Below are 57,671 nucleotides of genomic sequence, written 5' to 3'. Positions count from 1 at the left end.
CTACGCCTAGGCATAGTAACGGTAAAACACTGTTGATGCATGCGCATTGGGCCTCCTGTAGATGACTCCGGAGTAAGCCGGGAACTTCGGGATGTGCACGTGGCGAATCCTCGGCACCGGATCACTGTCGACCACAGACCTGGCCCTTCATTCGCGCCTGCCTGGCCAAATCAAGGGGCGGAGCCGTCGCTAACCGACATTTATGTCACCTCTTGCGGGGCGTCACGAGTCACTGCATGCTGACCCGCATCACCACACACGAAACGGGGGCTCCAGAGTGGTTTCCACGAAGCATCGCGGCTGACGTCGTCGCCGACGCGTCACAGTGCAGCGCGAGTTGATCAACCAGCCGGAGTGCACGCCTGCCTTCGAGGTTAAGATCCTCGCGCTTGGTATACGCAGTTTCTATCTTCTCTGGCACTCGACCGCAAGAACGCCGATGCTGTCAGCTAGTGCAGAGAAGAACACCACGCAGACGAAATTTGCCTCTTTAGGCAGTCGCTCCTGCGTGCATTTCACGGTAAACGGAGTGGGGTCCGGGTAGCATGCAGAGTGTCACGCACAATATAGTCGGATGGAAAACAGTTCCGACAGTTCTTCAAGAGTGGGCCGAACGCACCCCGGAGAACATTGCCCTGCGCTTTCTGCGGTACCCCCACATCGACTCGGAAGTTGCAGAGGAATATACATATAGGGAACTTGCCGGAAGGGTGAGCCGCCTTGCTCGCGGCATCGATGCCGAGCCGGGGGAACGCGGGCTGCTGCTGCTGCCGAGCGGTGCTGACATGGCGCTCGGCCTCCTCGCCTGCCTGCACTCAGGCATCATCGCCGTCCCCATGCAACTCCCCGGCCCCAGCCGTGCCAGGCAAGCACTTGAGCGGGTGGAGCGTGTCCTGCGGGACGCGGCCCCGTCGGTTGTGCTGACCTCGAGTGACATCGCCGCACGTGTCGGCGATGACCCGCGTCTCACCGGTCGCTCCGTCATTCACGTTGATCGGCCACTCGACTCTTACGAACCTCTGCCCGCATCTGGAGCAAGTCCCGACGACATCGCCTTCCTCCAGTACACCTCCGGCTCTACGGGCGATCCAAAGGGCGTCTGCAATACCCACCGCGCTCTGCTGACCCAAGTTGACTTCTTTCAGAGCGCCTGGCAATGGGACGAGCCGATCCACACCGTGAGTTGGCTCCCCCTCTATCACGACATGGGCATGATTCAAGGACTGCTCACGCCACTGCTGTCCGGTGGCACCTGCACCTTGATGACACCGCTCAGCTTCATCGGAAAACCGCAGCGGTGGCTTGACGCAGTCTCCAAGTACCGCGGAAACATGATCGGCGGACCGGACTTCGCCTATGACCGATGCTGTGACAGCTACACTCAGGAAGAGCTCAGGCAGCTTGACCTGAGCAGCCTGCGCTACGCGATCAACGGCGCCGAGCCGATTCGCCCGCAGACTCTCCAGCGGTTCACCGAAACCTTCTCCGACGCGGAATTCGACGGCAATGCCGTCACGCCCGGATACGGGCTGGCTGAAGCCTGCTTGACCGTCACACTCAGCGAACAGCCCCGTGGCTGGCGAGCCAACAGCTACGACGTGGAGTCCCTGACCAGCGGCCGCGCCGAGAGAGTGAGGACGGCGTCAGGTCGCCCGATCGTCGGCTGCGGCAACTACCTCCACCAGTGGCGCCTCGCGATCGTCGACCCGGACACTAGAGAGGAACTCCCCTCCGGCATGGTCGGAGAAGTCTGGGTCGCCGGCCCCGGCCTTCCCCGGGGCTACTGGCGCCGTCCCGAGGAAACGGCCACCACCTTCCAGGCGCAGATCAAGAACGAGGACGGCTTCTTCCTGCGCACTGGCGACCTTGGGTTCGTCGACGACGGCGAGCTCTATATCTGCGGCCGTGTGAAAGACCTCATCATCCATCAGGGGTCAAACCACCAGCCCAATGACATCGAGGCCACACTTGAGCGGCGCTGCCCCGACATCAAGGTCGGCGGCGCTTGCCTCGGACAGGCAGGCGACCACAACGGTGTCATTGCCATCGCTGAAGTGGACCGCAGCCTGTCCGAGGATCGCCTCGCCGCGATCGCACGCGACATTCACGCCGTGGCCCTGGCCGAACACAACCTCCCTCTCGAGGAATCAATCCTGGTACGCCGCGGAATCCTCCAGCGGACCTCCTCGGGAAAGATTCGGCGCAGCGAGATGATTCGACGTTGGGAGGACGGTGACCTGCCCGTTCTCCGGGCGGAACACAAGGACGTCTCAGGCGGGACCATCACTCTGCCGGTCCTGCATGCCTCGGTGGCTGAACTGATCGGAGAGCCGGTCGAGTCCCTCCGAACCGATCAGGACCTCATCGCAGCCGGACTCACCTCCATCATGATCATGGAGATCGCCGCCCGACTGAATCGAGCCGGACTCGATCTGGGCTTCTCCACCCTCGTCGCCCATCCGACGATCGACGCATGGTGGTCCCTCGTCGACAAACTGCCAACGGAGCAGAAGCAGCCCCGCGAAAAGCCCGTAAGCGCTGTCGACCCCACTGAGCCCTTCGCCCTCACACCTGTGCAGTACGCGTACTGGGTAGGCCGACGAGAGGGACAGAACCTCGGAGGCGTCGGCTGTCACGCCTATCTGGAGTTCGACGGCCAGAACGTCTCCCCTGAAAGGCTCGAAGCCGCCTTCCGCACCGTACTGCGGCGCCACCAGATGCTGCGCGCCTGCTTCCTGGAGGACGGACGCCAGCAGATCCTCGACCAGAGTCCCTGGCCAGGCCTCAGCGTCCAGGACCTGCGCGAGGCCACCAAGGCTGAGGTCGAGGAGCGCTGCCTCGAAATCCGTGAGCACTTGTCGCACCGACGCCTGGCCGTCGAGCGTGGCGAAGTGATCGACCTGCGGCTGACGCTGCTTCCTGCCGGCGCCTGCCGAGTACACCTTGACCTCGATCTGCTCGTGGCCGACGCCGCGAGCATTCAGATCATCCTGAACGACCTCGTGCGTGCCTACGTGGCGCCCGACCGTCCCCTCCGCCACCTCGAACAGGGCTTCCCCGAGTATCAGGCGCTCCGAAGCGTCCGCCGATCCGAGCCTCGCGAGCAGGCCCGGGCGTACTGGGAGGGCCGGCTCCCGGAGATCCCGGGGGCGCCGCAACTTCCCCTGGCAGAGGGAGCCGCACAACACCAGAGCCCGCGCTTTACCCGGCGCAGTGTTCATCTGGACAGCGACCGCTGGCAGCGGTTCTGTACCCGAGCGCAGGAACACGGCATCACCCCCTCCATGGCTCTGGCCACCGCCTATTCCGAAGTTCTGGCCACCTGGAGTGTGGATCCCCGCTTCTGCCTCAACCTGACGCTCTTCGACCGGCACCCACTGCACGCCGACGTCCCCGACCTGGTGGCGGACTTCACGAACATCATCCTGCTCGCGGTCGACGCCTCGCTCGGCGACTCCTTCGCAGCACGGGCTCGGGCACTGCAAGGGCAGTTCCAAGCCGACGTGGCGCACAGTGAGTACTCGGGCGTGGAGGTCCTTCGTGACCTCACACGCGAACGTGGCGGCGAACGGGCGGTTGCTCCGGTCGTATTCACGAGCAACCTCGGTCGCGAACTGGTAAGCCACACGTTCCAGGAGCAGTTCGGTCGCCTCGGGTGGTCTATTTCTCAGACGCCGCAGGTGTGGCTGGATCATCAGGTGATGGAGGTTGATGGTGGGGTGTGGTTGTCGTGGGATGCGGTGGAGGGGTTGTTTGCGCCGGGTGTTTTGGATGGGATGTTTGGTGCGTATGTGGGGTTGTTGGAGTGGTTGGTGGAGGGGGATTGGGGTGGTGGTGTGCCTGGTCTTGTTCCGGAGTCGCAGGTGGTGGTGCGTGAGCGGGTGAATGCGGTGGTGGGTGGTGTTCCTGAGGGTTTGTTGTATGAGGGGTTTTTGGCGTGTGCGGTTGAGGAGCCGGATGCTGTTGCTTTGTTGTGGGGTGAGAGTGGGTTTGTGTCGTATGGGGTGTTGGCTGATCGTGTGTTGCGGTTGGGGGCGTGGTTGGTGGCTGAGGGTGTGGGTGTGGGGGATGCGGTGGCGGTGTCGTTGCCTAAGGGTCCGGATCAGGTGGTGGCGGTGTTGGGTGTGTTGGTTGCGGGTGGGGTGTATGTGCCGGTGGGGGTGGATCAGCCGGTGGTGCGTCGGGAGGCGATTTGTGCGCGGGCTGGTGTGAGGTTGACGTTGGGTGAGTTGCCGGAGTTGTCGGGGGTTGTTCCTCTTTCTGAGCCGGTGCGGGTGTCTTCGGATGATGCGGCGTATGTGATTTTCACGTCGGGTTCGACGGGGGAGCCGAAGGGTGTGGAGGTGTCGCATCGTGCGGCGTTGAATACGGTGGTGGAGGTGAATTCGCGGTTTGGTGTGGGTCGTGGTGATCGGGTGTTGGGTGTTTCGGCGTTGGATTTTGATTTGTCGGTGTGGGATATCTTTGGTTTGTTGTCGGTTGGTGGTGGTGTGGTTTTGGTGGGTGAGGAGGAGCGGCGTGATGCGGATGTGTGGTTGTCGTTGGTGGTGCGGCATGGGGTGAGTGTGTGGAATTCGGCGCCGGTGTTGTGTGACATGTTGGTTACGGCTGCGGAGGTTTCTGGTGGTTTGCCGCAGTCGTTGCGGTTGGCGTTGGTGTCGGGTGATTGGGTGCCGTTGGATTTGGGGGAGCGGTTGGCGGGGTTGGTGTCGGGGTGTCGGTTGGTGGCTTTGGGTGGGGCGACGGAGGCGGCGATTTGGTCGAATGCGTTTGAGGTGTCGGTGGTGGAGTCGGGGTGGTCTTCGGTTCCGTATGGTTTTCCGTTGGCGAATCAGTCGTATCGGGTGGTGGATTCGCGGGGTGGGGATTGTCCGGATTGGGTTCCGGGGGAGTTGTGGATTGGTGGTGCGGGTGTGGCTCGTGGTTATCGTAATGATCCTGAGCGTACGGCTGCGTCGTTTGTGGAGTATCAGGGTCGGCGGTGGTATCGGACCGGTGATCTGGGTCGGTATTGGCCTGATGGGACGCTGGAGTTTTTGGGGCGGGCGGATCAGCAGGTGAAGGTGCGTGGGCATCGGGTTGAGTTGGGTGAGATCGAGTCTGCGTTGGTCGGGCATCCGCGGGTGCGGTACGCGGTCGCGGCTGCGACCGGGCCTCGCAACCAACGCCGACTGACTGCCGCCCTCGTCTCCGAAGTTGATTCCGAGGGCACCACACTGGTCATCGACGAGAGCGACCTGTTTCGGTTCCTCGCGGACTGCTTGCCCTCCTACGCGATTCCCTCCCATCTGCACACCCTGCCCACCCTCCCCCTCACCGCCAACGGCAAGGTCGACCGCAAGGCTGTGCAGTGGGTGTTGGAGGAGTCGGACCTGGGTGGTTCGGCAGTGCAGTCGGCTCCGGCGGGTGTGGTGGAGGAGCTGGTCGCCGGGGTGTGGTGTGAGGTGTTGGGGGTGGCCTCTGTCTTCCGGGAGGCGAACTTCTTCGAGCTCGGTGGGGACTCGTTGTTGGCTACTCGTCTGGTGGCGCGGTTGCGTGCGCTGGGTGTGGAGGGTGCCGAGCTGGCGGGTTTGTTCGCGGCTCCGGTGCTGTCGGAGTTCGCTGGCCCGCTGGTGTTGGGCCAGGCTGCGGAGGCGGTGGTGCTGACGTCGGATCCGGAGCGTCGTTTTGAGCCGTTCCCGTTGACCGACGTGCAGCGGGCGTACTGGATCGGCCGCTCTGACCAGCTCCCCCTCGGCGGCGTCGGAACCCACTACTACACAGAACTCGACGGCGACGAAGTCGACGTCGAGCGTCTAGAGAACGCACTGAACGCCCTCATCGCGGGCCACGACATGCTCCGGGCCGTGGTGGAAGAACCTGGTGTTCAGCGGGTTCTGAGCGACGTCCCGAGCTTCCACATCGCGGTGCAGGAGCCCTCCCTGGAAGAGGCTGCGGCAAGCCTCACCCAACTGCGGGATGCCATGTCCCACCAGATCTTCGACCCCTCCCACTGGCCGCTGTTCGATGTGCGGGTCGTCCGCTACGGGACCCGAGCCCGTGTCGGCATCAGCATCGACTACCTGGTCCTTGACGGCCTCAGCGTCAAGCTTGTTCTCACTGAGTTGGCTCGGTTGTACGCGGATCCGGACGTGGTGCTGGAGCCGGTGGGTGTCTCGTTCCGGGACTATGTGCTCAGTGCCGGCCCGGACGCGCTGGAGCGTGCGGCGGCCGAGCGGTACTGGGAGGAGCGGCTGGAGGATCTGCCCGGTGGGCCGCAGTTGCCGTTGGCGGTGGAGCCCGCGTCGGTGGTGCGTCCGCGTTTCACCCGGCGGGACACGTGGCTGTCGCCGGAGCGGTGGGAAGCGATCAAGAGCCGTGCGCGTCAGCACGGTCTGACTCCGTCCTCCGTCCTGCTGGCCTGCTACGCGGAAGTCCTCTCCACCTGGAGCGAATCCCCGGACCTGAGCATCCACCTGACCCTTTTCGACCGTCGTGACGTCCATGCCGACATCAACCGTGTACTGGGGGACTTCACCACCCTGATGCTCCTCGGACACCGTCCACAGGCGGGCGAATCCTGGTTGGACAGTGCTCGACGTCTGCAGGGCCAGTTGGCCCGGGACCTTGAGCACCGGTCGGTCTCCTCTCTCTGGGTCACCCGGGAAATGGCTCGCCGTGCCGGTGTCTCCGACGTACCCATGCCTGTCGTCTTCACGAGCACCCTCGGACTTGAAGACGACTTTGCCACCGCCCTCCCCGCCGGCTTCCCGGAACTGCACTGGTCTATTTCTCAGACGCCGCAGGTGTGGCTGGATCATCAGGTGATGGAGGTTGATGGTGGGGTGTGGTTGTCGTGGGATGCGGTGGAGGGGTTGTTTGCGCCGGGTGTTTTGGATGGGATGTTTGGTGCGTATGTGGGGTTGTTGGAGTGGTTGGTGGAGGGGGATTGGGGTGGTGGTGTGCCTGGTCTTGTTCCGGAGTCGCAGGTGGTGGTGCGTGAGCGGGTGAATGCGGTGGTGGGTGGTGTTCCTGAGGGTTTGTTGTATGAGGGGTTTTTGGCGTGTGCGGTTGAGGAGCCGGATGCTGTTGCTTTGTTGTGGGGTGAGAGTGGGTTTGTGTCGTATGGGGTGTTGGCTGATCGTGTGTTGCGGTTGGGGGCGTGGTTGGTGGCTGAGGGTGTGGGTGTGGGGGATGCGGTGGCGGTGTCGTTGCCTAAGGGTCCGGATCAGGTGGTGGCGGTGTTGGGTGTGTTGGTTGCGGGTGGGGTGTATGTGCCGGTGGGGGTGGATCAGCCGGTGGTGCGTCGGGAGGCGATTTGTGCGCGGGCTGGTGTGAGGTTGACGTTGGGTGAGTTGCCGGAGTTGTCGGGGGTTGTTCCTCTTTCTGAGCCGGTGCGGGTGTCTTCGGATGATGCGGCGTATGTGATTTTCACGTCGGGTTCGACGGGGGAGCCGAAGGGTGTGGAGGTGTCGCATCGTGCGGCGTTGAATACGGTGGTGGAGGTGAATTCGCGGTTTGGTGTGGGTCGTGGTGATCGGGTGTTGGGTGTTTCGGCGTTGGATTTTGATTTGTCGGTGTGGGATATCTTTGGTTTGTTGTCGGTTGGTGGTGGTGTGGTTTTGGTGGGTGAGGAGGAGCGGCGTGATGCGGATGTGTGGTTGTCGTTGGTGGTGCGGCATGGGGTGAGTGTGTGGAATTCGGCGCCGGTGTTGTGTGACATGTTGGTTACGGCTGCGGAGGTTTCTGGTGGTTTGCCGCAGTCGTTGCGGTTGGCGTTGGTGTCGGGTGATTGGGTGCCGTTGGATTTGGGGGAGCGGTTGGCGGGGTTGGTGTCGGGGTGTCGGTTGGTGGCTTTGGGTGGGGCGACGGAGGCGGCGATTTGGTCGAATGCGTTTGAGGTGTCGGTGGTGGAGTCGGGGTGGTCTTCGGTTCCGTATGGTTTTCCGTTGGCGAATCAGTCGTATCGGGTGGTGGATTCGCGGGGTGGGGATTGTCCGGATTGGGTTCCGGGGGAGTTGTGGATTGGTGGTGCGGGTGTGGCTCGTGGTTATCGTAATGATCCTGAGCGTACGGCTGCGTCGTTTGTGGAGTATCAGGGTCGGCGGTGGTATCGGACCGGTGATCTGGGTCGGTATTGGCCTGATGGGACGCTGGAGTTTTTGGGGCGGGCGGATCAGCAGGTGAAGGTGCGTGGGCATCGGGTTGAGTTGGGTGAGATCGAGTCTGCGTTGGTCGGGCATCCGCGGGTGCGGTACGCGGTCGCGGCTGCGACCGGGCCTCGCAACCAACGCCGACTGACTGCCGCCCTCGTCCCCGAGATTGCTCGGGCCGCTACCAACGCCGCAATCGTGGCGACGGAAGGCGAGGCGAATCCGCACACTGCCGAACTAGAGGCACGCCTGGCCGAATCAGCCATTCTGACGATCGTCGCCGAGTACCTGGAACCAGCCTTCGCTAGGGACATGCCAGCGACCACCGGGGAAGGAGGCTGGTCTCCCGGCGTCGACCTCTGGCTCGACTGGCTGACCGATCGCGGAGTGCTGACCGCCGGCACGAACGGTTACCACAGGGGGCCTCGCCACGAAGAGGCGATGTATGCCGCCGCGGAACCAGGCTGGTCCACCCTCGCCGAGGAGACCGTTGGCACCACCCTCGAGGAGGTTGCCGGGCGACTCCCGAGCCGTCTCCCCGACCTTGCCGCGGTGGCCCGGAAAGAGCGAGATGCGATCACACTCGTCGACGATCCGGACTTCGCTCCGGAGAATCTCATCGCGGCCCGCCCGGACACCACCGTCGCACTGACCGCGCTTGCCGAGGAGATCGCCGCGTTCTCGCACGAGCTCGGCCGCCCAGTGCGCGTCGCCGAACTCGGAGCCCGCACAGGTCTCGTTGCCCAGACCGTTCTGGCACAGCTGACGTCTGCCGAAGCTGAGTACACCCTGCTGGACGAATCGACCGGGCTGCTCAATGCCGCCCGGCAACGCCTTGAGGCTTCCGAACACCAGGCCGTCTATCGACAGTTCGGTTCGGCCACTGTTCCCGAGTCACTGCGGCACGGCTTTGACGTGGTTCTCGCGGTCGCCTCCCTGCACCGTTACGCCGAGCCGGCGACAGCCACCACTCTCGCCTCGCTGCTGTTGGCCCCCGGAGGGCGTCTCCTTGCGCTTGAGCCCACCGAATTCCCGCCCGTCGCCCGCCTTCCCATCGCGCTCATCGAGGAGGGCTTCACGAATCTGCATGGCCGTCGACATGAGAGGCGCAGCCCGCTGCTTCCACAGCAGGAGTGGGCTGACGTACTGAGTGGTTCCGGTCTCGAAACCGAGATCGAGAGGCGAAGCGCCGGGTTGCTGCTCCGCGCAGCGCGTCCGCAGGACGAGAGCCTTCTGAACCTTGATGAGTTCACCGAGTGGTCCCTGGACAGGCTTCCCAGCTTCATGGTCCCGGAACAGTTCCACGTCCTTGCCAGCACGCCTCTCACCGCCAACGGCAAGGTCGACCGCAAGGCTGTGCAGTGGGTGTTGGAGGAGTCGGATCTGGGTGGTTCGGCAGTGCAGTCGGCTCCGGCGGGTGTGGTGGAGGAGCTGGTCGCCGGGGTGTGGTGTGAGGTGTTGGGGGTGGCCTCTGTCTTCCGGGAGGCGAACTTCTTCGAGCTCGGTGGGGACTCGTTGTTGGCTACTCGTCTGGTGGCGCGGTTGCGTGCGCTGGGTGTGGAGGGTGCCGAGCTGGCGGGTTTGTTCGCGGCTCCGGTGCTGTCGGAGTTCGCTGGCCCGCTGGTGTTGGGCCAGGCTGCGGAGGCGGTGGTGCTGACGTCGGATCCGGAGCGTCGTTTTGAGCCGTTCCCGTTGACCGATGTGCAGCGGGCGTACTGGATCGGCCGCTCTGACCAGCTCCCCCTCGGCGGCGTCGGAGCACACTGCTTCTTCGAGTTCGACGGCGAAGCCGTGAAACTCGAACGCTTGGAAGCCGCCGTCAACACACTGGTCGGACGCCACGAGATGCTCCGCGCTGTTTTCGAGGACGAAGGAACCCAGCGCATCCTCTCTGAGGTTCCCTACTTCACGGTCCGAGCTGACGACGAACCAAACGCGCACGCGGCAAAAACAAGGCTTCGCGACGCCATGTCCCACCAGGTCCTGGCCCTGGACACCTGGCCGCTGTTCGATGTGCGGGTCGTCCGCTATGGGACCCGAGCCCGTGTCGGTATCAGTCTCGACAACAGCATCTTCGACGGCCTCAGCATGATGATCTTCCTCACTGAGTTGGCTCGGTTGTACGCGGATCCGGACGTGGTGCTGGAGCCGGTGGGTGTCTCGTTCCGGGACTATGTGCTCAGTGCCGGCCCGGACGCGCTGGAGCGTGCGGCGGCCGAGCGGTACTGGGAGGAGCGGCTGGAGGATCTGCCCGGTGGGCCGCAGTTGCCGTTGGCGATGGAGCCCGCGTCGGTGGTGCGTCCGCGTTTCACCCGGCGGGACACCTGGCTGTCGCCGGAGCGGTGGGAGGCGATCAAGAGCCGTGCGCGTCAGCACGGTCTGACTCCGTCCTCCGTCCTGCTGGCCTGCTACGCGGAAGTCCTATCCGCGTGGAGTGCCAAATCCGAGCTTACTGTCAATCTCACCTTGTTCGACCGTCGTGACATTCACCCCGACATCAACCGAGCTATCGGCGACTTCACCACGCTCCTTCCGCTCGCTTTCGTACCCGAGGCCACCTGGCTGGACACTGCTCGACGTCTTCAGAGCCAGTTGGCACAGGACCTGGAACATCGCTCCGTGTCCTCCGTGTGGGTAGCCAGGGAAATGGCGCAGCGCTCCGGCAGCACCCAGATCCCGCTCCCTGTGGTGTTCACCAGTGCGCTCGGTCTCGATCGAGAACTCGCGGACATGACGGCTCGCGGATTCCCCGAGCGGATAGGCGGTCAGTCGCAGACGCCGCAGGTGTGGCTGGATCATCAGGTGATGGAGGTTGATGGTGGGGTGTGGTTGTCGTGGGATGCGGTGGAGGGGTTGTTTGCGCCGGGTGTTTTGGATGGGATGTTTGGTGCGTATGTGGGGTTGTTGGAGTGGTTGGTGGAGGGGGATTGGGGTGGTGGTGTGCCTGGTCTTGTTCCGGAGTCGCAGGTGGTGGTGCGTGAGCGGGTGAATGCGGTGGTGGGTGGTGTTCCTGAGGGTTTGTTGTATGAGGGGTTTTTGGCGTGTGCGGTTGAGGAGCCGGATGCTGTTGCTTTGTTGTGGGGTGAGAGTGGGTTTGTGTCGTATGGGGTGTTGGCTGATCGTGTGTTGCGGTTGGGGGCGTGGTTGGTGGCTGAGGGTGTGGGTGTGGGGGATGCGGTGGCGGTGTCGTTGCCTAAGGGTCCGGATCAGGTGGTGGCGGTGTTGGGTGTGTTGGTTGCGGGTGGGGTGTATGTGCCGGTGGGGGTGGATCAGCCGGTGGTGCGTCGGGAGGCGATTTGTGCGCGGGCTGGTGTGAGGTTGACGTTGGGTGAGTTGCCGGAGTTGTCGGGGGTTGTTCCTCTTTCTGAGCCGGTGCGGGTGTCTTCGGATGATGCGGCGTATGTGATTTTCACGTCGGGTTCGACGGGGGAGCCGAAGGGTGTGGAGGTGTCGCATCGTGCGGCGTTGAATACGGTGGTGGAGGTGAATTCGCGGTTTGGTGTGGGTCGTGGTGATCGGGTGTTGGGTGTTTCGGCGTTGGATTTTGATTTGTCGGTGTGGGATATCTTTGGTTTGTTGTCGGTTGGTGGTGGTGTGGTTTTGGTGGGTGAGGAGGAGCGGCGTGATGCGGATGTGTGGTTGTCGTTGGTGGTGCGGCATGGGGTGAGTGTGTGGAATTCGGCGCCGGTGTTGTGTGACATGTTGGTTACGGCTGCGGAGGTTTCTGGTGGTTTGCCGCAGTCGTTGCGGTTGGCGTTGGTGTCGGGTGATTGGGTGCCGTTGGATTTGGGGGAGCGGTTGGCGGGGTTGGTGTCGGGGTGTCGGTTGGTGGCTTTGGGTGGGGCGACGGAGGCGGCGATTTGGTCGAATGCGTTTGAGGTGTCGGTGGTGGAGTCGGGGTGGTCTTCGGTTCCGTATGGTTTTCCGTTGGCGAATCAGTCGTATCGGGTGGTGGATTCGCGGGGTGGGGATTGTCCGGATTGGGTTCCGGGGGAGTTGTGGATTGGTGGTGCGGGTGTGGCTCGTGGTTATCGTAATGATCCTGAGCGTACGGCTGCGTCGTTTGTGGAGTATCAGGGTCGGCGGTGGTATCGGACCGGTGATCTGGGTCGGTATTGGCCTGATGGGACGCTGGAGTTTTTGGGGCGGGCGGATCAGCAGGTGAAGGTGCGTGGGCATCGGGTTGAGTTGGGTGAGATCGAGTCTGCGTTGGTCGGGCATCCGCGGGTGCGGTACGCGGTCGCGGCTGCGACCGGGCCTCGCAACCAACGCCGACTGACTGCCGCCCTCGTCTCCGAAGTTGATTCCGAGGGCACCACACTGGTCATCGACGAGAGCGACCTGTTTCGGTTCCTCGCGGACTGCTTGCCCTCCTACGCGATTCCCTCCCATCTGCACACCCTGCCCACCCTCCCCCTCACCGCCAACGGCAAGGTCGACCGCAAGGCAATTCAGGCCACCCTGGAAGCCGCCGATGACACCGTTACTCAGGAGGGTGCGGCCCCCGACGGGCAGCTTGAGAAGCACATCGCCCAGGCATGGGAGGAAATCCTCGACGTCACCGTCACTTCCCGGTCCGCGAACTTCTTCCAGCTCGGTGGTGACTCGTTGCAAGCGACCCGCCTCATCACCCGCCTCCGCGGACAACTGGGCGTTGAGCTGACGTTGCGCGATCTGTTCAGAGACCCCACCGTCAGCGGGCTCGCCGCGCGCCTCGCTGACGCCGACCAAGCGGCTACCGCACACGCCACCGAGGAATTTGAGGAAGGCGCGATATGAACCACCCTCAGCCACGAGCCGCTGCAGAACTTGTGCGCGAGCTGACCGCGGCCGGAGTTCGACTGTGGCGTGAAGACGACCAGCTGCGATTCCGTGCTCCCAAGGGAGCCATGACAGAGCGACGCGTGGACGCGCTGCGCTCTCTGAAAGCCGACGTGCTGGACTACCTCCGGCAGCGCGACGAGGAGGGCAACGCTACCCACGATCCCGCAGCCCGCTTCGAACCCTTCCCCCTCACAGACGTGCAGGCCGCCTACCTGCTAGGCCGCAGCACGGCCTATGAATACGGCGGAGTGGCATGCCACGGCTACCTTGAGGTCACGTTCCCGGATCTCGACGCCCAGCGACTGAACACAGCCTGGCAGCGGCTGGTGGAACGCCACGACATGTTGCGGACGGTCGTCCACCCCGACGGATACCAGCAGACCCTCCCCGAAATCACCCCCAGACCTCTCACTGTCCGCGACCTGCGCGGTGCTGCTGAAGAAGTCGTCAGTGCCGAACTCTCGGCCATCCGTGCGGAACTCTCGCACCGCTTCTACACGCCGGAAGAATGGCCGCTGTACGAGGTTCGTGTCACGCACACCGATGACCAAGACATACTCCACCTCTCGATCGACCTGCTCATTGCCGATTACCGAAGCATCCAACTGCTCCTCTCCGAGCTGAACACGCTATACGCCGCCCCGGGCGAAGAGCTCCCAGCCCTGGAGATCACCTTTCGCGACTACGTCACCGCTGAGCGACGCCTCACCGAACCGGACGGCGCATTGGCCTCGCGATACGACCGCGACCGTGCCTACTGGTGGGACCGGCTGGATGACCTGCCGGCCGGTCCGGAACTTCCTCTGCGCGCCGGCGCCGAGGACGCGCCAGCCCGTTTCCAGCGCGAGCACGCCGTACTCGGCCCCGAGGAATGGGCATCACTCAAGCGACGTGCCGGCGCACACAACCTCAGCGCCTCCGGCGCCGTACTCGCTGCCTACGCCGAAGTGATAGGTCGTTGGAGCCGCAGGCCCCACTACACCCTCAACCTCACCACCCTCAACCCGCTTCCTTTGCACCCGCAGGTCGATCAGCTCGTGGGTGACTTCACCTCGGTCAGTCTTCTCGAAGTGGACTCAACGGAAGGCGAGACCTTCGCCCAACGGGCCAGCACTGTTCAGGACAGGCTCTGGGCGGACCTGGACCACCGACTGTGTACGGGCGTCCAGGTCATGCGGGAACTGGGGCGTCGTCGGGGCCGAGCTGAGGCTCTCATGCCAGTCGTGTTCACCAGCGCGATTGGTCTGGGTGAGGACGAGGTCGACACCGGTAACCTTCTCGCACTGGGGGAGCTGGGGTACGGAATCAGCCAGACACCACAGGTGTGGGTCGACTGCCAGGTGATGGAGCGGCAGGGAAGCCTCCTGATCAACTGGGACATTCGAGAAGGCGTACTGCCCCATGGAGTGGCCGAGGACGCCTTCGCGACCTTCCGCCAGCTGCTTCTGGACCTTTCGGCAAGTGACGGCGCTTGGCAGACGGCGGACCCGGTCGTTCTTCCCGCCGCCCAGCTCCAGTCCCGCCAAGCTGCGAACGGCACGCACGCGCCGCTCCCCGAAGGACTTCTGCATGAGCACTTCCTCGGCCGTGCGGTTGCCACTCCCGCAGACATCGCGGTGGTTAGCGAGTACGGCGAGCTCTCCTACCAGGACCTGCTGGCCCGAGCGTTGAGCGTGGCCGACGAGCTGAAGCGTCGGGGTACGAAGCCCGGCGAGCTCGTGGCCGTGTCGATGGAGAAGGGCGCCGAACAGGTCGCCGCCGTGCTCGGGACTCTTCTGGCGGACTGCGCCTACCTGCCCATAGACACCAGCCAGCCGGTTGCCCGGCGAGCAGCCATCCTCGATGACGCCGGTGTATGCCAGACGCTGGTGCAAAGCTGGACGAGTATCCCCGCGGTAGCCGGCGTAGACCTGCTGGCTGTCGACGAGCTCACCCCAGCCGCTGTACCCGAGGCACTGCCCTCCCCTGCGATGTCACCGGACGATCTCGCATACGTGATCTACACATCCGGCTCCACAGGCGTTCCCAAGGGAGTGGCCATCAGCCACCGCGCGGCTCTGAACACCATCACTGACGTCAACCGCCGATTCTCGGTGACCGGTGAGGACCGAGTCCTCGGGCTCGCCCACCTCGGCTTCGACCTGTCCGTCTACGACATCTTCGGCCCGCTCAGTGCTGGCGGAGCCCTCGTGCTGCCCCAGGCCGATCGACGGGACGAGCCGAGCCACTGGTCTGAGCTGATCACCAACCACCGCGTGACAGTGTGGAATTCCGTACCCGCCCAGATGCAGATCCTGCACCACTACCTGGAAAGCGGTCCATCAGCCGGTCTCTCCTCGCTGCGCCTCGCTCTGCTTTCCGGAGACTGGATCCCCGTCTCCCTGCCGGAGCAGATACGGAACCACATACCGGGCATTGAGCTGATCAGCCTTGGTGGTGCCACTGAGGCCGCGATCTGGTCCATTGCCCACCCCATCGGGAAAGTCCCAGCCGACGCCACCAGCATCCCGTACGGCATGCCGCTGGCCAATCAGAGCTTCCACATTCTCGACACACGGCTCCGTCCGGTCCCCGAGTGGACGCCTGGAGAGCTGTACATCGCAGGAGCCGGACTGGCCGAGGGCTACCTGGGCGACAAGGCGAAAACAGAAGCGCGCTTCATCAACCACCCCGGTACCGGAGAGCGGCTCTACCGAACCGGTGACCTCGGTCGCTACCTGCCAGACGGCGTCATCGAGTTCCTCGGGCGTGAGGACTTCCAGGTCAAAGTCCGCGGACACCGCATCGAGCTGGCCGAGGTGGAAGCAGCGGCGCTGAAGCACCCCGCTGTGGAATCCGCAGCCGCCCTCGTCGACGGAGACGGCGCGATGGACCGTCGTCTGGTCGCCTTCGCGCAGCCCGCAATCGTCCCCACCCGGCAGATCTCACCACGACTGTCCCAAGCAGCGGCACATGCCGGCGACATGCTCGGTCAAGTCGACCGAGAGTCACTATCCGCCTTCGCGCAACGCGCCGACGAGACCGCTCTTATGGCGATGGCACGGGCCCTGCGCACAGCCGGGCTCTTCACCTCCTCCCGGAGCCACTCCCTCGAAGACGTCCTCGCCGCGGCGTCGCCGCGCCACCATCGTCTGCTACGACGCTGGCTGCGAGCCCTCACCGCCGAAGGGTGGCTTCAGCACGACGCGCAGAACGGAGCCTTCCATACCCTGCACCCGGTGGATGACGAAGACCTGCAGCGCGCCTGGGCAGACCTCGACCGTATGCAGAAGGAACTCGACTACGGCGCCGAGCTCCTCCACTACCTCCGAGCGAGCGCGGGCCACCTTCCGCAACTCCTCGCCGGTGAGCTCGATCCCCTGACACTCCTGTTCCCCGAAGGCGAAATGGACACGGCCCAGGCCGCCTACCGCGACAACCTGGTGAGCCGTTACCTCAACGGGACCGTTGCCACGATCATGCGGGAGATCGCTGCCGAACAGGAACAGGAACGCCCGCTCCGAGTCCTCGAGGTCGGCGCCGGTGTGGGCGGCACGAGCCACGACGTGATCAGCGCTCTTGACGGCTACCAGGTGGACTACCTGTTCAGCGACCTGTCCCAGTTCTTCCTGAACAAGGCTCGTGAGCGTTTTGCCGACAGGCCCTGGGTCCGTTACGGCACCTTCGACCTCAACGGCGATCACCGAGCCCAGGGATTCGAGCCGAACTCCCTCGACGTCATCCTGTGTGCCAACGTGCTGCACAACTCGCACCACGCCGGAAACGTTCTGGAATCCCTCACCGAGCTGCTGGCCCCAGGAGGTCGCCTGCTCTTCATCGAAGCGACACGCGAAAACTACCCACTCATGGTCTCCATGGAGTTCCACGAAGGTCTTTCCGGTGGTTTCGAAGACGCTCGGGCAGGCCGCGACCAGACCTTCTTCACCCGCGACCAATGGCTCGAGCTGCTCCACCAAGCCGGAGCACATGTCGAGGTCAACCTTCCCGCGGTGGACGACGAGCTCTCCTTCGTCGGGCAGCACGTCTTTTGTGCGCGCGTGAAGACGGATAGGGCCCAGCTGTCCGCCGGAGACCTCACCGCTCAACTCAGCGCGCAGCTACCCGGGTACATGATCCCTGCTCACCTGCAGGTCGTGGATGCGCTGCCGGTTACCGAGAACGGCAAGGTCGACCGGACGAAGCTGAAGCGGTGGCTGCCGAGCGCCACTGCGGACCAGATCACCTCGGGCGAACCACCCCGCGACGACTTGGAACGCAGAATCGCGGCGCTGTGGTCCGAACATCTCGACCGGGCCTCCATCGGTAGGGACGATGACTTCTTCGAGATGGGTGGCGACTCGCTCATCGTGGCCCAGCTCGTGGGACGCATGCGAAACCAGCTGCCGGAGGCTGAGGGCCACGACTGGGACGATCTCCTGCGGCAGATGCTCCGTCAGCCCACCGTGGCCGGCATTGCCGCTGCGCTTCGCCCCCGTACCGTCGCGCAGGCTACGCTTGAGCCCACCCCGGCATCGTCGGCTCTGACACGGCTCGGTGGCCCGGACTCCGAGGACGTACGCGTCCTGGTCCACGACGGAAGTGGCACTCTTGCGCCTTACCGGCCACTGATCAGTGCCATCCGAGAAGGGACGAGCATGTCCCTCGTCGGGGTGGAGCTGCCGGACTGGAAGGAGTACATCGACGCCGACACCTCCGGCCTCGTCGAACGGTTGGCCGCCGAGCACACCGAGCGACTTCTCGAACTCGGTACCAAGCGCTTCCACGTAGTCGGTTACTGCATGGGAGGTCTCCTCGCCACAGGTATCGCCAATCGTCTCCGCGAGAAGGGCGCGGATGTGGCCGAACTGACGATCGTCAGCAGCTACCGCATTCCGTACTGGATCGACGACGAAGTCCTGCACGAATACGCTTTCGCACGGGCCATGGGTGTCGATCCCGATCATGTCGGCTACCCGACCAACCCGGACCTCGCAGCTGCCCTCCAAACGGTTCTCGCCGACTCGCCGGAGCGCATCCCCGCCGGCGCTTTCGCCGACCTGCGAGGCAGCGAACACGAGGAAGTGGCCCGCTGCCTGACCGCGCTGGGAGAGCGCGGTCAGCGGGACCGGCTCGCCGCCATCGCCGAGCTCCTACCCGGCGCCCCCGCTATCGAGCACCTGGAGTTCATGTACAAGGTCTTCCGGCAGAGCCTGCTCGCTGTGGCGGGCCACGACAGCACTCCCTACGAGGGCGACATCACCCTGCTGCGCCAGAACGGTGAGATCCACGTCCTCCCGCAACTGCGCGACGACATGACGGAGTACTGGCAGGGCAACTGCACGGGCGACCTGCGCGTGGTGGACATCGGAGGCGATCACTTCACCTGCCTGCAGACACCCCACGTCTCGACAGTGACCGACCTCTTCCTCGTCCAGGAGCGAATATGACAAGCCGAGTCGGTGTGCTGGGTGGCTCCGGCGCGTGCGGTGTGTCCGCCGCGTCCGTCCTCCACACGATGGGGTACTCGCTGCGCATTGGTGGACGCAGTATCGAGGTCCTGCGGGGCGTCGCCGAACGGGAGCTGAACAGCCAAGCCGAAGCCGCCGCCGTCGATGTCTACGACGACGCGTTGCTGGAGAAGTTCTGCGCCGACTGCGATGTCATCGTCAACTGCGCGGGGCCCTCCTATCGCATCGGTGACCGGGTCGCGCAGGCAGCCTTCGCGGCGGGCGCCTCCTACGTGGACGTGGCCGGTGACGATCCTCTGCGCGACCGCCTCACGCGCGACGCCGCGGCAGGGGTGCCGGAGACGGTCACGGCCGTCGTGTCCGCCGGGGTGCAGCCCGGTGTCTCCGGAATTCTTCCGCGATGGCTGGCCGCGGAGCACCTCGACACGGTGAGCCATGCACTCATCTATGCGGGTGGTCTGGAACACGTCACGCCAGCCGCCGCGGGTGACTACCTCATCAGTCTCGGAGACGGCCACGGAGACGCGCTCGCAGCGTGGCGTGGAGGCCGGATCGAATACCGTGCGTTGCAGCCCTTGAGTAACACGGAGCTCCCGCACTTTCCCACCAGCGTCACCGCCTATCCGCACCTTGCAGCGGAGACCGTCAGGCTGGCCCGGGATCTGGGCGCCGATTCGCTGGACTGGTACAACGTCTCCGCCGGAGAACAACTGCTGCTCTGGATGAACCGACTGCGGGACCGGAACTGGCTGCAAGCCGACGAGGCTGAACTGGCCGAGGGCGTAGCCCAACTCGAACAGGCCGGCGCCGTGGACCTCGCTGGACGTACCCCGTACTACCTCCAAGCTGTTCAACTTGACGGCCTTGTCGGGGGGCGGTCCGACACGCTCAGCGCCGTCTTCCGTACGCGGGACAGCTACCGAGTCAGCGGATCCGTCGCCGGCCTGTCCGCCGACGCCGTGCTCCGTGGCGAAGTGCCGCCCGGCTGCCACTTCGCTGAGGAGGTGCTCGAACCGGGCCAAGCGCTGCAGGCCCTGCGGAAGTTCGGTGCGGTGACGAGCCTGGAAGTCCTGAACGCCCCGCTCCATGCTGACGCCGAGGAAGGAACTGTGTGAACACCCCTGCTCCGACATACATACGCCAAGACGCGGCCGGAAAGTGGTTGCGCCGCACCCCGAAACCTGCTGCAAGGATCAAGCTGTTCTGCCTCCCCCACGCAGGGGGCACGGCGAACTTCTTCCGCGACTGGCCAGAGCTTCTGCCTCCAAGTGTGGAGATGACGGCTGTGCAGTACCCGGGCCGAGAGGATCGGCTCGACGACCTGCCCCTTACCGAAATGAGCGCGCTCGCTGAAGCACTCACCGATGTTCTCGCACCGCAACTTCGCCAACCGTACGCTCTCTTCGGCCACAGTATGGGCGCTGCCGTGGCGCACGAGACAGCCAAACGGATCCAGCGACGAGGTCTCCGCCTTCCGGAGCGGCTTTTCGTCTCCGGCAGAGAATCCCCACAGATGCACCAGAGGGGAACTATCCATACCCAGGACGATGACAGCCTCTGTGCGGAGCTCACTCGACTCGGTGGGGGGGAAGTACTCACCCGTCACCCCGAACTCCGCCCCTTGGTGCTTCCCGCAGTTCGTGCCGACTACCAGCTGATCGAGACCTACGAGCCCGATCTCAGCGAGGTTCTGCGCTGCCCCGTCACCGCTCTGGTGGGCACCGAGGACCCGGATGTCCAAAGGGCCGACGCGGAAGGATGGGGCGACCTCAGCGAAGGTTTCAACCGCGTACAGTTCCCAGGGGACCACTTCTACCTTGTGCCCGAGAGAAGGCAGGTCATAGGAGAGATCGTGCGCGCCCTGACTCTGGATCCCAGCCCCACCTCGTCCTGGCCGGTGACCCCGTGAACGACACCTACGCTGCGACAGCGGAGTTCTTCGACGTCCTCTCGGGGCCCTACTGGTCCTCCCGGGGACCACTGGTAGGTGCGGCACTCGGACGGGCTAAGCCCGAAGCCGGGCCAATACTGGACGTCGGATCAGGGACGGGACACGCGGCGGGGGTTATCGCCCGCGCAGTACCGCGGGCAGACATCATCTGCCTTGAGCCGTCTCCCGCGATGCGCTCCGCCCTCACCAGCCGGATCCTGGCCGACGCCGCCCTCACCAGCAGGGTGACCGTGCTGCCTGACAAGCTTGAGGACGCCGAGCTGCCTGATCGCCTCGGGGGGGTGATCGCGTTCGGGGTCATCGGATCGCTGGAGGAAGCAGACCGCCGGTCCTTCTGGAAGATGCTGGCCGAGCGACTCTCCCCCGGCGCTCCCGCCGTGGTGGATGTGATGAACATCGACGCTACGCAGCGCGCCCGGCCGGCACGCGTCGCGGAGCGGCAGGTGGGACGCCAAAGCTACGAAGCCTGGCTGTCCGTCGAGGGGGACGGGCCTGACCGTGTCCGTCTGGTCATGACCTACCGCGTACTCCGGGACGGAACACTTCTCCGTGAGCACGGAGACGAGCATTCGTGGGCCGCTCTCACCCTCCCGGCCCTGGCAGCCGAAGCCGAGCAAGCCGGCTTGACCTGTACCGAGCTCGCGAAGGACGTGGCGTTGCTGCGCCTGTGACTCCTTCGGATACACACCGGGACCCCAAAGACCAAGGCCGTGCAGTTACGGCTCTGGGTGTGTTGGCAAGAGCGCTGCGATCTGCGGTAACTCCGGACGTGAGAAGCGGAGCCCCGGTAGAACTGGCAGTCGACCAAGACAGCCGTTCACCGCACCGGAGGCTCCGCTGTCCGCTCAGTGTGTCATCACGCGTGAGATCACGGTGGCCAACGGCCTGTTCGCACCTGGCCATCTGGGGGAACTTACCCGGATCGTCCCGTTCGAGATGGTCGATGCGGATTTCACCGAGACCGGTGCCGTCCAACAACGACTGCGGAAGATCCCTGCCCGCGTGGTGGTCTACCTGCTGCTGGCCGCAGCTTTGTTCGAGGAGTGCGGCTACTTGGCGGTCTGGCACAAGCGCGCTGGAGGCGACACCGGTCGTGAAGGTCACCGGAACGGCGCTTTGGGACGACCGGAATCGTCTGGGTGTCCGCCTCATGCGGGCTCTGTTCGACCTGTTCCGCGGCCCGGCCACAGCGGTCTGTACCGCCAACGCCCGTTACCGGGGCCTGCTGACCGTCGCGATCGACGGCACCTATCTCGATGTCCCTGTCAGCCCGCTGCACCGGGCCGCCTGGGCAAGGGCAGCAATCAGTACGCGGCCTCCGGCTACCCGCAGATCTGCCTGACCGCGCTGGTGGCCTGCGGCACCCGCGCGGTCCTGGACGCCGCCTTCGGCCCCCGGGCCAGCGGCGAGACCGTCTACGGCAAGCGACTGACGCACTCTCTCCACGCAGGAATGATCATTCTGCTGGACCGGGGCTTCTCCAGCAACGCGTTCGTGGCCGCCGTCGCCGCCACCGAGGCCGCTTTCCTCACTCGCGTCTCGGCCGCCCGCAAACCCCTGGTCCTGGCCCGCTTCGATGACGGCTCCTACCTCTCCCGCTTCGGCGCCGTCGAGGTCCGCGTCATCGAACGCGAGATCACCATCACCACCAGCCAGGGCCCTCGGACCGGGCTCTACCGGCTTGCCACGAACCTCCTTGACCACCATCGATACCCGGCATCCAGCCTGGTCAGCCTGTATCACGAGCGATGGGAAGTGGAGTCCGCCTACTTCGCGATCAAGAAGTCGATGCTGAGCCGACGGGTCCTGCGCTCACAGACCTGGGCCGGCATCACCCTAGGAGGCCTACGCCCTGCTGAGCGCCTACCAGATCCTGCGGATCGCGATCACCGACGCTACCGAGACCACACCCGGAGCGGACCCCGACCGAGGCAGTTTCAGTATCGCGCTCCAATGCGCTCGCGATCAGATCATCCAGGCCGCGGGCATCATCGCCGACCCCACGATCCGACCTTGTCGGAGTCATCGGCCGAGCAGTCCTAGACCAGCTCATGCCCGCCCGCCGCCTGCGCATCAGCCCCCGCGCAGTGAAACTACCCCTGTCCCGATACGCCTACAAAAGCCTCAAGGCCGATCGACACACCTACACAGCCACCCTCAGCATCAACATCTTGCAGCCACCAATCACCCCTTAACTTCACGGCCTTGCCCCAAAGACCCCGACGGGGGCCGGAACACACCGTGTACCGGCCCCCGTCGACGTGTTCGACGATGCGGGGCCGCTCAGCGGCCGTCACCCAGGTCCACCCGTGGCAGAATCCGGTCCAGCCAGCGCGGAAGCCACCAGTTGGCGGGTCCGAGCAGCCTCATCACCGCGGGCACGAGGAAGAGGCGAAGCAGCGTGGCGTCGAGTAGTACCGCTACCGCTAGCGCGAAGCCCATCTGCTTGTTCTCGAGCACATCGGTGAACATGAACGAGGCGAAGACCACCACCATGATCGACGCAGCCGCTGTGATGACCCCGGCAGTGTGCGTGATGCCAGCGGAGACCGCGGCTCGGTTGTCCCCCGTCGCGGCCCATTCCTCCTTCATCCGGGACACCAGGAAGACCTCGTAGTCCATCGACAAACCAAAGAGGATCGCGAAGGCGAACAACGGCAGGATCACTTGGATGAACCCGGCTTCCTCCGCTCCGATCAGAGACGCGCCCACACCCTCCTGGAAAACCAGGACGAGTAGGCCAAAGGCCGCCCCCACCGACAGCAGGTTCATCACGATGGCCTTGAGCGGTAGTAGCACGCTCCGGAACGCGAGGAGGAGCAGCAGGAAGGAAGCGCCGAGTACGAACAGAATGACCAGGGGAGTGGCCCGGGCGTTCTCTGCGGAGATGTCGACGATCTCCGCAGTGCTGCCACCTACGTAGACTTCCAGGCTCGACGAGTCACCCTCTCCGCCCGACAGGGCCGATGGGGCCATGGAGTCACGAATGGTGTGCACGAGGTCGTGCGCCTCGTCGGACTCGGCTCGTACGGAGGGGTATACGACGATGACTCCGGTATTGCCCTGCGCGTTGACCAGTTCGCCCAGGTCCTGTGCGTTGTCGGACTCCAGGAATCGCTCCAAAGCGGTGGGAGAGTGACTGCCCACTCGTTGGTCGAGAACCGAGGTCATCGAAACGGCTTGCTCGGTGCGCGCATCATCCCGCAGGTCTGCTGTGAGACCCGCGACCGCGTTCAGGTCGGCCTTGTCGAAGGAGCCGTCCTTGCTGTTGACCACAACGTTGACAGGGGTGATCACGCCGGGAGCAAATCGCTGGGAGACCAACTCGTAACCACGGCCGGCCGGAGTGTCCGCCACCGCCCCTACGCCCAGGTCCACCCCGAAACGGATGCCGAACGCGGGAACGAGGGCTGTGACCATGACGACCGCCGCCAGTCCTCCGAGCATCAGGGGGCGGCGCATGACCAAGCGCGTCCAGCGTGCCCAGGCGGAGCGCTGAGGGTCTGGGTGCTCCACCTTGCCACGCAGGCCGGGGACAGCGAACTTGTTGATTCTTCCCCGTAGCAAGCCGAGCAGAGCGGGTAGGAGCGTCAGGGTCACGACCACCATGACGGCCACCGCTGCCATCATGCCCGCCGCCATGGTCTGGACGACCGGGGCCCGCACGATGAGAAGTCCGGCGAGTGAGATGAGCACGGTGGAGCCGGAGAAGAGCACGGCTTTGCCGGCGGTCGCCATGGTCCGACCGATCGCCGCCACGTCGTCAGCACGGCTTCCGTCAGAGCGGGTTCGCTCCTCCCTGTAACGCGTGACGATGAAGAGCGAGTAGTCGATTCCCAGCGCGATCCCGACCATGCTCACCACCGACTGGACGAATACGTCGAAGTCGGTGAAGAAACTGGCGACCCCCAGGGCACCAAACGCGAGTACAACGCCGAAGATACCCAGCAGCAGGGGCAATCCGGCAGCTACCAGTGTCCCGAAAGCCACCAGGAGCACGAGCAGAGCAAGCGGCAAGCCGATACTCTCCGCTCGCGCCAGGTCTTCGTTGCCCTGCGCCACGCTTGCTGCCGAGATCGGCGCGTACCCGGTGAAGTAGGCGTCGATCTCATGGTTCTGGACAGCGGAGGCAACGCGCTCCTGAAACGTGGTCGCCTGGCTCTGGAGCTCGCTGTCGCTGCCGTCCATGCCCACGGCAGCGAAGGCCGTACGCCGGTCCCCGGCGATCTGTTGCTCGGCACCCTCGGCGTAGGGGCTGGTTACGTTGAGAACGTGGTCCCCGCTTCGAACCGCGTTGAGAGCGGCTTCCACCGCGCTTCGGTAGGCCGGGTCGTCCACGGTGAGGGAGTCCGAGTCGAAGACCACGAGATCGGATTCCGTGCTGGAGGAGTCGAACTTGTCTGAGATCAACTCGCTTGCGCGCTGGGAGTCCGACCCCGTCACCACGTTGCTGCTTCCGCTCAGCCCACCCAGGAACTGGGTCGCGAGTGCCCCGGCGAGGACCAGGAGTACGGCCCATGCTGCGAGAACCTTGAGGGGGTTACGTGCGCATGCTGTGCCCAGTCGGTAAAACCGCGATGAGTTTCCGTTCTGAGTCGGCAAGGAAGGCGAAGGTGTTCGCCCGACGGGCGAATCCTCCTGTTGCGGTTGCTGGCTCACCTGATTGTCCTTAGGTTCTAGTTTGAATCTGTACGATGTCCGTTGACACGCACGTCCGACCAGCGGCCCGTGGCAGTCGCCCGGCAGCAGGCATCTCACCGCAGCGATTCACTCGCTGAACTGGTGACCATGCGCGATGAGTCCGGGGCCATCCCTGCCCTCGGCTGAACAGCTAAATGCGCAACTACGAAGGTTCGCAAGTCGCTGAAGTTCTGTTGTATCTTCTTGGGCGTGCGAGAAGGAGACCAACCAGAGGTCCACATGCCCAGTGACAAGCAGGCTCAGCTCGCTGCCGATGCCTTCCGCCTGCTCGCAGATCCCACAAGGATCAAGATCCTCTGGGCGTTGCTTCAGGGAGAGGCGTCTGTCTCCAACCTCGCGGAGCTGGTGAACGCGGCGCCCACGGCGGTGAGTCAGCACCTGGCGAAGCTGCGCCTGGCCGGCTTGGTCACCGGCCGGCGGGAAGGCACGTTCGTCTACTACTCGGCAGCCGATGTGCACGTTCACTGGATCCTGGCGGAGGCGTTTTCCAGGGGCGGTTACACCGAGCCCGGCGTGTACCGCCGCTCACCCCCCCATTCCCGCGGAGAATGAACCGCAACCCGGCACTCTTGAAGATCGTGAACGCCGCCTCACGTCACACCCCGCAGGTCGCGCCTGCTCAGCAGCAGCCTTTTTCCAGCGCGTCCGGGCAAGTGCGGTGCGTCGAGACTGTGACCACGGCGCTCCGGAGAGCGTCCAACGCATAGCCGAGTCGTCGGTCCGCCAGTTCGTAGCGCACCTGACGCCCTTCAGACGCCGTCACAATGAGACCGCAGTCCCGCAGGCATGCGAGGTGGTCGGAGAGACGAGTGGTTGAGACGCCCAGTACCTCGGCCAGGTCGGCGGGATAAGCGGGAGCTTCTCCGAGTTCCAGGAGCACGTGACAGCTGAGCGGATTGGCGAGTGCCCGGCCGAAACGTGCCAGAACGTCGTTCTCGGAAACGACATGCGATTGCGAATTCACGTATTCCCCCGGTTAGGAATGCGGGCTTGTCAAGCTCTGTCAATGATCGTGCGGTTCAGCGAAATGAGCCGGACCGTGTGGATCCGGACAATGTGCCGAGACGGTCGCCTTGGGCCGCGCTGCCGTGAGTACGTCATGGAGCTCTGGTGCGTGATCAACCTGCAGAGTCGAATGCGTGATCCCGTAATTCTGGACCAGCAGGCCATCGAGTTCACCTCGTACGGCGTGGCAGTCTTCGCCCTCCTCCACGATGACGTGTGCGGAGAGCGTTGGATGTCCGGACGTGATTGCCCAGACGTGGAGGTCGTGGACCTCTGCCACGCCGTCGTGCGAAGCGAGTCGGTCACCGATCGCATCAGGGTCCAGGCCGTCAGGCGCGGCTTGGAGCAGCACCCGTCCGGAATCACGTACCAGCCCGTAACCCGCTTTGATCATCAGCACGACCACCAGGAGCGTGGCGATCCCGTCCGCGCGAGCGAAGCCCGTGGTCAGCATGATCAGACCTGCGACAGCCGTACCGATGAAGGCGAAGAGGTCATTGAGGATGTGCTGGTAGGCCCCCTCTACGTTGAGCGAGGTCCGGTTGGCTTTCGAGATGCACCAGGTTGCAATGAGATTCACGACGATCCCGACCAGGGCGGTCACGAGAACCATCCAGCCTTCGATCTCAGGCGGATCGATGATGCGGTGGATGGCCTCGTAGCCGAGCCAGGCCGCCAGGAGAAGAAGAGACAGCCCGTTCGCCTGAGCGGAGAGAATCTCGGCCCGCTTCAGGCCGAAGGTGTAGCCACCGCGCGCGGGGCGGGCGGAGAGCCGCATGGCCACCAGTGCGAGCACGATCGACGCGGCGTCGGTGAGCATGTGTGCGGCGTCGGAAAGCAGTGCCAGAGAACCGGAAATGAACGCGATGACACTCTCGACCGCAATGAAAACCGTAATCAGAGCAAGTGCCAGAGACAGCCATCTGCGGTCGGTGTCTGCGGTAACACCATGCGAATGCGCCTCGTGGTCATGGGCCCCATGGCCATGGTGATGGTCAGGACTCACAAGTCTTTCCTCCCGATCTGGGGGCTCGGCCTCAATCAGTGAAACTCATCTCTCGCGAATCGGCAAAGGCTGCATCGGTGACCGTTGTCAATATCGATAACAGCTCGCTGCGCAGCGGACGCTTACCGGACTGACGAATTCCGGATGGCTGTTCCCGGGCGCATCGCCCTTCGCTGGCCGTTGCGTCGGCGGCCGACGAGCCGCGAAGTAGCCGAATTCAGCAGGCTGTGTATGCTGAGTTGGGGTGATAAAGGGCGCTCTGCCAGGCTGGGAAGGTAGAAGGATTGTTGTGAATCCTCCGAGGTCTGTTCGGTAATGGCGGCTGTCCATGCATAGCTCTGCCAGAGCCCGTGTCTGGAGGTATCGTGAAAATCGTTCTCGATCACCCGATGCATTGGGTGCCCAACCTGCAGGAAGCTGAGGACGCTTACGGCCGAGCAGGTCTGCGTCTGCACCCCACGCCCTTCGCCCCGGTCCCCGGCACCCACAGTGCGACATGGTGGGACGGCCGCCGATACGTGGAGGTACTGGCACTGCCGGACCGGGGCAAGGCACTCTCACGCACCAGCATCTACGGGGCGCTCCCGGATGCCGTCATGCCACATGTCGATGCCGTACTCACCGAGGGAGGCGGCGCGACGAACTTCGTGGTGGCGGTCGACGACGTCAACCAGCTGCTGAAAACGATGCACAACGCAGGGACTGGAACAAACACCACGTCTGTCACCATGGGGCGGAAACCTCGGGCCATCACTTTGACGTTCGTCTGGCCCACCACCGGCCCGGCGTGGAAGCCGATCTTCGTTCACTACAGCCTTCCGGAGTGGATGCGGCGCTTCGCGGAGCGTCTCAAACGCGGAGCACCTCCCCAACAGACTCTGAGCGGACTCGTCGTTGAAGTCCCCAACCCGGCGGACAGCGCCCGCTGGCTTGCGTCCGTGCTGGACATTCCCAGTCAGGGATGGCGAATGGAGATCGGCGGCCGGTCCATCTCGTTTCACAAGGGGCCCACGGGGCGCATCACCGCTGTGCGTCTCGAAGGCCGGGACGTAACCCCTTTCGAAGATGCGGGACTTCGCTTCGAACGCGAGGATCGGAAATGATGGGACAGCAACGTCTTCTCCGTTGTCCGCCTGGAGCCGCGCGCCTGAGGAACGCTCGGAACGGCTCAGGCAGTTACCGGCGAGCAGGCGCAAGCAGGTGTCGACATCCGCAAAAGCCCCGTGTGTTCCTACAGGTCAAGTCCCGCGGATCGCGCCAGTGGGTCGTCTCGCGCCGGCTGTCTCGGACACACGCAGAAGTGCTCGGCTCCCGTCGTAGGCGAGTCGCCGAACGCGGATGACGGCGACGCTTTGCACTGTCAACTGACGCTGGAAGAAGCTGTGTTGGCGAGTAGCCGCCTGCTACGTCACCGCCCTCACCCAAACGACGGTCGGGGCGGTCACGTAGCAGACCTTCTGCTGCGAGGCTGCGGAGGCTCCAGTCTCAGAGGCTGTTCTGGGCCGGCTCGCAGCATGAGCACCCGGGTGAACAGCCACACCCGTCCCCGCCCTCTTGGGCGGGTGGTTTCATCAGGGCTGCGGCGGGCGGGGCGGCGCAGCAGCCGTCACCTTTCCACGCCTCACGGCCTTCCTTCACAGCGATGGCGGCGATGAAGAGAGCTGCCACCGGGTCGGCCCAAGACCAGTCCAGCGTCGCGTTGGCCAGTAGCCCGACGAGGAGGATCGCGGAGAGGTAGGTGCAGAGCAGGGTCTGCTTGGAGTCGGCAACGGCCGAGGCGGAGCCCAGTTCGCGGCCGGCTTTGCGCTGGGCGTACGACAGGAACGGCATTATGGCCAGGGACAGGGCTGCGATGACGACCCCGGGCAGTGAGCTGTCGGCTTCGCCGTTCCCCAGCAGAGACCGGATCGCGTCCACGGATACGTAGAGGGCGAGAGCGAAGAAGGAGAAGGCGATGATGCGCAGAGCGGTCTGTTCCCGCGACTGCCGCAGCGCGTCATCCTTGGCGGAGAACTGCCATGCGACTGCTGCGGCGGAGGAGACCTCGATGATGGAGTCGAGCCCGAACCCGATCAGGGCGGTGGATGAGGCCATAGCGCCCGCCGTCAGGGCAACGACTGCCTCGATCACGTTGTAGACGATGGTCGCGGCGACCAGCCACCGCACTCTTCGTGCGAGGGCCTCACGTCGTGCCGGCGAAGGGCCGAGCTGAAGGGAAGTCATCAGCAGCATCCCTTCTCGTCCGCATCTGGGCAGCTGCGGGCGGCCTCGACGGTGACGACGGCGTCCCGGAGGTCGTCGATCGCGTGGCCGAGGCGCGTGTCGGCGAGTTCGTAGCGCACCCGCCGCCCCTCCGGAACAGCTACGACGAGGCCGCAGTCGCGGAGACAGGCCAGGTGGTTCGACAGCCTTGTACGGGAGACGTTGAGCTGGGCGGCGAGGTCTCCCGGATGCCCCGGCCCGTCCCGGAGTGAGAGGAGGATCCGGCAGCGGATCGGGTCGGCGAGTGCCCGCCCGAAACGGGTCAGCTCATCGATGTCTGTGGCGAGAGCAAGCATGTTGGCAACCATACACGTGATCCTGAATCCAGGATAGCGTGCCCTATCTTCGCTGCCTCGGACACGGCTGTCGGTGGAGCGCTCAAGCGCAGCGTGCGGCGCCCCGCACTGCTGTGGACGGCAACTCGGCGGTGAATCAGGCCCGTCGGCGCGGTCAGGCCGGTGACACACAACGCTCTCGACCACGCCGTGGAACCGGGCCTGCTTGCGACCAATCTGAGAAGGTGCGACTGGAGTTGCTTCGGTCCGGTAGACACGGACGGGCTTGTGCTCTATGCGGCAGCGTAGGTGACGGCGGGTGATGCTGGCGGTGTCTGTCGGCGTTCGTACTCGGCTGGACTGAGCTGGCCGTTCGCCGAGTGGCGGCGCCAGGGGGTTGTAGAACCCTTCGATGTAGCTGAGCAGTTCCCGTTCGGCATCGCGGCGTGTGTGGAAGACCGAGCGCTCGATGAGTTCCGTTTCCAGTGAGGCGAAGAAGCTCTCGGTCACCGCGTTGTCGAAGCAGGAGCCGGTGCGGCCAGTGGAGGGGCGGATGGCTGTTTCCTTGCATCGCTGCCCGAAGGTCAGGCTGGTGTACTGGGCTCCCCTGTCGCTGTGGTGAATCAGTCCAGGTTGGGGCCTGCGGGCGGTGACCGCCATCGCGAGGGCATCGGTGACCAGTTCGGTTCGCATGTGGTCAGCCATCGCCCAGCCGACGATCCGGTGGGAGAACAGGTCCAGGACGACGGTGAGGTAGAGCCATCCCTCCTGGGTGGGCACGTAGGTGATGTCCGCTGTCCAGCGCAGATTCGGCGCCGTCGCGGTGAAGTCGCGGCGGATCAGGTCCGGGGCAGCGGCGTTGTGTCGGCTTTGACGGGTGAGCGAGACACGACCCGCGCGCCGGTGCACGCCGGCCAGTCCCGCTGCCCGCATCAGGCGGGCTATCCGGTTACGGCCGACTCGCAGTCCGTTGATTTCCTGCAGGTCAGCCTGGATGCGCGGGGCGCCGTAGGTGCTGTGTGACCGCCCGCTCGTGATGTCCCTTGATCTTCTCCGTCAGCTCGGCGTCCTCGCGCCGGCGGCGGGAGAGACCGCGCTTCTTCCAGGCGTAGTAGCCCTGCCGTGACACACCCAGCAGCCGCGAGCCATGAGGGAGACGTCGTGGTGTGCCGTGTTCTCATTGATCAGCCGGTAGCACATCACCGGCCGGACTCCCGGACGAGGAAGCCCGTGGCCTTGCGCAGGATCTCCTTCTCTTCGCGCAACTGCTTAACCTCACGGCGCAGTCGGGCAAACTCCTCCCGCTCGTCGCTGGTCAGTGCGGCCTGCTCGCCGGTGTCTACACGATCCTGGGTCGCCCAGCTGCGGATCGTCTGTGCAGACGGCTCACACTCCTTGGCCAAGTCTTCCGACGTACGGCCGGCCTTGACCAACTCGACCACCTGGCGACGGAACTCCGGCGGGTAGGCCGGACGCGTCCTTGGCACGATGAACTCCTCCTTGCGGGGACCAGTGTCCCTAAGCGGAAAGGTGTCGACCAAACCGAAGCAAGATCACGACGGAAGCGCGGGCAGCGCCGGGTGCAAGAGGTCGATAGCGCTGGTTATCAACCCGAGGCAAGCCCGAACTACTGACGGTGCGCCTCGGTAATTGCGCCTCGACAATCAGGGAGCCGAGGTGGACGCTCGGGTCATGAGGGGTTTGGCAGGGGTGTAGCCAAGCAGGCGTAACGAAGGTGTGTATCGCTGCATCTGCCTCCTCACACGCGGGCTCCAGGGGAGCGTTGAGACTCGATCGTGTGCTGATGAACGTCAGCTGATGCGAGCCGCACGAAGTCTGCCAACGCTTCCTTCGCCTGGTCACCCAAAGTGCTTAGCTCCCGATTATCGGCGGCCTTGTGAGCATCGGACGTGCGGTCGTAGGTGTGCTGGACTGCGTCCGTCAGAGACTGCTGGCTCGCTATCAGCTGGACTCGAAACAGGGCGTGGAGAGCCGCGCCACGTAGCCGATAGGCCTCTACCCGGGCCTCGAAACTGGCCGTGCTCTCCGGGTCCTCGTTCTTGCAGTGCCAACGGTCGTATCGCCCTCGACGGAACTCGGTCACCGCGCCCGCGAAGTCGCTGTACACGGCCAACCGCTCTGCCCGGAGCTGCTGTTGGACAGCGAACCCCTAATCGTGTACTGCCGATCTGCGTTGGAACAGGTGCGTCAGTCCAGCACCGAAGAGGCTTCCAAATACCGCGATGAGAGTCGAGATGGGGCCTTCCACGGGCAACAGGACATCACAGCGCGATCTGGAGTCGCCTGCTGTTCGGGAAGCTGGTGCCAGGGCAGCTCGGGAGAGACGATGACCTGCGAAAACGTAGACAAGATCATTACGTCTCCATTCTGTGATCGCTGTCATTCGGCTGCCCTTGGCGGCGTACGGTTGCCGCTGGCCGCACACACGACGAACGCCCCGCGTCCAGCGTCCAGGCTGTTCACAGGGCGTTTCGGCACTTCAAAACGAAGTACCCCCGGCAGGATTCGAACCTGCGCACACGGCTCCGGAGGCCGTTGCTCTATCCCCTGAGCTACGGGGGCGTGCGCTGCGTTGTGTTGCGGCGACGGGTGAAACCTTACCAGCCCGGACGGGGTGATCCGGAACGGGTTTCCGTGCCTCGACTGCTCGGCCCATTCTCGGGCTGGCCGAGCACGACGAGGAGGCCGCTGACGCCCCGGCCCTGAACCCTCGGCAGTACGGTCGTCGCTCAGACCGAGCCGCCGCTCTTCGTGCGGGGCGGACGGCCCCGTGGCGGTGCGGCAGCGCGTACGGGGGGCACCTCCCGATACGGACTCCGGCGCGGAATGGGCCGAAACGCGGACGGGGGCGCCGTCACGCGCCTAGGCTTTGCGGTGTGCAGGGCGCGCCCCGCCGGGTGCTGGTCGTCGACGACAACAAGGTCATCCGGCAGCTGATCAAGGTCAATCTCGAGCTTGAGGGCTTCGAGGTCGTGACTGCGTCCGATGGTGCCGAGTGCTTGGACGTCGTACACCGGGTGCGTCCCGAGGCGATCACCCTCGATGTCGTCATGCCGCGGCTGGACGGCCTGTGTACGGCCGAGCGGTTGCGCGCGGACCCGCGCACCCGCGCCATCCCGCTCGCGATGGTCTCCGCGTGCACGGTCGGGGAGATCGGGCCCGGGGGCTTCGCGGCGGTGGACGCGGTGCTGGCGAAGCCGTTCGATCCGGCGGAACTGGTACGTGTCGTACGGCGGCTGCTGACCGCGAGGCCGAGCGGCGGGCAGCCGGGGCGGAACGCCGCACCGGGTTGTGGTGGTACGGGTTCCGGGCCGCCGGTACGACCGTTCTCCTGACGCCGCTGGCCCATACGTCGCCGCCCCGTACGTTACCCGCTCCCGCACGTCACCCGCCTCCGCACGAACGCACCGTTTCGCCCGCGGCGCGTCCTGCCTGGTGAAACCCGTTCGACGGCTCCGGTGCCGCCTCCCATACGCTGGAGCCGTGACACCGGCCCAGCTCTCCCGCACCGTGCTGCATGCGCTGCACGGTCTGGTCGACGACACCGGGAGCCGGGTGTCGTTGCCCGAACGCGCCGTCATCGAGTCGCCGCCCCGGCACGGGCACGCCGACTACGCGACGGGCGTGCTGCTCCGTCTCGCACGAGCCGCGGGCACCGCGCCGGGCCCGCTCGCGCGGCGACTGGCGGCGCGGCTGGAGCGCCAGCCCGGGATCGGCCGTGTGGAGGCGGCTTCGGCGGGCTTCGTCACCGTCACCCTGAACGCCACCGGACGGGCCGCGCTCGTACGCGAACTGTGTTCCCTCGAGCACCAGCCCAGCCCGACCGACGACCCGGCACGGGACGCGGCCAACTGGACCGCCGCCACCGCGCGACGGCCCGCCGTTGCGCGGGCCAGCGCCCAGCCGTCCGCACCCGCGCGGGCCCCCGCGCCTGCTCTCGCCCAATCCCCCGCACCCGCCCAACTCCTCGTCCGCACCGAGGAGTCCAGTCCGCTCTTCCGTGTCCAGTACGCCCACGCCCGCGCCCGCGCGCTATTGCGCAACGGCGCCGCGCTCGGTGTGGAACCAGCTCCCGGAGCGGGCGGGTACGCCTGTGCCGAGCCGGCCGAACGAGCCCTGCTGGCGCTCCTCGCCGACCACGCGCGCGTGGCGGCCGCCGGCCGCCCGGACCGGCACGCCCGCCACTTGGACGACATCGCCCGAGCCTTCCGGCACTGTCACGACGCCTGTCCGCCACTGCCGCACGGTCCGGAGAAACCCGAGGCCGCCCACCGCGCCCGGCTCGCCCTCGCCGAAGCCACCGGGACGGTGCTGGCCGGCGGCCTGACCCAACTCGGCGTCACCGCACCCGCACACCTCTGAGGGGATCAGAGAAAAGATCATGAGCCGTTCCGCACACCCCGCTGGGCCCCGGTACGCCGACGTCCTTCCCGAGGGCCACCACGCAGCGCCACCCGCCGACCTCAACGCACTCCATCCGCTGGTCTGGCCCCGTACGGCCGCCCGCGCCCAGGACGGCGCGGTCACCGTCGGCGGCGTGGACGTACGCGAGCTGGCCGAGGAGTTCGGCACGCCCGCGTACTTCCTGGACGAGGCGGACTTCCGGGCCCGCTGCCACGCCTGGCGCGAGGCCTTCGGCACGGACGCCGACGTCTTCTACGCCGGCAAGGCGTTCCTCTCCCGCGCCGTGCTGCGCTGGCTGCACGAGGAGGGCCTGAACGTGGACGTCTGCTCGCTGGGCGAGCTGTCCCTCGCCCTGGACGCCGGAATGCCGGCCGAGCGCATCGCGCTGCACGGCAACAACAAGTCGACCGCCGAGATCCACCGAGCCGTCGAGGCCGGGGTGGGGCGCATCGTGCTGGACTCCTTCCAGGAGATCGTCCGGGTGGCGCGCGCCGCCGAGGAGCTCGGCGTCCGGCAGCGGGTGCAGATCCGGGTGACGGTCGGTGTCGAGGCGCACACCCACGAGTTCATCGCCACCGCGCACGAGGACCAGAAGTTCGGCCTCGCGCTCGCCGACGGGCAGGCCGCGGAGGCGGTACGCAGGGTGCTGCGGCTGGAGAGCCTCGAACTCGTCGGAATCCACTCGCACATCGGCTCGCAGATCTTCGACACCTCCGGATTCGAGGTGGCGGCCCACCGCGTCGTCGGGCTGCTGCGTGAGGTGCGGGACGAGCACGGCGTACAGCTGCCGGAGATCGACCTGGGCGGCGGCCTCGGCATCGCGTACACGCCGGACGACGACCCGAGCGAGCCGCACGAGATCGCCAAGGCGCTCCGAGGCATCGTCGAGCGTGAGTGCGCGGGCGCGGGACTGGACGTGCCGAGGCTGTCCGTGGAGCCGGGACGGGCGATTGTGGGGCCGAGCGCGTTCACCCTGTACGAGGTGGGCACCGTCAAGCCGTTGGACGGGCTGCGTACGTACGTCAGCGTGGATGGCGGGATGTCGGACAACATCCGTACCGCGCTCTACGACGCCGAGTACACGGTCGCGTTGGTGTCCCGTACCTCGCAGGCCGCGCCGCTGCTCTCGCGGGTGGTCGGCAAGCACTGCGAGAGTGGGGACATCGTCGTCAAGGACGCCTTCCTGCCCGCCGACGTGGCGCCCGGCGACCTCTTGGCCGTGCCCGCGACCGGCGCCTACTGCCGCTCGATGGCCAGCAACTACAACCACGCGCTGCGCCCGCCGGTGGTCGCCGTGCGGGATGGCGCCGCCCGGGTGATCGTCCGGCGGGAGACGGAGGAGGACCTGCTCAGCCTGGACGTGGGGTAGCGCGTCCGGGCATGTCGGCGTCGGGGCACTTGGCCGGCAGGCCGTGTGGCCCGGCCGCCGAGCCGAGCACGTACGGTATCTCCGGTTGCCGAGACATATGTCCCACATGCTGGAACCAGCGTGGCAAGCGCCCACCCGTGCGTGAGACTGAACCCACCACAATTGACGAAGCGAGGTCGAATGATGCGTACGCGTCCGCTGAAAGTGGCGCTGCTGGGCTGTGGGGTCGTGGGCTCAGAGGTGGCACGCATCATGAGGACGCACGCGGACGACCTCGCCGCACGGGTGGGCGCCCCGCTGGAGCTCGCCGGTGTGGCCGTGCGGCGTCCCGGGCGGGTCCGGGCGGGAATCGACCCGGAGTTGGTCACCACCGACGCGGCGGGACTGGCACAGCGCCCGGACATCGATGTCGCGGTGGAGGTCATCGGCGGCATCGAACCGGCCCGCGGCCTGATCACCAGCGCCTTCGAGGCCGGCGCCAGCGTCGTCACCGCGAACAAGGCGCTGCTCGCCGAGGACGGTTCGACCCTGCACGAGACGGCGGAGAAGCACGGCGTCGATCTGTTCTACGAGGCCGCGGTGGCCGCCGCGATCCCGCTGGTCCGGCCGTTGCGCGAGTCCCTCGCCGGCGACACCGTGAACCGGGTGCTGGGCATCGTCAACGGCACCACCAACTTCATCCTGGATCGGATGGACGCCAGCGGCGCCGGATACGGGGAGGCGCTGGACGAGGCGACCGCGCTGGGCTACGCGGAGGCCGACCCCACCGCCGACGTGGAGGGTTTCGACGCCGCCGCCAAGGCCGCGATCCTCGCCGGCATCGCCTTCCACACGCGGGTGCGTCTGGACGACGTGTACCGCGAGGGGCTGGCCGAGGTCACCGCCGCCGATATCGCCTCCGCGAAACGGATGGGCTGTACGGTCAAGCTGTTGGCGATTTGCGAACGCACCTCCGACGGCCGCTCCGTCACCGCGCGTGTCCACCCCGCGATGATCCCGCTGGGCCATCCGCTCGCCTCCGTGCGGGAGGCGTACAACGCCGTGTTCGTCGAGTCGGACGCCGCCGGCCAGTTGATGTTCTACGGCCGTGGCGCGGGCGGCTCGCCCACCGCCTCCGCGGTGCTGGGCGACCTGGTCGCGGCCTGCCGCAACAAGCTCAGTGGCGCCCGCGGAGCGGGGGAGTCGGCGTACGCCCAGCTTCCCGTCTCGCCGATGGGCGAGGTGGTCACGCGCTACCACATCAGTCTCGACGTCGCCGACAAACCCGGAGTGCTGGCCCAGGTGGCCACCGTCTTCGCGGAGCACGACGTCTCCATCGACACCGTTCGGCAGCAGGGCAAGGACGGTGACGCCTGGTTGGTGGTGGTCACCCATCGGGCCCCGGACGCCGCACTGCGCGCGACCGTGGAAGCGCTGCGCGGCCTGGACACGGTCCGCGGTGTCGCGAGCATCATGCGGGTCGAAGGGGAATGAGAGAGACAGTGAGCATCATGGACCGAACCTCCTCCGTCAGTTCCGGGTGGACCGGGTCGACCGGGTCTACCGGGTCTACCGGGGCGACCGGGTCAACCGCGCCGACGGGACCGACCGCGCCCGACACGGCCGTACGGGCGGGTCGGCAGTGGCGCGGGGTCATCGAGGAGTACCGGGAGCGGCTGCCGCTCGCGCCGGAGGACGAGCCGGTGAGTCTGCGGGAGGGAGGCACCCCCCTGGTGCCCGCTCGGGTGCTCTCTGAGCGGACGGGCTGCGAGGTGCACCTGAAGGTCGAGGGGGCCAACCCCACCGGTTCCTTCAAGGACCGCGGGATGACGGTCGCCATCAGCGCCGCCAAGGCCGCCGGAGCACAGGCCGTGATCTGTGCCTCCACCGGCAACACCAGCGCCTCCGCCGCTGCGTACGCGGTGCGGGCGGGCATGGTCTGCGCCGTGCTCGTGCCACAGGGCAAGATCGCGCTGGGGAAGATGGGCCAGGCGTTGGTGCACGGTGCCCAGATCCTCCAGGTGGACGGGAACTTCGACGACTGCCTGACACTCGCCCGCGGGCTGTCCGAGAAGTACCCGGTGGCCCTGGTGAACTCGGTGAACCCGGCGCGGATCGAGGGGCAGAAGACCGCCGCGTTCGAGGTGGTCGACATGCTCGGGGACGCGCCGGACATCCATGTCCTCCCGGTGGGCAACGCCGGCAACATCACCGCCTACTGGAAGGGCTACCGCGAGTACGCCGACCCCGCGACCGGCGGGCCCGCGACTCGTGCCCCCGCCATGTGGGGTTATCAGGCCGCCGGTTCGGCGCCCATCGTGCGCGGTGAGGTGGTGCCGGAACCGAGCACGATCGCCACGGCGATTCGCATCGGCAATCCCGCGTCCTGGCAGTGGGCGGAGCGGGCGCGGGACGAGTCGGGCGGCTTCATCGACTCCGTGACCGATCGTCAGATCCTGCGTGCCTACCGTCTGTTGTCCGCTCAGGAGGGGGTCTTCGTGGAGCCCGCGTCGGCCGCCTCGGTGGCGGGCTTGCTGCAGGCGGCCGAGCAGGGCACGCTGCGTCCGGGCCAGCGGGTCGTGTGCACGGTGACGGGGAACGGCCTCAAGGACCCGGACTGGGCCGTCGCCGGCGCTCCCCAGCCGCTCACCGTCCCGGTGGACGCGGACGCCGCGGCGCAGCGCCTCGGTCTGGCCTGACCGCTCCCGCCGGGCGTGCGTCCGGTGCGTATGTCCGGCCCGTACGCCCCCGCGGTGGCGTACGCCCGTACGCGCGCCCGGTCGGGGGAGCACGGTGGCACGGGCGAGCGAGCGCACGGGCCACCGCGCGACACGCTTCGTGCGCCTGGCGTGCGCCCTGTGTCGCGGGCGAACCTTCCTTAGATAAGCTGGCATTCACCCCGGCCCCGCACGCGTACGGTAACGCGTCGGGTGCGACCGGTCCGGTAGTGCTGCCGCGGTCCACCGGGGAGTTGCCGCAACTCGATTCGCAAGCCAAGGAGAGTCATCGAGAGATGGCCGGTCCAGCGTTCCGCGCAGCCGCCGTGCGGGTGCGTGTCCCCGCTACCAGCGCCAACCTCGGCCCCGGGTTCGATTCCATGGGACTGGCCCTGGGGCTCTACGACGACGTGGTGGTCCGGGTCGCCGATGTCGGGCTGCATGTCGACATCGCCGGCGAGGGCGCCGACACCCTGCCCCGGGACGAGGGTCACCTGCTCGTACGGTCGTTGCGCACCGCCTTCGAGCAGCTCGGCGGACAGCCGCGGGGGCTGGAGGTCGTCTGCGCGAACCGCATCCCGCACGGCAGGGGCCTCGGATCCTCCTCGGCCGCGATCTGCGCCGGACTGCTCGCGGCTCGCGCGGTGACCACCGGGGGCGAGTCCCGGATGGACGATCAGGCGATGCTGGCGCTGGCCAGCGAGATCGAGGGCCATCCGGACAACGTCGCGGCCTGTCTGCTCGGTGGCTTCACGCTCGCGTGGAGCGAGTTGGGCAGGCCCCACGCGATCCGAATGACGCCGGCGGAGTCCATCGTTCCGGTGGTGTTCGTGCCCGGGCTGCCGCTGCTCACCGAGACGGCCCGGGGGCTGCTGCCGCGTACGGTGCCGCATGTGGACGCCGCCCGCGGGGCGGGGCGTGCGGCCCTGCTGGTGGAGGCCCTCACCCGGCGGCCGGAGCTGCTGCTGCCGGCGACCGAGGACTGGCTGCACCAGGAGTACCGCTCCTCGGCGATGACGGAAAGCATCGCCCTGCTGAACCGACTGCGGGCGGATGGCGTCCCAGCGGTCATCTCCGGAGCCGGTCCTACGGTCCTGGCACTGGTCGAGGAGGGGACGGCCGACAAAGTTGCACGGCTGGCGGGCGAGAGCTGGACGGCGAACCGGCTGGCGCTCGACACCGTGGGCGGGAGCGTGCTGCCGCTGGCCGGCAGCGGCAGTGGCAGCACGGAGGACACCTGATTGCAGTCTTCGAGAAGGGGGAATGTTTGTTGGACCCGGTAGTGTTAACCTCAAGTCAGCACTCGCAGTCTCCAGGCCGAGCGCATGGGCCGTAGAGTGCGGTGCGCGGTGTCCCTGTCAGGGATCACCCTTCTTCCGGAAGCCTTTCACACAGTCTGAGCAGTTTGCTGAGCAGTGACATACCCGCTCCGGAGTCGGCGACAGATGCGTTTCCACGGATCACGCCGAACCATGAACTGATTTCTCCGCCAGACGTACAGGCGGGACCTCCGCCCCGGCCCGGTCCGCGTCAGACGGACCGCCGCCGGACAGCACAACCGGTCGCCGAGCCAGACAGGCCGACGCCCGCTCCAGGGAAGGACCCTTCGTGAGCGACACCACCGATCTGATGGGCGTGAACACCGACAGCGCTGCTGCCGAAGCGTCCGCTACGGACGCCCCCGCCGCTCCCAAGCGGCGGCGTTCAGGCACCGGACTCGAGGGCATGGTCCTGGCCGAGCTCCAGCAGGTTGCCTCCGGCCTCGGCATCAAGGGCACCGCGCGGATGCGCAAGAGCCAGTTGATTGAGGTCATCAAGGAGAAGCAGGCGAGCGCGGGCTCAGCCGCCGACACGGCCCAGTCCGCGGACGCCAGCAAGGACGACGGCAAACAGGCCGAGAGCAAGCCGAAGCGTCGGGCGACATCAAAGACGCGTACGGGCGAGCCCGAGGCCGAGCAGTCCGAGCCGGCCGCGACCCAGCAGTCCACAGCCCAGCAGCAGATCGACATCCCCGGCCAGCCCGCCGACGAGCGTCGTACGCGTCGCGGACGTGGCGGCAAGGCCGACTCCGCCGCCGACTCGACCGAGGGCAGGAGCGACGCGTCCCGGTCGGACAACCGGGACGGCGGGAACAACGTCAAGGAAAGCAAGGAAAGCAGGGAAGGCGCCAAGGACGCCGACAGCAAAGGCTCCCCGGATGGCCAGCGCCCCGACGCCGGCAAGGGCGGTGACGGCGGTCGGCAGCAGCAGGATCGGCAGCAGCACCAGGACCGACAGCCCAAGCGGGACCGTCAGCGGGGCAACCGCAACAAGAACGACGGCGGTCAGCAGAACCAGGGTGGTGGTGGGGGTGGCAACCGCCACGACGACGACCTCGACGGTGGCCGCCGTGGCCGCCGTGGCCGCTACCGGGACCGTCGTGGCCGGCGCGGCCGGGACGAGTTCGGCAGCGAGCCGCAGATCGCCGAGGACGACGTCCTGATCCCGGTGGCGGGCATCCTCGACATCCTGGACAACTACGCGTTCGTGCGCACCTCCGGTTATCTTCCCGGGCCGAACGACGTCTACGTCTCGCTCGCCCAGGTCCGTAAGAACGGCCTGCGCAAGGGCGACCACATCACGGGCGCGGTGCGACAGCCGAGAGAGGGCGAGCGCCGGGAGAAGTTCAACGCCCTGGTGCGACTCGACTCGGCCAACGGCGTAGCCCCCGAAGGGGGCAAGTCCCGGCCGGAGTTCACCAAGCTGACCCCGCTCTACCCGCAGGAGCGACTGCGGTTGGAGACCGACCCCGGACAGATGACGACACGGATCATCGACATGGTGACGCCGATCGGCAAGGGTCAGCGTGGACTGATCGTGGCGCCGCCCAAGACCGGCAAGACCATGATCATGCAGGCGATCGCCAACGCGATCACCACGAACAACCCCGAGTGCCACCTGATGGTCGTCCTCGTCGACGAACGGCCCGAGGAAGTCACCGACATGACCCGCTCGGTGAAGGGTGAGGTCATCTCCTCCACCTTCGACCGTCCGGCGGAGGACCACACCACGGTCGCGGAACTGGCCATCGAACGGGCCAAGCGGCTCGTCGAGCTGGGGCACGACGTGGTCGTGCTGCTGGACTCGATCACCCGCCTCGGTCGCGCGTACAACCTCGCGGCGCCGGCGTCCGGGCGGATTCTCTCCGGTGGTGTGGACTCCACGGCCCTCTACCCGCCGAAGCGCTTCTTCGGCGCCGCCCGGAACATCGAGGACGGCGGTTCGCTGACCATCGTCGCCACGGCGATGGTGGAGACCGGCTCCCGGATGGACGAGGTCATCTTCGAGGAGTTCAAGGGCACCGGCAACATGGAGCTGAAGCTCGACCGGAAGCTCTCCGACAAGCGGATCTTCCCGGCGGTGGACGTCGACGCGTCGGGCACCCGTAAGGAGGAGATCCTGATGGGCGGCGAGGAGCTGTCCATCGTCTGGAAGCTCCGCCGGGTCCTGCACGCCCTGGACCAGCAGCAGGCCGTCGAGCTGCTGCTGGACAAGATGAAGCAGACGAAGTCCAACACGGAGTTCCTGCTCCAGATCCAGAAGACCACGCCGACACCGGGGAACGGCGGGGACTGAGCCTCCGGGACCTCACCTCACCCGTTCGGACGCACGCTGAGGGGCGCGCCACGACAGCTCGTGGCGCGCCCCTCAGCTCGTGTTTCCTCCGCTGAGAGCTTGCCCACAGGCGACGGTGGCGCGCCGGCGTCCCGATCTCGCCGCGCGAGCGCCAGTCGTCGCAGGTAAAAGGGGTGACAGAGACGTGGCGAGGCCACTGCTCGAGCCGCTTCCGACGAAGCGTGGTTATCCGGCCTTCATCTCGTGTTGTGCAACCGTTACGGGCGACATCACGTCGGCCTCGGTCACTCGGGGCCGGACGGAGCCAGCCGAGAAGGAAGAGAAGAACGATGGCGGACGAGGACAGCAACGGCGGCCGGGAAGCGGACGCACGCCGCTTCGGGGGCCCCCGTGGGCGCCGTCGGAGGCCGCGTTCCCGCCGTCAACGGGTCCTGGCCGCCACGGCCTGGGCGACCGCCGGGCTGCTGCTGGTCGGCGGCGCGGGCCTGGGCTTCGTCTACTACCAGCTGAACGGCAACATCTCGGGCATCGACATCAACGCCGCGCTCGGCACGGACCGCCCCGAGAACGTCGAGAACGGCTCCATGGACATCCTGGTGATGGGCTCCGACTCGCGCGCCGGCGACAACGCCGGTTACGGCGGTGACGAGGGCTCCGCCCGCTCTGACACGGCGATGATCGTGCACGTGAACAAGCAGCACGACAAGGCGAGCGTCGTCTCGATACCACGTGACACCCTCTTGCCACGCCCCAGTTGCGAGCGTGAGGACGGTGGCACGGCCCCGCCTCGGCAGGCCGCGATGTTCAATGAGGCGTACCAGGTCGGTGGCCCGGCCTGCTCGGTCAAGACCGTCGAGTCGATGACGAACATCCGCATGGACCACTACGTCGAGGTCGACTTCTCCGGCTTCAAGAGTCTGATAAACACCCTCGGCGGCGTTGACGTCACGGTACGTCAGTCGATCCAGGACTCCGACAGCCACCTGCGGCTCAGCCCCGGCACGCACACGCTGAACGGCGAGCAGGCGCTCGGCCTCGTACGCACCCGGCACGCGGTCGGCGACGGCAGCGACCTGTCCCGTATCCAGCTGCAACAGGCCTTCATGCGGGCGCTGTTGGACCAGGTCAACAGCATCGGGTTGTTCGACAACCCGAAGCGGCTCTACGACCTCGCCAACACCGCCACCTCCTCACTGACCACCGACTCGGAGCTGGACTCGGTCGGTGACCTGACCGGCCTGGCGAAGGTGATGAAGGGCATCGAGTCCCAGGACATCTCGATGGCCACGATGCCCGTCCAGTACGACCCGGCTGACCCGAACCGGGTGCTGCCGCTGGACAAGAAGAGCGCGCAGGTCTGGAAGGCGCTCCGCGCGGACAAACCGATTCCGAAGTCGGCCACCGAGGGCACGGCGGGCTCGCAGACCGACATAGACGGTGTGGTGCGCTGACTGGGTGCGCGCTGGCGGCGGGGGACGCCGAGTGAGCGTCTCCGCCGAGGAATAACCAGCTCCGGCCCCCGGTTTTGGGAGGCACGGCCAGCAGTGGCAAACTGGACCGTCGGCCCCGGTTCACGTGACGCAGTCCGCGTCGCGACCCGGCGCCCTCCCGAACCTAGGAGAAACCGTGAAGCGCGATATCCACCCGGAGTACGTCGAGACCCAGGTCAGCTGCACCTGCGGAGCCTCGTTCACGACCCGCAGCACCGTGGCGGAAGGCGTCATCCGCGCCGACATCTGCTCCGAGTGCCACCCGTTCTACACGGGCAAGCAGAAGATCCTCGACACCGGTGGCCGTGTGGCCCGCTTCGAGGCCCGCTTCGGCAAGAAGGCCGGGTCCGGCAAGAAGTAGCGACCCGACAGCGCCGGCCTGCGGTCGCCCTCGGTACGGGGGCGGCCGGGCCGGCGCTTTTGTGCCCGTATGTGCCCGCTCAACCGTCAGACAAGGGAAGACACGATGTTCGAGGCGGTCGAGGAACTCATCGGCGAACACGCGGACCTCGAGAAGCAGCTGGCCGACCCGGCGATCCACGCCGACCAGACACGGGCCCGCGGCCTCAACAAGCGGTACGCGGAGCTGACCCCGATCATCGCCGCGTACCAGGACTGGAAGCAGACCGGCGAGGACGTCCACACGGCGCGCGAACTGGCCGCGTACGACTCCCCGGAAAGCGCCGAGTTCGCCGCCGAGGTCAAGGAGCTGGAGCAGCGGCGCGCGGAGCTCACCGAGCGGCTCCGACTGTTGCTGGTGCCGCGCGACCCCGGTGACGACAAGGACGTCATCCTCGAGGTCAAGGCGGGCGAGGGCGGCGAGGAGTCCGCGTTGTTCGCCGGGGACCTGCTGCGGATGTACCTACGGTACGCGGAACGCGTCGGCTGGAAGACCGAGTTCCTCCAGTCCAACGCCTCCGACCTGGGCGGGTACAAGGACGTGCAGATCGCCGTGAAGACCAGGGGCAGCACCGAGCCCGGCCAGGGCGTGTGGTCCCGGCTGAAGTACGAGGGGGGCGTGCACCGAGTGCAGCGAGTGCCGGCCACCGAGTCCCAGGGGCGTATCCACACCTCCGCCGCCGGGGTGCTGGTGCTTCCGGAAGCCGAGGAGGTGGACGTCGAGGTCAATCCGAACGACCTGCGGATCGACGTCTACCGCTCCTCCGGGCCCGGCGGCCAGTCGGTGAACACCACCGACTCCGCGGTCCGGATCACCCACGAGCCCACCGGGATCGTGGTCTCCTGCCAGAACGAGAAGAGCCAACTGCAGAACAAGGAGCAGGCGCTGCGCATCCTGCGTGCCCGGCTGCTCGCGGAGGCGCAGGAGCAGGCCGAGAAGGAAGCCTCCGACACCCGGCGCAGCCAGGTGCGTACGGTGGACCGGTCGGAGCGGGTACGGACCTACAACTTCCCGGAGAACCGGATCTCCGACCACCGGGTCGGCTTCAAGGCGTACAACCTGGATCAGGTGCTCGACGGTGAACTCGATCCGGTGATCCAGGCGTGTGTGGACGCTGACTCGGCTGCCAAGCTGGCGGACGCGCAGTAGGCGCGCGGAGATACGGGGCGGAGGACATCACCAGTGCAGTCATCTTCCGGGGAGCCCGCGGAGCCGCAACGGCCCAGCCGCGGGGCGCAGTCCCGTACGCTCCTGCTGGCCGAGGTCGCGCAGGCGACCCAGAGGCTGGCGGACGCCGGCGTGCCGTCTCCGCGCTTCGACGCCGAGGAACTGGCGGCGTCCGTGCACGGCGTGAAGCGGGGGGAACTGCACCGGGTCGCGGACGCCGACTTCGACGCGCGCTACTGGGCCGCGGTGGCCCGGCGGGAGGCGCGCGAACCGTTGCAGCACATCACCGGGCGCGCGTTCTTCCGCTACCTCGAACTCGAGGTCGGCCCGGGCGTGTTCGTGCCGCGACCGGAGACCGAGTCGGTGGTCGGCTGGGCCATAGACGCGGTGCGTGCGATGGACTCCGCCGAGCCCCTGATCGTCGACCTGTGCACCGGCTCCGCGGCCATCGCCCTGGCACTCGCCCAGGAGGTGCCGCGCTCCCGGGTGTTCGCGGTAGAGCTGGACGAGGGGGCGTACGCCTGGGCCCGGCGGAACGTCGCGGGTTCCCGGGTGACGCTCGAGCAGGGTGACGCGTTGACGGCGTTCCCCGCGCTGGACGGGCAGGTGGACCTGGTCATCGCCAACCCGCCGTACATTCCGCTCACCGAGTGGGAGTATGTGGCTCCGGAGGCCCGCGACCACGACCCCGAACTCGCGTTGTTCTCCGGGGAGGACGGTCTGGACGCCATCCGTGGTCTGGAGCGTACGGCACACCGGCTGCTACGGCCCTCCGGTGTCGTCGTCATCGAGCACGCCGACACCCAGGGCGGGCTGGTGCCCTGGATATTCACGGAGGATCGCGGCTGGGCGGACGCCGCGGACCACCCGGACCTGAACAACCGTCCCCGCTTCTGTACCGCGCGCAGGGAGGTGCCGTAGGCCGTGTCCTCGTCGTTCTCCTCGGGGGCCGTTCACCACTCGGCCTGATCGTCGACGGTTCGCCGTCCCCAGCGATCCAGTCAGCCAGCGCGTATTGCGCACCCTGCGCAGCCAGTTCAAGGAAAGGGTTTGACGATGGCACGGCGTTACGACTGCACCGATCCGACCGATCGCGGTACGGGCCTGCGCGAAGCCGCGTCGGCGGTGCGTCGGCGCGAACTCGTGGTGCTGCCGACGGACACGGTCTACGGCATCGGTGCCGACGCGTTCAGCACGGAGGCTGTCGGTGATCTGCTGGAGGCCAAGGGGCGCGGTCGGTCCATGCCCTCGCCCGTGCTGGTTGGTTCTCCCAACACCCTGCACGGGCTGGTCACCGACTTCTCCGAGTCGGCCTGGGAGCTGGTCGACGCCTTCTGGCCGGGCGCGCTCACCCTCGTCGCCAGGCACCAGCCCTCGCTGACCTGGGACCTGGGGGAGACCCGCGGCACGGTCGCGGTACGGATGCCGCTGCACCCGGTGGCACTGGAACTGCTCACCGAGTTCGGACCGATGGCCGTGTCCTCGGCGAACCTCTCCGGGCATCCCGCGCCGCAGGACTGCGACGCGGCGCAGGAGATGCTGGGCGACTCCGTCTCGGTCTATCTGGACGGCGGCAGAACCCCTGATCCGGAACCGTCCTCGATCGTGGACGTGACCGGCCCCGCGCCCCTGCTGCTCCGGGCCGGCGCTCTCAGTGCGGAGGAGCTCCGCAAGGTCGCGCCGAACCTCGAGGTGGGCAGTTGACCAGCCCTCCCGAAGGGCGTGGGATACCGGAACAGGCGGCGCGTCCCCTACCGCACGCGTCCGTCGCGCCCGAGGTGTTCCGCATCCTCCACGTCTCCACCGGCAACGTCTGCCGCTCGCCGCTGACCGAGCGGTTGAACCGGCATGCCCTGGCGGACCGGCTGGGGGACGCCCGTAGTGGTGGGATCGTGGTGGAGAGCGCGGGGACCTGGGGCCACGAGGATGCCCCCATGGAGGACCACGCGCACGCGGTGCTGTTGGAGCACGGCGCCGACCCGGCCGGCTTCCTGGCCCGCGAACTGCTGGACGAACACGTCATCCGGGCCGATCTGGTGCTGACCGCGACCCGCGACCACCGGGCGCAGGTCATCTCCATGGGGCACTCCGCCGGCCTGCGTACCTTCACCCTCAAGGAGTTCACCAGGCTGGTACGCGCCATAGACCCGGCTACGCTGCCGGCTCCCCGTACGGCGAGCAGCGTGGTCGAACGGGCCGGCGCGCTGGTGCAGGCGGCGGCGGCGCTACGCGGTTGGCTGCTGGCGCCGAGCCCGGAGGCGGACGAGATCTACGACCCGTACGGGGCACCCATTCCGTACTTCCGTAGTGTGGGGGAGGAGATCAACCAGGCCCTGGAGCCGGTCGTGACGGCGCTCACGGGCGTACCGGCGGGAGCTTAGGTTCGTATCGTCCCGGTCACAGCCGGGTATGCGTGCCGTGCGAGGTGCCGGAGTCGCGGAACCGGTCAGCTCGGGCAGGTGTCCCACGCGGTGTGTCCGTGCACCGGGCGTACTGATCTAGAGTGTGGACCCTGAACAGCTCGCGAGAACCCTGGGGAACCCGTGCGGGAGTATCTGCTGACGCTGTGCGTCACGGCCGCTGTCACGTACCTACTGACCGGGCCGGTGCGGAAGTTCGCGATCGCGGCGGGCGCGATGCCGCAGATCCGCGCCCGTGACGTGCATCGCGAGCCGACGCCGCGACTCGGCGGCATCGCGATGTTCGGCGGCCTGTGCGCGGGGCTGCTGATGGCCTCGCAACTGACCAACATCGGTGAGGTGTTCACTCTCTCCGACGAGCCGCGCGCGCTGCTGTCCGGAGCCGGACTGATCTGGCTGCTGGGCGTGCTGGACGACAAGTGGGGCGTGGACGCGCTGGTCAAGCTCGGCGGCCAGATGATCGCCGCCGGCGTGATGGTGCTCCAGGGCCTGACGATCCTGTGGTTGCCGGTGCCGGGTGTCGGGAATGTCGCGCTGACGCCGCTCCAGGGCACGCTGCTGACGGTGGCCCTCGTGGTGATCACCATCAACGCCGTGAACTTCGTCGACGGTCTGGACGGCCTCGCCTCCGGCATGGTCTGTATCGCCGCGGTGGCGTTCTTCATGTACGCCTACCGCATCTGGTACGGCTACGGCATTGAGGCGGCCTCCCCGGCGACGCTGTTCGCGGCCATCCTGATGGGCATGTGCCTGGGCTTCCTGCCGCACAACATGCACCCCGCCCGGATCTTCATGGGCGACTCCGGGTCGATGCTGATCGGTCTGGTGCTGGCGGCCGGCGCGGTGTCGATCACGGGGCAGGTGGACCCCGACCTGATGGTCGAGCACGCGGGTTCGGAGCGCTCCGCCGTGCACAACATGGTGCCGCTGTACATGCCGTTGTTGCTGCCGCTGACGATTCTGGCGGTGCCGATCGCCGACCTGGTGCTGGCGATCGTACGTCGCACCTGGAAGGGCCAGTCGCCGTTCGCGGCTGACCGCGGGCACCTGCATCACCGGCTCCTGGAGATCGGACACTCGCACAGCCGGGCCGTGTTGATCATGTACTTCTGGTCGGCGCTGATCGCCTTCGGCGCCGTCGCCTTCTCGGTGCAGTCCGCGAGTCTGGTGATCGTCCTCGCCGTGGTGCTGCTGAGCGCGCTGGGTCTGGTCATCCTGCTGCTGCCGCGCTTCACCCCACGGGTGCCGCGCTGGGCCGAGCTGTTCGTGCCGCCGCGTTACCGGCAACCGGCCTCGGCGGCTCGTACGGGTGCGGCGGGCGATGCGGCGCGGTCTGCGGCGGACGGCGCCGAACGGGCGCAGGGCCAGAGTGAGGACCAGGAGCGGGAGCCCGCGCTCGCGGGGCTGCACGGGGCGACGGCGATCGGCGACCGTGACCGCTTCGGGGCACGACGTCGTTAGCCGGGGCCGTCGTTACGGGGCGCGGGTGTCGTACGGCTCTCCGCGGGGTCGCCGGACCGTAGTTCGGCTGCGTGCGCGCCGGGGAGACCTGGTGCGGAACGTCGTCAGCACGGCACATGACGGTCCTTCGTTCGTGTGAGGTGTGGCACACATACGAGTAAAGACCTCATCAAATAGTTTGTGATACCGTTCACGAACCCGGCGAAGCCGAGGTGCCGCACTACAACGGCGGTTCGGTCTCGGACGCTTGTCCCTCGACGACGAAGTTCGCATCTGCCGGGGATACGCTCGTCAGCCGACGAGAAACGCCCCCGACTCCCCGGAGTTCCACATGCAGCCGAACGATGCTCGCATGCTGCTGCACTGCGCCGTGCCGACCGCTCTGGCAGGCGTGCTCGGTGCGGCGGTGAGCGCGGCCCTGGCGGGTGGCAAGGGTGCGCTCGGTGGCCTGTGCGGGATGATCGTGGTGCTCCTGTTCATGGGCGGCGGACTCGTCGTGCTGCAACGGGTCGCGAAGTCCTACCCGCACCTGTTCCAGGCCATGGGGCTGCTGCTCTACACCACCCAGATCCTGTTGCTGGCGGTGGTGCTGGCGCTGTTCAAGGACACCACCCTCTTCAGTACCCAGGCCTTCGGGCTGACCCTGCTCGGCAGCACCCTCGTATGGGTCGCCGCTCAGGCCAGGGCGCACCTGCGGACCAAGATGCTCTATGTCGAGCCGGCCGCGTCCGAGGAGTCCGCCGCTGGTGGCGCGGCCGCCAAGGCGTCCGTCACGGGGGCGAATTCATGATCGGCGGGGGTGGGGCAAACAGGGGTCCCGGCAACTGCTATCGTCCGTTTCCAACTGCGGCGCAGCAGACGCGGACGGCTGGAATGCCGGGTCGTATGGCATGTCCGGCACAGCCCCGCTCGCTGCGCAGTCGCCGTCACCACATCCGTAAGACCAGTCCAGTGCCGTCCCGCGGCGGTGTTCCGCGCCGACACATCGAGGTAGCCGTATCCATGCCCCACGCAGAAGGAGCTCGCGGTGAGTGCTGACCAGACGCTTGCCTTCGAGACCAATTGCCACATCTTCGACGGTTGCGGCTTCCCGGCTCCGGGGCTTCACTCCTTTGTCTTCAAACCGATCTTCACCGTGGCCGGCATCGAGTTCAACAAAGCGATGCTGCTGGCCCTGCTCGGGTCGATCGCCATCATCTGGTTCTTCTGGGCGGCCTTCGGCAAGGCCAAGGTGGTCCCGGGCAAGATCCAGATGATCGGTGAGGCGGGTTACGACTTCATCCGCCGCGGTGTCGTCTACGAGACGCTCGGCAAGAAGGAAGGCGAGAAGTACGTCCCGCTGGTCGTCTCGCTCTTCTTCTTCATCTGGGTGATGAACCTCTGGTCGGTGATCCCGCTCGCGCAGTTCCCGGTCACCTCGATCATCGCCTTCCCGGCCGGTCTCGCCCTGATCGTGTACGTCCTCTGGGTCTCGCTGACCTTCAAGCGGCACGGACTCGTCGGCGCGTTCAAGAACTTCACCGGTTACGACAAGTCGCTCGGACCGGTGCTGCCGCTGGCCATGACGATCGAGTTGTTCTCGAACCTGCTGGTGCGGCCGTTCACGCACGCGGTCCGACTGTTCGCCAACATGTTCGCGGGCCACCTGCTGATCGTGATGTTCACCATCGCCAGCTGGTATCTGCTCAACGGCATCGGAATCGCCTACGCCAGCGTCTCGTTCCTGATGACGATCGTCATGGTGGTCTTCGAGCTGTTCATCCAGGCCGTCCAGGCGTACGTCTTCGTACTCCTGACCTGCTTCTACATCCAGGGTGCGCTCGCCGAGGAGCACTGAGCCCCCTTTCCCGCCCGCCCCACAGGTGTCCGGTGGCCAACCCCCACCGGCCAGTTCACAGCAAAGGAATGCAGACATGATGAACCTCGCCGCCGAGGTCTCCGGCTCGCTCGGTTCCATTGGTTACGGTCTCGCCGCGATCGGCCCCGGTATCGGCGTCGGCATCGTCTTCGGTAACGGCACCCAGGCACTGGCCCGTCAGCCCGAGGCAGCCGGCCTGATCCGGCAGAACCAGATCCTCGGTTTCGCCTTCTGCGAGGCGCTGGCGCTGATCGGCATCGTCATGCCGTTCGTCTACGGCACGTGATCAGTGCCGACTGACAGCCCTTTTCAACGAAAGGCACTGATGTGAACGCTCCGATGTTGTTGGCGGAGGAGAAGCTCAACCCTCTCGTGCCGCCGATTCCCGAGCTGGTCATCGGCACCATTGCCTTCGGTATTGTCTTCGTCGTCTTCTGGAAGAAGCTCGTCCCGAGCATCAACAAGATCCTGGACGAGCGCCGCGAGGCCATCGAGGGCGGCATCGAGCAGGCCAATGACGCCAAGCTCGAAGCGCAGCAGACCCTTGACCAGTACAAGGCGCAGCTGGCTGAGGCTCGGCGCGAAGCAGCGCGGATGCGCAGCGAGGCCGAGCAGCGTGGTGCGGACCTGATCGCCGAGATGCGGGAGGAGGGCCAGCGGCAGCGTGAGGAGATCATCGCCGCGGGTCACGCCCAGATCGAGGCCGATCGCAAGCAGGCCGCCCAGCAGCTGCGGCAGGACGTCGGCACGCTCGCGACCGAGCTGGCCGGCAAGCTGGTCGGGGAGTCCCTGGAGGACCACGCCCGGCAGAGCCGTACGATCGACCGCTTCCTCGACCAGCTCGAGGAGAAGGCCGACGCCACGGCCGGCACCAGCGGGGCGGCCCGATGAACGGCGCGAGCCGCGAGGCGCTGGCAGCCGCTCGGGAGAGCCTGGAGGCGTTGACGGACAACACGTCGGTCAACGCGACCACGCTCGCCGACGAGCTGGCCGCCGTCACCGAGCTGCTGGACCGCGAGGTCTCCTTGCGCCGGGTCCTGACCGACCCGGCGCAGGACGGGGCCGCCAAGGCGGAACTGGCCGGCCGTCTGCTGAGTGGACAGGTGGGTGGCGAGGCCACCGACCTGGTGTCCGGCATGGTGCGTTCCCGCTGGTCGCGTTCGCGTGACCTGGTGGACGTACTGGAGGAACTCACCGACTCGGCCGACCTGATCGCCGCCGAGCGGGACGGTTCACTGGACGACGTGGAGGACGAACTCTTCCGGTTCGGCCGTACGGTCGCCTCCTCCTCGCAGCTTCGGGCCGCGCTGACCAGCCGTACGGCCAGCTCCTCGGCACAGGCCGAGCTGGTGCGCTCGCTGCTGGGCGGAAAGGCCCGGCCGGCGACCGTGCGTCTGGTGACGCGTCTGGTGAGCCAGCCGCGAGGACGTAGCCTGGAAGGCGGGCTGGAGGCCCTGTCCAAGCTGGCCGCTGAGCGCCGGGACCGCTCGGTCGCCGTCGTCACCTCCGCGGTGCCCCTGAGCGACCAGCAGAAGCAGCGCCTCGGCAGCCTGCTGGCCCAGATGTACGGCCGTCAGGTGCACCTCAATCTCGACGTGGACCCAGACGTCCTCGGCGGCATCGCGGTGCGCATCGGTGACGAGGTCATCAACGGCTCTATCGCGGACCGTCTCGAAGAGGCACAGCGGCGGATGGCCGGCTGAGAGAAGCCAACTCAACAAGCATGATCAGCGGCCCGAGTTGGGCCGTATCAAGGGACCTTCTGGGACAGCCCCAGAACCCGAAGCAACTTACGGGCCCAACAAGGAGAGCAGGGAACCCAGATGGCGGAGCTCACGATCCGGCCGGATGAGATCCGGGACGCGCTGGAGAACTTTGTCCAGTCGTACACGCCGGACGCGGCCTCGCGCGAAGAGGTCGGGACGGTCAGCGTTGCCGGCGACGGCATCGCGAAGGTCGAGGGGCTGCCCTCGGCCATGGCGAACGAACTGCTGAAGTTCGAGGACGGCACCCTCGGCCTCGCCCTCAACCTCGAAGAGCGCGAGATCGGTGCGGTGATCCTCGGCGAATTCAGCGGCATCGAGGAAGGCCAGCCGGTGCAGCGTACCGGTGAGGTGCTGTCGGTCCCGGTCGGCGAGGGTTACCTCGGCCGCGTCGTGGACCCGCTGGGCAAGCCGGTCGACGGACTCGGCGAGATCGACTCCGAGGCGGTCCGCGCGCTCGAGCTGCAGGCCCCCACGGTCATGCAGCGCAAGTCGGTGCACGAGCCGATGGAGACCGGCTACAAGGCCGTCGACGCGATGACCCCGATCGGCCGGGGCCAGCGTCAGCTGATCATCGGCGACCGGCAGACCGGCAAGACCGCGCTCGGCGTGGACACGATCATCAACCAGCGGGACAACTGGCGTTCGGGCGACCCGGACAAGCAGGTCCGCTGCATCTACGTCGCGATCGGCCAGAAGGGCTCCACCATCGCCTCCGTGCGGGGTGCGTTGGAGGAGGCCGGCGCGCTGGAGTACACCACCATCGTGGCCGCCCCGGCGTCCGACCCCGCGGGTTACAAGTACCTGGCTCCGTACACCGGATCGGCCATCGGCCAGCACTGGATGTACCAGGGCAAGCACACCCTGATCGTCTTCGACGACCTCTCCAAGCAGGCCGACGCCTACCGCGCCGTGTCCCTGCTGCTGCGTCGTCCGCCGGGCCGTGAGGCGTACCCGGGCGACGTCTTCTACCTGCACTCCAGGCTGCTGGAGCGGTGCGCGAAGCTCTCGGACGACATGGGCAAGGGCTCGATGACCGGGCTGCCGATCGTCGAGACCAAGGCGAACGACGTGTCGGCGTTCATCCCGACGAACGTCATCTCCATCACCGACGGCCAGTGCTTCCTGGAGTCCGACCTGTTCAACGCCGGCCAGCGGCCCGCTCTGAACGTCGGCATCTCGGTCTCCCGGGTTGGCGGCTCAGCCCAACACAGGGCCATGCGGCAGGTGTCCGGGCGACTGAAGCTGGACCTGGCCCAGTACCGCGAGCTGGAGGCGTTCGCCGCCTTCGGTTCCGACCTGGACGACGCCTCCAAAGCCGCCCTGGAGCGCGGTCAGCGGATGATGGAGCTGACCAAGCAGGACCAGTACGCTCCGTACCCGACCGCCGACCAGATCGTCTCCATCTGGTCCGGCTCCAACGGCAAGATGGACGACGTGCCGGTCGAGGACGTACGCCGGTTCGAGCGCGAGCTGCTGGACTTCCTGCACCGCGACTACAAGGCACTGCTGACGAGCATCGTCGAGGGCGGCAAGATGTCCGACGACACGATCGCCTCGCTCGGTGACGCGGTGGACGCCTTCCGGAAGCAGTTCGAGACCGCGGACGGCAAGCTGTTGGGCGAGGGCTGATCAATGGGTGCCCAAACCCGGGTCTACAAGAGGCGGATCAAGTCCGTCTCCTCGACCAAGAAGATCACCAGGGCGATGGAGATGATCGCCGCCTCGCGCATCGTCAAGGCACAGCGCAGGGTGGCGGCCTCCGAGCCGTACGCGACCGAACTCACCCGCGCGGTGACCGCGGTGGCGCACGGCTCGAACACCGAGCACTGGCTCACCACGGAGGTGGAGCGCCCCACCCGAGCCGCGGTACTCCTCATCACGAGCGACCGGGGTCTGGCCGGCGGCTACAACTCCAACGTCATCAAGGAAGCCGAGCGGCTGACCAACCGCCTGGTTGGCGAGGGTCGCGAGGTCCTGCACTACGTGGTCGGTAGCAAGGGCTCGGCGTACTACAAGTTCCGCGACCGTCCGATCGAGCAGTCCTGGACGGGTTTCACGGACAACCCGACGTACGCCGACGCCAAGATGGTCTCGGAACCGCTGATCGAGGCGATCAAGGCGGACACCGCGGCCAAGGGCGGGGTGGACGAGCTGCACATCGTCTTCACCGAGTTCGTCTCGATGATGACGCAGACCCCGCGAGGGGACCGGATGCTGCCGCTCAGCTTCGAGAAGTCCGCGGAGGAGTCGGCCGAGGTGCTGAGCAAGGGCAGCCAGGTGCTGCCACTGTTCGACTTTGAGCCGTCCGCCGACGAGGTGCTCGACGCGCTGCTGCCGCGCTATGTGGAAAGCCGTGTGTACAACGCGCTGCTGCAGTCCGCCGCTTCCAAGCACGCTGCCACGCGTCGTGCGATGAAGGCGGCAACCGACAACGCCGACGAGCTGATCAAGACGCTCACCCGGCTTGCCAACGCGGCCCGACAGGCCGAAATCACCCAGGAAATCAGCGAGATCGTCGGTGGCGCGAGTGCCCTGGCCGACGCTTCTGCGGGGAGTGACCGATAACATGACAACCTCTGCCCCGACGGCCTCAGAGGTCGTCACCGCGACCGGCCGCGTCGCGCGGGTCATCGGCCCGGTCGTCGACGTGGAGTTCCCCGTCGACACGATGCCGGAGATCTACAACGCCCTCAAGGTCGACGTCGCCGACCCGACCGAGGAAGGCAAGACGAAGACCCTGACCCTCGAGGTGGCACAGCACCTCGGTGAGGGTCTCGTCCGCGCCATCGGTATGGAGCCGACCGACGGCCTGGTCCGCCAGGCGCCGGTGACCGACACCGGCGAGGGCATCACCGTGCCCGTCGGCGACGTCACCAAGGGCCGGGTGTTCAACACCCTGGGCCGCATCCTGAACGAGCCCGAGGCCGAGTCCGAGGTCGAGGAGCGGTGGGCGATCCACCGTAAGGCCCCGGCCTTCGACCAGCTCGAGTCCAAGACCGAGATGTTCGAGACCGGCCTGAAGGTCGTCGACCTGCTGACGCCGTACGTCAAGGGCGGCAAGATCGGCCTGTTCGGCGGCGCGGGTGTCGGCAAGACCGTGCTCATCCAGGAAATGATCATGCGTGTGGCGAAGCTGCACGAGGGTGTCTCGGTGTTCGCCGGTGTCGGCGAGCGCACCCGTGAGGGCAACGACCTCATGGACGAGATGGAGGAGTCCGGCGTGCTGCCGCAGACCGCGCTGGTCTTCGGTCAGATGGACGAGCCCCCGGGCACCCGACTGCGGGTCGCGCTGGCGGGCCTGACCATGGCGGAGTACTTCCGCGATGTGCAGAAGCAGGACGTGCTGTTCTTCATCGACAACATCTTCCGCTTCACTCAGGCTGGTTCCGAGGTCTCCACCCTGCTCGGTCGGATGCCTTCCGCGGTGGGCTACCAGCCGAACCTGGCGGACGAGATGGGTGTCCTTCAGGAGCGGATCACCTCCACCCGTGGTCACTCCATCACCTCGATGCAGGCGATCTACGTGCCCGCGGACGACCTCACGGACCCGGCACCGGCCAACGTGTTCGCGCACCTGGACGCCACCACCACGCTGTCCCGGCCCATTTCCGAGAAGGGCATCTACCCGGCGGTCGACCCGCTGGACTCGACGTCCCGGATTCTGGACCCGCGCTACATCTCGCAGGAGCACTACGACTGCGCCTCGCGCGTCAAGGGAATCCTGCAGAAGTACAAGGACCTCCAGGACATCATCGCCATTCTTGGTATGGACGAGCTGGGCGAGGAGGACAAGCTCGTCGTCAGCCGGGCCCGCCGGATCGAGCGGTTCCTGTCACAGAACACCCACGCTGCCAAGCAGTTCACCGGGCTGGACGGGTCCGACGTGCCGCTGGACGAGTCCATCGCCGCGTTCAACGCGATCGCGGACGGTGACTTCGACCACTTCCCGGAGCAGGCGTTCTTCATGTGCGGTGGCCTGGAGGACCTCAAGGCCAACGCCAAGGAGCTGGGCGTCTCCTGAGCCGGGCTCCCGTGGCGGGGGTAGTCGTTTCGACCACCCCCGCCTCTACCCCTTATTCTTTTCACCACCCCACTTCGAGGAGCCACTGTGGCTGAGCTGCACGTCGAGTTGGTCGCCGCGGACCGCCAGGTCTGGTCGGGCCAGGCCAGCCTGGTCGTGGCGCGCACCACCTCCGGTGACATTGGCATCATGCCCGGCCACCAGCCACTGCTCGGTGTCCTGGAGACCGGTTCGATCACGATCCGTACCACCGGGGAGAGCGGAGAGGGCACGGTCGTGGCCGCGGTGCACGGCGGTTTCGTGTCCTTCGCGGACGACAAGCTGTCATTGCTCGCGGAGATCGCGGAGCTTTCCGACGAGATCGACGTCCAGCGCGCGGAACGGGCGCTGGAGAAGGCCAAGGCGGAGGCGGACGCCGCCGCCGAACGGCGCGCGGATGTCCGATTGCGCGCGGTGGCGGGTGTCCACTGACGCACGGACCCAGGGAGACAGCCCTCAGCCGCGGCCTGCACGGGACACCGCCCGTGCGGGCCGCGGCTGAGGCGATAGCGGAGCGGTGGTCGAAGCCGCGGCTCAGGACGCAGCGAGGAGGTCGGTGAACATGGCCCTCGCACTGCTGCTGTGCGGCGTGGTCCTGCTGCTGGTGCTGGTGGGACTGTTCGTCTTCGGGGTGCGACGCAGGCTGATCCAGCGCTCCGGCGGCACTTTCGACTGCTCACTGCGCTGGAACGTTTCGGAGCCCAAGGCAGGTGCTCCGAGCGGCAAGGGCTGGGTCTACGGTGTCGCGCGGTACAACGGCGACCAACTCGACTGGTTCCGGGTCTTCTCCTACGCCCCCCGGCCTCGCCGCACGCTCCAGCGCGGTGTCATCGAGGTGGTGGCACGGCGCGAGCCCACCGGGGACGAGGAGCTGGCGCTGCTGGTCGACCAGGTCGTGCTGGAGTGCGCTCTGGGTGGCGTACGGGTCGAACTGGCCATGGGGGAGGACGCGCTGACCGGCTTCCTGGCCTGGCTGGAGGCGGCGCCGCCGGGCCAGCGGGTGAACGTCGCCTGACGCGTACTGGTCGCCCCGCCACGGCCGGCCCCCTCCCACCCGTGTCCGGTGGGTGCGTGCGACCGCACTCTCGCCCTTCACCCGTTACGGAGAGTGCGTCGACCTGGACTCTCGGCGCGGTGCGGCAGTGCCATGTCGACGTTGTGTGAACGTTACCCCTCGGCGCCCGAGGCCGATTCCCCAGCCCTCACCCCGCCCTCTGGCCGGCGCATGACCAGGGACACAGGTTTGAACCGGGAGTTCCTGAGCAGCAGGACTTGGGTGTGTCGGACCCCTGCCTGCAGAACCGGTTCTTCATTCGCTGTAAGTGGCATCGCCACTCCGGC

37 protein-coding genes, 1 tRNA gene and 1 pseudogene are annotated in these 57,671 nt (G+C 66.6%); 32 read left to right on the top strand and 7 right to left on the bottom strand.

The window, feature by feature from the left end; all coding sequences use genetic code 11:
* Nucleotides 1-545: 545 nt before the first annotated feature.
* The 6 genes from AN216_RS01950 (at nucleotide 546) to AN216_RS01925 (ending at nucleotide 22,397) form a co-directional block, all read left to right on the top strand.
* Nucleotides 546-12,911, top strand: coding sequence for a non-ribosomal peptide synthetase (locus AN216_RS01950; protein ID WP_079166133.1), 12,366 nt, complete (start codon nucleotides 546-548; stop codon nucleotides 12,909-12,911).
* Nucleotides 12,908-18,382: a non-ribosomal peptide synthetase gene (locus AN216_RS01945; RefSeq protein WP_070194804.1), complete on the top strand. Its 5,475-nt coding sequence runs from the start codon at nucleotides 12,908-12,910 to the stop codon at nucleotides 18,380-18,382. Before AN216_RS01950 ends, AN216_RS01945 begins: the two co-directional genes overlap by 4 nt.
* Nucleotides 18,379-19,518, top strand: a complete 1,140-nt coding sequence (locus tag AN216_RS01940; protein WP_070194803.1) for a saccharopine dehydrogenase NADP-binding domain-containing protein — start codon at nucleotides 18,379-18,381, stop codon at nucleotides 19,516-19,518. The genes AN216_RS01945 and AN216_RS01940 overlap by 4 nt, the downstream gene beginning before the upstream one ends.
* Entirely contained in the window at nucleotides 19,515-20,312 is a 798-nt protein-coding gene (locus AN216_RS01935) for a thioesterase II family protein (protein WP_070194802.1), read from the top strand. The genes AN216_RS01940 and AN216_RS01935 overlap by 4 nt, the downstream gene beginning before the upstream one ends.
* A complete protein-coding gene (locus tag AN216_RS26310) occupies nucleotides 20,309-21,025 on the top strand; it encodes a class I SAM-dependent methyltransferase (protein ID WP_170842997.1) in 717 nt (238 codons plus the stop codon). Before AN216_RS01935 ends, AN216_RS26310 begins: the two co-directional genes overlap by 4 nt.
* A 202-nt stretch (nucleotides 21,026-21,227) precedes the next feature.
* Nucleotides 21,228-22,397, top strand: coding sequence for a transposase domain-containing protein (locus AN216_RS01925; RefSeq protein ID WP_212732662.1), 1,170 nt, complete (start codon nucleotides 21,228-21,230; stop codon nucleotides 22,395-22,397).
* Between the two features lie 240 nt (nucleotides 22,398-22,637).
* On the opposite strand, the gene AN216_RS01920 is transcribed toward AN216_RS01925, so the two are convergent.
* Nucleotides 22,638-24,797, bottom strand: a complete 2,160-nt coding sequence (locus tag AN216_RS01920) for an MMPL family transporter (RefSeq protein WP_170842996.1) — start codon at nucleotides 24,795-24,797, stop codon at nucleotides 22,638-22,640.
* Between the two features lie 477 nt (nucleotides 24,798-25,274).
* On the opposite strand from AN216_RS01920, the gene AN216_RS01915 reads away from it, so the two are divergent.
* A complete protein-coding gene (locus tag AN216_RS01915) occupies nucleotides 25,275-25,607 on the top strand; it encodes an ArsR/SmtB family transcription factor (protein ID WP_079166130.1) in 333 nt (110 codons plus the stop codon).
* Nucleotides 25,608-25,674: 67 nt separating this feature from the next.
* Here AN216_RS01915 and AN216_RS26305 read toward each other — a convergent pair whose 3' ends face one another.
* Nucleotides 25,675-26,019 carry an ArsR/SmtB family transcription factor gene (locus AN216_RS26305; RefSeq protein ID WP_079166129.1) on the bottom strand — a complete coding sequence of 115 codons (345 nt, stop codon included), beginning with the start codon at nucleotides 26,017-26,019 and terminating at the stop codon, nucleotides 25,675-25,677.
* A 39-nt stretch (nucleotides 26,020-26,058) separates the two neighbouring features.
* Complete coding sequence (locus AN216_RS01910) at nucleotides 26,059-27,066, bottom strand: cation diffusion facilitator family transporter (protein ID WP_070194799.1); 1,008 nt, start codon at nucleotides 27,064-27,066, stop codon at nucleotides 26,059-26,061.
* A gap of 365 nt (nucleotides 27,067-27,431) precedes the next feature.
* On the opposite strand from AN216_RS01910, the gene AN216_RS01905 reads away from it, so the two are divergent.
* Complete coding sequence (locus AN216_RS01905) at nucleotides 27,432-28,169, top strand: VOC family protein (RefSeq protein ID WP_139140834.1); 738 nt, start codon at nucleotides 27,432-27,434, stop codon at nucleotides 28,167-28,169.
* A gap of 382 nt (nucleotides 28,170-28,551) precedes the next feature.
* Here the strand turns inward: AN216_RS01905 and AN216_RS01900 are convergent, their stop codons facing one another.
* The 4 genes and pseudogenes from AN216_RS01900 to AN216_RS01875 all read right to left on the bottom strand — a co-directional run bounded on the left by AN216_RS01900 (nucleotide 28,552) and on the right by AN216_RS01875 (nucleotide 32,186).
* Nucleotides 28,552-29,289 (bottom strand): cation efflux transmembrane domain-containing protein, encoded by a 738-nt coding sequence (locus AN216_RS01900; protein ID WP_079166156.1) that lies wholly within the window; start codon nucleotides 29,287-29,289, stop codon nucleotides 28,552-28,554.
* On the bottom strand, nucleotides 29,289-29,624 hold the full coding sequence (locus tag AN216_RS27965) for an ArsR/SmtB family transcription factor (protein WP_107401868.1): 336 nt from the start codon (nucleotides 29,622-29,624) through the stop codon (nucleotides 29,289-29,291). Before AN216_RS27965 ends, AN216_RS01900 begins: the two co-directional genes overlap by 1 nt.
* 272 nt (nucleotides 29,625-29,896) lie before the next feature.
* Nucleotides 29,897-31,090, bottom strand: a pseudogene (locus AN216_RS27960) (IS3 family transposase).
* 1,024 nt (nucleotides 31,091-32,114) lie between these two features.
* Nucleotides 32,115-32,186, bottom strand: a tRNA-Arg gene (locus tag AN216_RS01875).
* A 314-nt stretch (nucleotides 32,187-32,500) separates the two neighbouring features.
* Between AN216_RS01875 and AN216_RS01870 the strand changes: the two genes are divergently transcribed.
* The 24 genes from AN216_RS01870 (at nucleotide 32,501) to AN216_RS01755 (ending at nucleotide 57,345) form a co-directional block, all read left to right on the top strand.
* Nucleotides 32,501-32,959, top strand: a complete 459-nt coding sequence (locus tag AN216_RS01870) for a response regulator (RefSeq protein WP_070194796.1) — start codon at nucleotides 32,501-32,503, stop codon at nucleotides 32,957-32,959.
* Nucleotides 32,960-33,107: 148 nt separating this feature from the next.
* Nucleotides 33,108-33,986, top strand: a complete 879-nt coding sequence (locus AN216_RS01865) for a DALR anticodon-binding domain-containing protein (RefSeq protein WP_070194795.1) — start codon at nucleotides 33,108-33,110, stop codon at nucleotides 33,984-33,986.
* A gap of 19 nt (nucleotides 33,987-34,005) precedes the next feature.
* Nucleotides 34,006-35,397 (top strand): diaminopimelate decarboxylase, encoded by a 1,392-nt coding sequence (gene lysA / locus AN216_RS01860; RefSeq protein ID WP_070194794.1) that lies wholly within the window; start codon nucleotides 34,006-34,008, stop codon nucleotides 35,395-35,397.
* A gap of 183 nt (nucleotides 35,398-35,580) precedes the next feature.
* Nucleotides 35,581-36,870, top strand: a complete 1,290-nt coding sequence (locus tag AN216_RS01855) for a homoserine dehydrogenase (protein ID WP_070194873.1) — start codon at nucleotides 35,581-35,583, stop codon at nucleotides 36,868-36,870.
* Nucleotides 36,871-36,887: 17 nt separating this feature from the next.
* Nucleotides 36,888-38,075 (top strand): threonine synthase, encoded by a 1,188-nt coding sequence (thrC, locus tag AN216_RS01850; protein ID WP_079166155.1) that lies wholly within the window; start codon nucleotides 36,888-36,890, stop codon nucleotides 38,073-38,075.
* Between the two features lie 314 nt (nucleotides 38,076-38,389).
* Nucleotides 38,390-39,334 (top strand): homoserine kinase, encoded by a 945-nt coding sequence (gene thrB / locus AN216_RS01845; protein WP_070194793.1) that lies wholly within the window; start codon nucleotides 38,390-38,392, stop codon nucleotides 39,332-39,334.
* 367 nt (nucleotides 39,335-39,701) lie between these two features.
* The gene (gene rho, locus AN216_RS01840) at nucleotides 39,702-41,708 is read left to right on the top strand and encodes a transcription termination factor Rho (protein ID WP_070194792.1); all 2,007 of its coding nucleotides are present in this window, start codon (nucleotides 39,702-39,704) and stop codon (nucleotides 41,706-41,708) included.
* Between the two features lie 329 nt (nucleotides 41,709-42,037).
* On the top strand, nucleotides 42,038-43,159 hold the full coding sequence (locus tag AN216_RS01835) for an LCP family protein (protein ID WP_070194791.1): 1,122 nt from the start codon (nucleotides 42,038-42,040) through the stop codon (nucleotides 43,157-43,159).
* 175 nt (nucleotides 43,160-43,334) lie between these two features.
* Nucleotides 43,335-43,559 carry a 50S ribosomal protein L31 gene (gene rpmE, locus AN216_RS01830; protein ID WP_070194790.1) on the top strand — a complete coding sequence of 75 codons (225 nt, stop codon included), beginning with the start codon at nucleotides 43,335-43,337 and terminating at the stop codon, nucleotides 43,557-43,559.
* Between the two features lie 105 nt (nucleotides 43,560-43,664).
* Nucleotides 43,665-44,747 (top strand): peptide chain release factor 1, encoded by a 1,083-nt coding sequence (gene prfA, locus AN216_RS01825; RefSeq protein ID WP_070194789.1) that lies wholly within the window; start codon nucleotides 43,665-43,667, stop codon nucleotides 44,745-44,747.
* Nucleotides 44,748-44,849: 102 nt separating this feature from the next.
* Nucleotides 44,850-45,686: a peptide chain release factor N(5)-glutamine methyltransferase gene (gene prmC, locus AN216_RS01820; RefSeq protein WP_070194871.1), complete on the top strand. Its 837-nt coding sequence runs from the start codon at nucleotides 44,850-44,852 to the stop codon at nucleotides 45,684-45,686.
* A 135-nt stretch (nucleotides 45,687-45,821) separates the two neighbouring features.
* Nucleotides 45,822-46,469 carry an L-threonylcarbamoyladenylate synthase gene (locus AN216_RS01815; protein ID WP_070194788.1) on the top strand — a complete coding sequence of 216 codons (648 nt, stop codon included), beginning with the start codon at nucleotides 45,822-45,824 and terminating at the stop codon, nucleotides 46,467-46,469.
* Nucleotides 46,466-47,146, top strand: a complete 681-nt coding sequence (locus AN216_RS01810) for an arsenate reductase/protein-tyrosine-phosphatase family protein (RefSeq protein ID WP_079166126.1) — start codon at nucleotides 46,466-46,468, stop codon at nucleotides 47,144-47,146. The genes AN216_RS01815 and AN216_RS01810 overlap by 4 nt, the downstream gene beginning before the upstream one ends.
* 162 nt (nucleotides 47,147-47,308) lie before the next feature.
* On the top strand, nucleotides 47,309-48,646 hold the full coding sequence (locus AN216_RS01805; RefSeq protein WP_070194787.1) for an MraY family glycosyltransferase: 1,338 nt from the start codon (nucleotides 47,309-47,311) through the stop codon (nucleotides 48,644-48,646).
* Between the two features lie 331 nt (nucleotides 48,647-48,977).
* Nucleotides 48,978-49,436 (top strand): Cg1360 family ATP-synthase-associated protein, encoded by a 459-nt coding sequence (locus AN216_RS01800; RefSeq protein ID WP_070194786.1) that lies wholly within the window; start codon nucleotides 48,978-48,980, stop codon nucleotides 49,434-49,436.
* Nucleotides 49,437-49,673: 237 nt separating this feature from the next.
* On the top strand, nucleotides 49,674-50,483 hold the full coding sequence (gene atpB / locus AN216_RS01795; protein ID WP_070194785.1) for a F0F1 ATP synthase subunit A: 810 nt from the start codon (nucleotides 49,674-49,676) through the stop codon (nucleotides 50,481-50,483).
* Between the two features lie 76 nt (nucleotides 50,484-50,559).
* Nucleotides 50,560-50,790 carry an ATP synthase F0 subunit C gene (gene atpE / locus AN216_RS01790; RefSeq protein ID WP_070194784.1) on the top strand — a complete coding sequence of 77 codons (231 nt, stop codon included), beginning with the start codon at nucleotides 50,560-50,562 and terminating at the stop codon, nucleotides 50,788-50,790.
* Nucleotides 50,791-50,843: 53 nt separating this feature from the next.
* Nucleotides 50,844-51,395 (top strand): F0F1 ATP synthase subunit B, encoded by a 552-nt coding sequence (locus AN216_RS01785; protein WP_070194869.1) that lies wholly within the window; start codon nucleotides 50,844-50,846, stop codon nucleotides 51,393-51,395.
* Nucleotides 51,392-52,207 (top strand): F0F1 ATP synthase subunit delta, encoded by an 816-nt coding sequence (locus tag AN216_RS01780; protein ID WP_070194783.1) that lies wholly within the window; start codon nucleotides 51,392-51,394, stop codon nucleotides 52,205-52,207. The genes AN216_RS01785 and AN216_RS01780 overlap by 4 nt, the downstream gene beginning before the upstream one ends.
* 120 nt (nucleotides 52,208-52,327) lie before the next feature.
* Nucleotides 52,328-53,899: a F0F1 ATP synthase subunit alpha gene (gene atpA / locus AN216_RS01775; RefSeq protein WP_070194782.1), complete on the top strand. Its 1,572-nt coding sequence runs from the start codon at nucleotides 52,328-52,330 to the stop codon at nucleotides 53,897-53,899.
* A 3-nt stretch (nucleotides 53,900-53,902) separates the two neighbouring features.
* Complete coding sequence (locus AN216_RS01770; protein WP_070194781.1) at nucleotides 53,903-54,835, top strand: F0F1 ATP synthase subunit gamma; 933 nt, start codon at nucleotides 53,903-53,905, stop codon at nucleotides 54,833-54,835.
* A 1-nt stretch (nucleotide 54,836) separates the two neighbouring features.
* Nucleotides 54,837-56,291 (top strand): F0F1 ATP synthase subunit beta, encoded by a 1,455-nt coding sequence (atpD, locus tag AN216_RS01765; protein WP_070194780.1) that lies wholly within the window; start codon nucleotides 54,837-54,839, stop codon nucleotides 56,289-56,291.
* An 87-nt stretch (nucleotides 56,292-56,378) separates the two neighbouring features.
* Nucleotides 56,379-56,762, top strand: a complete 384-nt coding sequence (locus AN216_RS01760) for a F0F1 ATP synthase subunit epsilon (RefSeq protein ID WP_070194779.1) — start codon at nucleotides 56,379-56,381, stop codon at nucleotides 56,760-56,762.
* A gap of 130 nt (nucleotides 56,763-56,892) precedes the next feature.
* On the top strand, nucleotides 56,893-57,345 hold the full coding sequence (locus AN216_RS01755) for a DUF2550 domain-containing protein (RefSeq protein WP_070194778.1): 453 nt from the start codon (nucleotides 56,893-56,895) through the stop codon (nucleotides 57,343-57,345).
* Nucleotides 57,346-57,671: the final 326 nt, after the last annotated feature.

It is taken from the genome of Streptomyces oceani (assembly GCF_001751245.1).
Classification (GTDB): Bacteria; Actinomycetota; Actinomycetes; order Streptomycetales; family Streptomycetaceae; genus Streptomyces; species Streptomyces oceani.
Note: the sequence above shows the minus strand (reverse complement) of the source record. Positions and strands in the feature narration are given on the sequence as shown.

Bases quoted from the DNA above. Each gene is read 5' to 3' on its own strand.
- AN216_RS01915 (WP_079166130.1), top strand. From the start codon at position 25,275: ATGCCCAGTGACAAGCAGGCTCAGCTCGCTGCCGATGCCTTCCGCCTG.
- AN216_RS01770 (WP_070194781.1), top strand. From the start codon at position 53,903: ATGGGTGCCCAAACCCGGGTCTACAAGAGGCGGATCAAGTCCGTCTCC.
- AN216_RS01940 (WP_070194803.1), top strand. From the start codon at position 18,379: ATGACAAGCCGAGTCGGTGTGCTGGGTGGCTCCGGCGCGTGCGGTGTG.
- prfA (WP_070194789.1), top strand. From the start codon at position 43,665: ATGTTCGAGGCGGTCGAGGAACTCATCGGCGAACACGCGGACCTCGAG.
- AN216_RS27965 (WP_107401868.1), bottom strand. From the start codon at position 29,624: ATGCTTGCTCTCGCCACAGACATCGATGAGCTGACCCGTTTCGGGCGG.
- AN216_RS01755 (WP_070194778.1), top strand. From the start codon at position 56,893: ATGGCCCTCGCACTGCTGCTGTGCGGCGTGGTCCTGCTGCTGGTGCTG.
- atpE (WP_070194784.1), top strand. From the start codon at position 50,560: ATGATGAACCTCGCCGCCGAGGTCTCCGGCTCGCTCGGTTCCATTGGT.
- AN216_RS01780 (WP_070194783.1), top strand. From the start codon at position 51,392: ATGAACGGCGCGAGCCGCGAGGCGCTGGCAGCCGCTCGGGAGAGCCTG.
- AN216_RS01835 (WP_070194791.1), top strand. From the start codon at position 42,038: ATGGCGGACGAGGACAGCAACGGCGGCCGGGAAGCGGACGCACGCCGC.
- atpA (WP_070194782.1), top strand. From the start codon at position 52,328: ATGGCGGAGCTCACGATCCGGCCGGATGAGATCCGGGACGCGCTGGAG.
- thrB (WP_070194793.1), top strand. From the start codon at position 38,390: ATGGCCGGTCCAGCGTTCCGCGCAGCCGCCGTGCGGGTGCGTGTCCCC.
- AN216_RS01815 (WP_070194788.1), top strand. From the start codon at position 45,822: ATGGCACGGCGTTACGACTGCACCGATCCGACCGATCGCGGTACGGGC.
- atpD (WP_070194780.1), top strand. From the start codon at position 54,837: ATGACAACCTCTGCCCCGACGGCCTCAGAGGTCGTCACCGCGACCGGC.
- AN216_RS01855 (WP_070194873.1), top strand. From the start codon at position 35,581: ATGCGTACGCGTCCGCTGAAAGTGGCGCTGCTGGGCTGTGGGGTCGTG.
- AN216_RS01900 (WP_079166156.1), bottom strand. From the start codon at position 29,289: ATGACTTCCCTTCAGCTCGGCCCTTCGCCGGCACGACGTGAGGCCCTC.
- AN216_RS01785 (WP_070194869.1), top strand. From the start codon at position 50,844: ATGTTGTTGGCGGAGGAGAAGCTCAACCCTCTCGTGCCGCCGATTCCC.
- AN216_RS01800 (WP_070194786.1), top strand. From the start codon at position 48,978: ATGCAGCCGAACGATGCTCGCATGCTGCTGCACTGCGCCGTGCCGACC.
- thrC (WP_079166155.1), top strand. From the start codon at position 36,888: ATGGACCGAACCTCCTCCGTCAGTTCCGGGTGGACCGGGTCGACCGGG.
- AN216_RS01950 (WP_079166133.1), top strand. From the start codon at position 546: ATGCAGAGTGTCACGCACAATATAGTCGGATGGAAAACAGTTCCGACA.
- AN216_RS01945 (WP_070194804.1), top strand. From the start codon at position 12,908: ATGAACCACCCTCAGCCACGAGCCGCTGCAGAACTTGTGCGCGAGCTG.
- lysA (WP_070194794.1), top strand. From the start codon at position 34,006: ATGAGCCGTTCCGCACACCCCGCTGGGCCCCGGTACGCCGACGTCCTT.